We start from the raw sequence: 55,418 nt of genomic DNA, 5'->3' as shown, positions 1-55,418 counted from the left end.
CCGACTTCCGCCTAGTTCCTACCACAAGCCCCATCCAGGGGCCCGCACGGAAGAGGGTGCACTAGTGACCAGCCCGCTCGTGGAGGTGGACGGCCGCCGCATGCGGGTGTCCAATCTGGACAAGATCCTCTACCCGCACGTCGGCTTCACCAAGGGCGAGGTGCTCGACTACTACGCCCGCGTCGCCCCGGTGCTGCTGCCGCACGTCAAGGACCGGCCGCTGACGCTCAAGCGCTACCCCAACGGCGTGGAGGGCAAGTCGTTCTTCGAGAAGGACGTCTCCCGGCATGCGCCGGACTGGGTGCGCACGGTGTGCATCGAGACGCCCGGCAGCTCCCGTGGCTCCGACAAGGCCGACTACGCGCTGATCCAGGACCTGCCCACGCTCATGTGGGTGGCCAACCTCGCGAGCCTCGAACTGCACATTCCACAGTGGACCGTGGGACCGCGGGGTGCGAGGCGCAAACCGGACCTGCTCGTGTTCGACCTCGACCCCGGCGAGCCCGCGACGATCGTGGAGTGCTGCGAGGTCGCGCTGCGGCTTCGGGACGAGCTCGCCGAGGACGGCATCGAGGCGCACCCCAAGACCAGCGGCTCCAAGGGCATGCAGCTGTACGCGCCGGTGCGCGTGCGCTCGGCGGAGCGGACCAGCGAGTACGCCAAGCAGCTCGCCGAGCGGCTCGAGCAGGCCATGCCCGAGCTGGTGGTGTCACGCATGGCGAAGAACCTGCGGCCGCACAAGGTGTTCATCGACTGGAGCCAGAACAACACGAAGAAGACCACCGTGGCGCCGTACTCGCTGCGCGCGCGGCCGTCACCGACCGTGTCGACCCCGCTGCTGTGGGACGAGGTCGCCGAGTGCGAGACCGCGGCAGACCTCGTGTTCACCGCCGACGAGGTGCTGGAGCGCGTCGAGGAGTACGGCGACCTGTTCGAGCCGCTGCTGGCCGAGGAGCGTCCTGGGCTGTGATGGCCGTTCGCCCTGGCCAACAAGTCGGGCGCTGCCGCACGGCATGGCCGACGTTATGCTCCTCCTCATGCCGAGGTCGGTCGATTCCGGGGGCAACGCGGAGAGCCGGCTCCGCCGCATCGAGGCGGTCACGGACAGCACCCTCGCCCATCTCGATCTGGAGCAGCTCCTGCCTGAGCTGCTCAAACGCACGCGAGACCTCCTCGATGCCGACACCGCCACCGTGCTGCTGCTCGACAGCGGCGGTGAGCATCTGGTGGCCTCCGCGTCCTCCGGCATCGAGGAGGAGGTGCGCCAGGGCGTCCGGATCCCGATCGGGGAGGGCTTCGCCGGGCACATCGCGGCCTCCCGTAAGCCACTGGTGATCCAGCAGGTCGACCCGACGACGGTGGTCAACCCGCTACTGTGGGAGAAGGGCATCCGCTCGCTCGCCGGTGTCCCGCTGCTCGCCGGTGGCGAAATGCTCGGCGTGCTGCACGTCGGCACGCTCGACTCGACGCCGTTCACCGAGGAGGACGTCGAGATCCTGCAGGTAGCGGGCGACCGGCTGGCGCTGGCGACCCGGACCGGGCTCACGCGCGGCGAGCGAGCCGCGGCGTCCGCGCTTCAGCGCACGCTCCTTCCGGCCCGGCTGCCCACCATCCCCGGCCTGCAGCTCTCCGCGAGGTACGCGCCCGGCGAGGAGAGCGGCGTCAGCGGTGACTGGTACGACGTCTTCACCCTGCCCTCGGGCTGGCTGTGCGTCACGGTCGGCGATGTGGTCGGACGTGGGCTGCCCGCGGCGACCGTGATGACCAGGGTGCGCACGGCCACCCGCTCGTACGCGCTGGATTCGGACAGCCCCACCGAGGTGCTCGCCCGGCTCGACCGGCACATGCGCCACTTCGAGCCACAGACGATGGTGACGATGGCGTACGCGATGTGGGAGCCTTCGCTCAGCAGGCTGCACCTTTCGCTCGCCGGGCATCTCGCGCCGGTGCTGGCGCTGCCGGGCGAGCGGGGGGAACTGATCGACCTGCCGATCGATCCGCCGATCGGCATCGGCACGGCCCCCGTTCAGCGCCGCAGCGGCACGATCGACGTCCCGCAGGGCGCGACGGTGCTGTTCTACACCGACGGCCTCGTGGAGCGGCGGAACCGCACGCTCGACGACGGGCTGCGGCTCCTGTGCGAGGCAGTCACCACGGGTCCGACCGAGCAGTTGTGCTCGCGCGTGATGTCGCGGCTCGTCGGCACGAGCCCCACCGACGACGACATCGCCGTACTCGCCCTGCGCAGACAGGAGGCCGAGGAGCTGCGTGAGATCAGCTTCGACCTGGACGCGGTCCCCGAGGTGCTCGCCGACGTGCGCGCGACCCTGCGCCGCTGGCTGCCGTCGGCGGGCGCGTCGCCGGACGAGGTCGGGGACATGCTGGTGGTGGTCGGCGAGGCGTGCTCCAACGTCATCGAGCACGCGTACGGCCCGCTCGGCGGCACGCTTTCGCTGCGCTTCGAGGCGAGGGAAGGGGAGGTGATCGCCACCGTGGGCGACACCGGCCACTGGCGGTCACCCCGCGGCACCCATCGGGGGAAGGGAACGGAGCTCATGCGCCAGCTCAGCGACGACCTCAGGTTCGAACACGGACCGGGAGGAACCCTCGTGCACATCCGCAAGAACGTCACCGGCGGAGATCCAGCATGACGACGGCGAACATCGAGGTACTGTCCCCCGACACCGGCACGGTCGAGATCGCGATCACCGGCGAGGTGGACCTCTCCAACTGCGAGGTCATCCAGGACGACATCTTCGCCGCGATCACCAACCACCTGGTGACCGTGCGGCTGGACCTCGCTGGCGTCACCTATCTCGACAGCGCGGGCCTGCGCATCCTGTTCGCGCTCGTGGAACGGCTCCGGCTGCTGCAGACGGAGTGCCAGATCATGGCGCCCTTCGGCTCCGCCAGCAGGCGGGTCATCGAACTCTCGGGCCTCGGCAGCCTGGTCGAACTCCGGCCCTGACGAACGGAAATCCGCTAGGACCCCGGCTCCGGAGCAAGAGAGCAACAAGGTACTCGGCGCCAGCTGGGTGGTCTTCCTGCTCGTGCTCATGATCGGCGGCGCCGGTGCGGGCGCGTTCGGGCTCGGCACACTGGCGCGGGACTCGGGACTGCCGGCCGACGACTCCGCGGTGCTGATCCCCGTCTCGGTCACCGGGATCGCGGTGGGCGGCCTGACGGGCATGGCCATCGCGGTCGGCCTCCGCGTGCTGCCCGGCCGGATCCGCGACGGCAAGCTCGCGGAGATGGCGCGGCTGATCCTCGTCTGCGTCGGCACGACGGCACTCGGCGCGGTGGCGTACCTGGGCATCGTCGGCGGGCTCGTGCACCTGTTCGGGCTCGTGCTGCCGGAAGGGGTCACCGAGTTCCTCGCGGTCGTGCTCTCGATCTTCGGTCTGCCCGCCGCCGGGCCGGTGACCTACCACCTCTTCACCCTCGGCAAGCATCGCGAGCGGGCGAGCGCTCAGGAGTAGACCGGTGCGGCCACACCGGGTACGGCAACCGGCGCGGCGGCGCAGGACGCGACCGTGACGCCGTGCCTCCTCCGGAGGGCAAGCCGTTCCCTGTGGTGCGCGACGGACCGCCGCTGTCCTATGCGGACACCCTCGCGATGCTCGCGGCCGGCCCGACGGAAAGAGGAACGAGCACGCGGGCCCGGCACCGGGGTAGCGCCCGAGGCCGCGCCGTTCACGGTGACGGCGGGCAGCGTGGGCCGCGTGGTGGTGACGCTCTCCGTATCGCCGGGCCGGCTGTCCACTGTGGCCACCGGGCAGATCGCGTGCACGGCGGCCGGGGCCGCGCCGAGGTAGCGCTGCTCGGCTAGGGCAAGGGCCGCTTCGCGAGGTGCCCGCACTGGAACCGCCGTGAGATACCGTTCGGACATGCGCAGGAACACGCTTGTCACGGGCGTCGTCGCGATCGTCGTGGTGTGGATCTTGGTGGTCACCGTGTTGATCTCGCGCGAGCCCGAGACCGGCGCCGCCTCGCCCGCCGAGCTGCGCGACCGGCTCGAACGCGCGCTGACCGAGCGGGACGCCGACGAGTTCGGCCTGCTGCTGGGCGAGCCGGGCGAGCAGGCCGCCGACTTCGCCCAGACCTACGTCGACGAACTGCGCGGCACCACGGGACTGAGCGTCTCCCTGCGGCCGGACGTCACCGCCCCCCGCGTGGCGACCGTGAGCGGCACCCGTCAGGACGGCGGCCCGTTCTCCTACGACCTCAGCGTGAGTGAGACGGGCGGCCGCTGGCTCGTCGACCTCACCCCGCCGCTGTAGCGGATCCGCACGAAAGGGCTCCATGACCAAGATCTTCAACGACCCCTCCGACTTCGCGAGCGACATGCTCTCCGGGTTCGCGCGCGCGTTCCCCGGGTTCGTGCAGCGCGTGCCCGGCGGCGTCGTCAGGGCGACGCAGGCCACACCCGGCAAGGTCGCTGTGGTGGTCGGCGGCGGCAGCGGGCACTACCCGGCGTTCGCGGGCTGGGTGGGTCCCGGTCTCGCCGACGCCGCCGTGGTGGGCGACGTGTTCTCCTCGCCGTCCACGCAGCAGGTGGTGGCCGTCGCGACGGCGGCCGACGCCGGCGCGGGCGTGGTGCTCAGCTACGGCAACTACGCGGGCGACGTGCTGAACTTCGAGGCCGCCCGCACACAGCTCACCGAGGACGGCATCCCGGTGCGCTCGGTGGTGGTGAGCGACGACCTCGCGAGCGCGCCACGGGACGAGCGGTCCCTTCGCCGCGGCACTGCGGGAGACCTGGTGGTCGTCAAGATCGCCGGCGCCGCGGCCGAGGCCGGATACGACCTGGAGGGCGTGGTCCGCGTCGCCGAACGCACCAACGCGGGAACGGTGTCGCTCGGCATCGCCTTCGAGGGGCCGACGCCACCCGGCTCCCGCGGCCCGCTGTTCACCGTGCGCGACGGCCGGATGGGCGTCGGCCTCGGCATCCACGGAGAGCCGGGGGTGTCGGAGGAGCCGCTGCTGGGCGCGCGCGAGCTGGCGGGGCTGCTCGTCGGGCGGGTCCTCGCCGAACGCCCCGATGGCGCTCGGCGGGCGACCGTGCTGCTCAACGGCATGGGCGCCACCAAGTACGAGGAACTGTTCGTGCTGTGGAACGAGGTCGTGCCGACACTGGAGGCCGAGGGTGTCGAGATCGTCGAGCCCGAGGTCGGCGAGCTGATCACGAGCCTCGACATGGCCGGTCTTTCGCTCACGATCACGTGGCTCGACGACGAGCTGGAGGCGCTGTGGGGCGCGCCCGCGCAGAGCCCCGCCTACCGCAAGGGCCCCGCCGAGGCCGCTCCACTCACGCCGAGGCCCGTGCCCGAGGTCGCCGAGCGCGCCATCCCGGAGTCGAGCGAGGCGTCGCGGCGCGTCGCCAAGCTGGTGCACGCGGCGTTCGAGACCGCGGCGGCCGCACTCGCCGAGGCCGAGCCGGAGCTGGGCGAGCTCGACTCGGTGGCGGGCAACGGCGACCACGGGCGCGTGATGGCCAGGGGCGCCCGCGCGGCGGCGGCCGCCGCGGGCCGGGCCGTCGAAGCCGGGGCCGGCACGGCCACGACGTTGCTGTTCGCCGCCGACGCCTGGAGCGACCGGGCGGGCGGCTCCTCCGGCGCGCTGTGGGGCGCGGGCCTGCGCGCGGCCGCGCGGGTGCTCTCCGACACCGACCCGCCCGCGAACGCCGTGCAGGCCGCGTGCCGCTCCGCGCTCGACGCCGTGACGGCCTACGGCAACGCCCGCGTCGGCGACAAGACCGTGGTGGACGCGTTCCTGCCGTTCACCGAGAGCCTGGAGGCCGACCTTGCCGCCGAGCTGCCGCTCGGCCCGGCGTGGGTCAACGCCTCGGCCGTCGCCGCGAGGGCAGCCGAGGCGACGGCATCGCTGAGTCCCCGGCTCGGTCGTGCTCGCCCGCTGGCAGCGCGCAGCCTGGGCCACCGCGATCCGGGCGCGGTCTCGTTCGCCGTGGTGGTCACCGCGATCGCGGAGCACGTCGCATGAACACCGCGCGCAGGGCCACGGTGCTGCGGGCGGCGGAGCTGTACTACACCGAGCACCTCACGATGGAGGCGATCGCGCAGGAGCTCGGCTGTTCGCGCGCGACCGTGTCCCGCCTCGTCGGCGAGGCCCGCACGGCCGGGCTCGTGGAGATCACCGTGCATCGCAGCGGCCGCGCGGCGAGCACACTGGAACGCCTCATCGCCGACCGCTACGGCGTGGAGGCCACCGTGATCGCGCCGCCGGAGCGGGCGACCGAGGGCGAGCGGCTGCTGCACGTCGCGACACAGGCCGCCGCGAAGCTGCGGCTCACGCTCTCGCCCGACACCACGATCGCGGTCACGTGGGGCATCACCATCGCAACGCTCGCCCGCAACCTCACCCCCGGTGTGGTCCCCGGCCTGCAGGTGGTGCAGATGAGCGGGTCGGGCAACACGTTCTCCTCCGGCGCCGAGTACGCCTCGGGGGTGTTCGACCGTTTCGGCGCGGTGCTCGGCGCCCGCGTGCACCACTTCCCCGTGCCCGCGTTCTTCGACTCGGCCGCCACGCGGGCGGCGCTGTGGGCCGAGCACAGCGTCCAGCGCATCCTGCGCCTGCAGCAGCGGGCCGACGTCGCGCTGTTCTCCGTCGGCGCGCTCGGCGGTGGCATCCCCGGTCACCTCTACCGGGCCGGCTACCTCGACCGCGACGACCTGCGCTCGCTCACCGAGCAGGGTGTGGTGGGCGATCTCGGGACGGTGTTCCTGCACGCGACCGGGTCGAGCACCGACATCGCGATGAACCAGCGCTCCAGCGGACTGCCGATCGAGACGCTGTGTCGCATCCCCCGCCGCCTCTGCGTCGCGCTCGGCGAGGCCAAGGCCCCGGTGCTGCGAGCCGCGCTGCTCGCGGGCGCCGTCACCGAGCTGATCGTCGACACGAAGGCCGCCGAACCCCTCGTCGACTGAACGCATTCTCACCGGCATCCCCTTCTGGATCGAAACGGCTGGGCGCACCGGCCCAATAGCTGCAACTCCGTTCATGGACACTGGGCCGTTTCGGTTACGCGTGCTTAGCATCGCCGCAATCTTCAGCGCGTGTCAGGAGTGTGTCGACGTGGACGCCACCCAGCAGTCCCCAGTTGAGCGCTCGGCGATCAGAAAGGTCGCCGTGCGGCTCGTGCCCTTCGTGGCACTCATGTTCTTCATCAACTACCTCGACCGGACCGCGATCTCGTTCGCGGGCCCGAACGGGATGAACGACGATCTCGGGCTCACCGCCGCCCAGTACGGCTTCGCCTCCGGGGTCTTCTTCATCGGTTACATCCTGCTCGAGGTGCCGAGCAACATCGCACTGCACCGCTTCGGCGCCCGCAAGTGGCTCGCGCGGATCATGGTGTCGTGGGGCGTCGTCTCGCTGCTGTTCACCTGGGTGGACAGCGTCGGCGGCCTCTACACGCTGCGCCTGCTGCTCGGCATCGCCGAGGCCGGGTTCTTCCCCGGCGCGATCCTGTTCCTGTCGCTGTGGGTGCCGGCGCGGCACCGGAGCAAGATCCTCGCGCTGTTCTACCTCGCGCAGCCGCTCACGACGGTCATCGGCGCCCCGCTCGCGGGCGCGCTCATCGAGCAGCATGGCGTGTTCGGCCTCGAGGGCTGGCGCTTCATGTTCCTGTGCGTCTCGGTGCCCGCGATCGTCGTCGGCATCGCGACCTGGTTCTACCTGAGCGACCGGCCCGCCGACGCGAAATGGCTGACGCAGGCCGAAAAGGACTGGCTCACCGCCGAGCTGGAGGGTGAGGCGAAGAACAAGACGGGCGCAACCTCCCACAAGGGCGGCATCCTGGCCGCGCTGCGCAGCGGTCGCGTGTGGACGCTCGCGCTCATCTACTTCGGCTTCATCTACGGCCTCTACGCGCTCGCGTTCTTCCTGCCGACGATCATCAGCGGCTTCGAGGAGGGCTTCGGCACCACGTTCACGGTGCTCGAAAAGGGCCTCATCACCGCGATCCCGTACGTGCCCGCGGCGATCGTGCTGTACCTGTGGTCGCGGGACGCGACCAGGCGCGGCCTGCAGACGTGGCACATCGCGCTGCCCGCGCTCGTCGGCGGCGTGAGCGTCCCGATCGCGCTGTTCATGGGCTCGCCCGCGGCGACGATCGTGGTCATCACCATCACCGCGTGCGCCATCTTCGCGGCACTGCCCAACTTCTGGACCGTGCCCGCGCAGTTCCTCACCGGTGCGGCCGCCGCGGTGGGCATCGCGCTCATCAACACGTTCGGCAACATCGCCGGGTTCGCCGCCGGGTACGTCACCGGCTTCCTCAACGACGCCACGGGCTCCTACGTCGTGCCCATGTTCGTCGTCGGCGGGCTGATGGTGCTCTCCGCGGTGCTGATGGTGGCGCTGGCCAAGCGCGGCCGCGCGCAGACCGGTGACCTCGACGAGAGAGCGGTGACCAAGGCATGACCAGGCTGTACAACGACCCTGCGGAGTTCGCGGGCGAGGTGCTCGACGGCTTCGTCGCGGCACACCAGCGGTGGGTCCGGCGCGTGCCGGGCGGCGTGGTCCGCAACACGGCCAAGACGCCGGGGCAGGTCGCGGTGCTCGTCGGCGGCGGCTCCGGCCACTACCCGGCGTTCACCGGGCTCGTCGGCCAGGGTCTCGCCCACGGCGCGGTGTCGGGCAACATCTTCGCCTCGCCCTCCGCGCAGCAGGCGTGCTCGGTGGCGAGGGCCGCCGAGAGCGGCGGCGGCGTGCTGCTGCTGTTCGGCAACTACGCGGGCGACGTGCTCCACTTCGGACACGCGGCGGAGATCCTGACCCAGCAGGGCATACCCACGAAGGCGTTCGCGGTCACCGACGACGTGTCGAGCGCGCCCGCCGACCAGACCGCAAAGCGGCGCGGCGTCGCGGGCGACCTCACCGTGTTCAAGGCCGCCGCCGCGGCCGCCGAGGCTGGGCTGGACCTCGACGAGGTGTACCGCGTCGCCGAGCGCGCCAACGACCGCACCCGCTCGCTCGGCGTCGCGTTCTCCGGCTGCACACTGCCGGGCGCCGACGCGCCACTGTTCACGGTCCCCGAGGGGAAGATGGCCGTGGGCATGGGCATCCACGGCGAACCCGGCATCGGCGAGGCCGACGTGCCGAGTGCCGACGGGCTGGCCGAGCTGTTCGTGCGGACACTGCTCGCCGACCTGCCCTCCGACATCACCGACGTGCGCGGGCAGCGGGCCGGCGTGATCCTCAACGGGCTCGGCACCGTGAAGCACGAGGAGCTGTTCGTCGTCTACCGGCGCGTGGCGCAGCTGCTCGCCGAGGCGGGCGTCGAGGTGGTGGACCCCGAGGTCGGCGAGTTCGTCACGAGCTTCGACCTCGCCGGTGCCTCGCTGACCCTGTTCTGGCTGGACGACGAGCTGGAGCGGTACTGGACGGCCCCCGCCGACGCGCCCGCGTTCCGCAAGGGCTCGCTCACCCCGGCGCCGCCCGCGCCCGAGGACCTCGCCGTGGAGTCGGCCGAGCAGACCGTGCCGGAGGCGAGCGAGGAGTCGCGGGAGGCCGCACGCGTGGTGTTCACCGCGCTGGAGGCCGTACGCAAGGTGATCGACGGCAACGCCGACGAGCTGGGCCGGATCGACGCGGTCGCGGGCGACGGCGACCACGGCATCGGCATGCAGCGCGGCGCGGTCGCCGCCGTGGACGCCGCGCGGGAGGCGCTGCGGCTCGGCGCCGGTGCGGGCACGCTGCTCGCGCTCGCGGGCGACGCGTGGGCCGACAAGGCAGGCGGCACGTCAGGCGCGCTGTGGGGCCTGCTGCTCCGGTCCATCGCGAACACGCTGGGGGACAAGGAGAAGCCCACCGCCGCGGCCGTGAGCGAGGGCGTCGCGGCCGGGCTGGAGAACGTGCTCAGGGTCGGCGGGGCGCGGGTCGGCGACAAGACTCTGGTCGACGTGCTGGCGCCCTTCGCCGAGACGCTCGCGACAGCGGTCGGCGAGTCGAGGGGACTCACCGAGGCGTGGGGCCGTGCGGCCGAGCAGGCCGACGCCGCCGCGAAGGCGACGGCGGACCTGGTTCCGAAGATCGGCAGGGCCAGGCCGCTCGCCGAGAAGAGCGTGGGAACGCCCGATGCGGGCGCGGTGTCGCTGGCGTTGATCACCGACGTCGTGCACGGCGTGCTCGCCGAGAGGAAAGGTGTGTGATGGCTGGGATGGCTCAGAGGTGGCGCATCGTGGTCGGGTCGGACGACGCCGGCTTCGACTACAAGGAGGCGTTGAGGGCGGACCTGGAGGCGAGTGAGCTCGTCGAGTCCGTTGTGGACGTGGGAGTCGACGCGGAGGGGCACACCCCGTACCCGACCGTCGCGGTCACCGCGGCCGAGCTGATCGCCAAGGGCGAGGCCGACCGGGCCCTGCTCGTGTGCGGCACCGGCCTCGGCGTGGCGATCTCGGCCAACAAGGTGCCCGGCATCCGCGCCGTCACCGCGCACGACAGCTTCTCCGTCGAGCGTTCCGTGCTGAGCAACAACGCTCAGGTGCTCACGTTCGGCCAGCGCGTGATCGGCCTGGAGCTGGCCCGCAGGCTCGCCCGCGAGTGGCTCACCTACACCTTCGACGAGAACTCAGCGTCAGCCAAGAAGGTGCAGGTGCTCACCGACTACGAGAGCGTGGGTTCGTGCTGAGCCTTGGCATCAGCCTGAAGCTGTACTTCTCCCACGCCAGGACACTGGCGTGGAGCAGGGACGTGGCCGCGCTCGCCGGCCACGAGGCGATCGAGGGCGGGCACGCCGAGCTGTTCGTGCTCCCCTCGTTCCCCAGCATCCCGGCGGTGGCCGAGATCTTCGCGGGCACGCCGGTGCGGGTGGGCGCCCAGGACCTGTGCGCCGACGACAGCGGCGCGTTCACCGGCGAGGTGGGTGGGCCGCTGCTGCGCGAGCTCGGCTGCGCCTACGCCGAGGTGGGCCACGCCGAACGGCGACGCCTCTACGGCGAGGACGACGCGACCGTCGCCCGCAAGACGGCGGCGGCGCTACGCAACGAGCTGGTGCCGGTGCTGTGCGTCGGCGAGCCCGGCCGCGTGCCCGCCTCGGACGCCGCCGCAGCGTGCGTCGCCGAGGTGGAGTCCGCGCTCGGCGGCTCGGCGGGCCCGGTGGTGGTGGCCTACGAGCCGCACTGGGCGATCGGCGCCGAGGAGCCCGCGCCGGAGTCGCACATCGCCGAGGTGTGCGGCACGCTCAAGGACAGCCTCGGCGTCCGCGTGATCTACGGCGGCAGCGCCGGGCCGGGCCTGCTGTCGCGGCTCGGCAGGTCGGTCGACGGCCTGTTCCTCGGCCGGTTCGCGCACGACCCCGCCGCCGTGGGGAAGATCCTGGACGAGGCGCTGACACTGGCGAAGGGATCCTGATGGCCATCGGACTGAGCACCTACGCGTTCTTCTGGCGCATCTCCGACCGCGCCGAGAAGCCGCTGACGCTCGCGCAGCAGCTCGAGCAGACCAGGGAGCTCGGCGCGGACGTCTTCCAGATCTGCGACCACGCCCCGGTCGAGCGGCTGTCCACAGTGGAGCTGCGGGAACTGCGCTCGGTGGCCCGCGACCTCGGCGTGACCCTCGAACTCGGCACCCGGGGCGTGCGGCCGGAGCACCTGAAGCGTTACCTCGACCTCGCCGAGGCGCTGGACGTGACGCTCGTGCGCAGCATGCTGTACTCCGCCACCGACCGGCCGACGCTCGCCGAGGCCACCGAGTGGCTGCGCGAAACCGTGCCCGGCTACGCGGAGCGCGGTGTGACGCTCGCGCTGGAGACCTACGAGCAGGTGGCCTCGGCCGACCTCGTGGACGTGGTGGAGGCCGTCGGCAGTGACCACCTCGGCATCTGCCTCGACCCCGCCAACTGCGTGGCCAACCTGGAGCACCCCAGGCAGGTCGTGGAGACCACCGCCCGGCACGTGGCCAACCTCCACGTCAAGGACTTCGACTTCGCCCGGCAGGCGGGCTGGGTCGGGTTCACGCTCTCGGGCTGCAGGCTCGGCGAGGGGCGCCTCGACTACGGCGCCATGATCGAGCGGGTCAAGCCCGCCGAGAAGAACATCAACCAGATCGTGGAGCACTGGCTTCCGCTGCAGGACGACTTCGAGGCGACCTGCCGGCTGGAGGACGAGTGGACGCGGCACAGTGTGGAATTCCTAAGGAGCAACTCATGACCACGGTCACCGTTGTCGGCGCCGGCGGCAAGATGGGCCAGCGCGTCTCCAACAACCTCGCGAAGAGCGACTACCGGGTGCTCTACAGCGAGAACTCGCCCAAGGGGCAGGAACTGCTGCGGAGCCAGGATCGCGAGCTCGCCGACTCGGCCGAGGCCGCGCGCGAGAGCGACGTCGTGATCCTCGCAGTGCCGGACGTCGTGCTGGGCAAGGTTTCCGAGGCGCTCGTGCCGGAGCTGAAGCCGGGCGCGATCGTGCTGACCCTGGACCCGGCGGCGGCGTACGCGGGCCTGCTGCACAAGCGCGACGACATCGAGTACGCCGTGGCACACCCGTGCCACCCTTCGGTGTTCCTCGAGCGCACCACGAAGGAGGAGTACGCAGACACGTTCGGCGGCATCGCGGCGCCGCAGGAGGTGGTCGCCGCGTTCGAGTCGGACAACGAGACCGCGCGCAAGCTCGCCGACGACGTCATTCGCGTGATGTACGCGCCCGTGGTGGACGTCCACTGGGTGACCGTGAAGCAGCTCGCGGTGCTGGAGCCCACGCTGGTGGAGACGGTGGCCTGCATGGTGGGCTCGCTGCTCAACGAGGCCCTGCACGAGACGGTGCACACCGTCGGCGTCCCCGAGTCCGCCGCGCGCGCGATGCTGCTCGGCCACGTGCAGGTGGCGCTCACCAACACCCTGCGCGGGTCGAACCCGTTCTCCGACGCGTGCCTCATCGCGATGGACTACGGGCGCGAGACGATCGTCAAGGACGACTGGAAGAAGATCTTCGACGACAGCGAGCTCGACAAGGTGATCGCGCGGATGCTCAAGATCGACGCGGTGAAGCGCTCCTGACCCACAATGGGGCCATGCGCTATCTCCGGCTCGGCCCCGGCGACCGGCTGCCCGTCCTCGGTCAGGGCACCTGGCACATGGGTGAACGCGGACGTGACCGGGAGGCCGAGGTCGAGGCCCTGCGAGCGGGCCTCGACCTCGGCCTCACCCTCATCGACACCGCGGAGATGTACGGCGACGGCGGGGCCGAGGAGGTCGTCGCCGAGGCGATCGCGGGCCGCCGCGACGAGACGTTCCTGGTGAGCAAGGTCCTGCCGCACAACGCGAGCCTGCGCGGCACGATCGAGGCGTGCGAGCGCAGCCTTCGCCGCCTCGGCACCGACCGGCTCGACCTGTACCTGCTGCACTGGCGCGGCGGGCACCCGCTGGCGGAGACGCTGCGGGCGCTGGAACGGCTCCGCGCGGACGGCAAGATCCGGCACTACGGGGTCAGCAACTTCGACCGCGACGACCTGCGCGAGACGTGGCGGACGCCGTGCGGTGAGCACGTGGTGACCGACCAGGTGCTCTACAACCTCACGCGGCGCGGCCCGGAGTTCGACCTGCTGCCCTGGTGCCGGGAGCGCGGGGTACCGGTGATGGCGTACTCGCCGATCGAGCAGGGCAGGCTGTTGCGTGACCGGGTGCTCGCCGAGGTCGCGGAGCGGCACGGCGCGACGCCCGCGCAGATCGCGATCGCGTGGGTGCTCCACCAGCCGGGGGTGTGCGCGATCCCGAAGGCGGCGACCCGCGAGCACGTGGAGCAGAACGCGGCGGCCCTCGAGGTGCGCCTCACGCAGGAGGACCTCTCGGCCCTGGACACCCGCTTCCCCCCGCCGACCCGCCCGGAACCCCTCGAAATGCTGTAGCCCATCTGCAGTGAAGGCCACCATGCCTGCGCCCAACGCAGTGAAGGTGGCCTTCACTGCGGATGGGTCGGATGGCGAGCCCGAGCTCATCGACGGCCCTCGCGATTAGTTCTTCCTGTCGGTGGGGTCTGTCAGGATGAGGACCTCGATGCAGCGAAAGGGCACGGCCATGCCGCACACCAAGGTGGACGACGAGTTCCTGCGCCAGGCGGATCCGTTCCGGCGGGAGCTGCTCGCGCACTGCTACCGCATGCTCGGCTCGGCACACGACGCCGAGGATCTGGTGCAGGAGACGTACCTGCGCGCCTGGCGGGCCTACGACAGGTTCGAGGGCCGCTCGTCGCTGCGCACCTGGCTGCACCGCATCGCCACCACGGCGTGCCTGACGGCGCTGGAGAGCAGGAGCAAACGCCCCATGCCCACCGGGCTCGGCGGCGGCAGCGCCGATCCCGGCGACGACCTCGCCGACCGGCCGGAGGTTCCGTGGTTGGAGCCGATCCCCGACGCGCTGGCGGGCACCGCGCAGAGCGACCCCGCCACGATCGTCACCGAGCGGGAGAGCATCCGCCTCGCACTCGTCGCGGCGCTGCAGCACCTGCCACCCCGGCAGCGGGCGGTCCTGATCCTGCGCGACGTGCTCAAGTGGCGGGCGGCCGAGGTCGCCGAGGCCGTCGGCGTCACCACCACGGCCGTCAACAGCATCCTGCAGCGGGCCCGCGCCCAGCTCGCGCAGGCGTCACCGACGCCGGACGACGTCGAGGAGCCGGCCGCGGCGGAGCAACGCGAGCTGCTCGAGAAGTACGTCGACGCGTTCGAGCGCAAGGACGTCACCGCGCTCGTCGAGCTGTTCACCGCCGACATCGTGTGGGAGATGCCGCCCTTCGCGTCCTGGTATTCCGGCGCCACCGACGTGGGCACGCACCTGGCCGAGCGCTGCCCGGCCCGCCCGGGTGGCGTGCTCATGGTGCCGGTCGAGGCCAACGGGCAGCCCGCGTTCGCCCAGTACCTGCGGGACCCCGAGAGCGGTGACTTCCGCGCCTTCACGCTGCAGGTGCTCACGCTGACCCGCGGCGGGATCAGCCACGTCGCCAACTTCATGGACACGCGGCTGTTCGAGCTGTTCGGCCTGCCGCTCACGCACCCGTCAGCCGGGGTCTCGGCCGAGGAAGGCCAACAGCCGGTCGCAGGCGCCGGCCAGCGGTGAGACCGCGACCGGCGCGGCGAACCGCGCGGGCCGGTCGGCACCGCTGACGAACAGCGGCGAGAGCTCCAGCAGCTCGCGCGCGAGGGCTCGCGGGATGGGCCGGTCCGTGTCGCAGGCGCGGGCGACGTCCCAGCCATGCACGGCGACCTCGATTGCACCGGCACCCGCGACGAGGTCGCCGGGCAGCGGACTGCCCGCGACGGAGATCGTGCCCGCGCCCCCGGTGGCGGTCCACTCACCCATGAGGTGACAGGCCCGCTCGCGCAGCGCGCCCACGAGGTCGGCAGGGTGGGCTCGGCCGGGCGGATCGAGCGCGACGACGCCGAGGTCCGCGGCCTCGGACAACGCGAGCAGCGAGTCGTCCAGGTGCCCGAGCAGGTCGCCGAGGTCCCAGAGCCGGCACGGTGTCGCCCGGGGCAGCGCATCGAGGCTGACCAGGCGCAGGCTCCCGAGTGTGTAGCCGATCGCCCGTTCGAGCAGGTCCAACCCGTCGCCCATCGCCCACCTCCGTCAGGAGTACAGACAGACGGAACCGCGCAAACTCATCGCGAGTCCCCCGCTCCCGACCGCGAGTCCCCCGCTCCCGACCGCGAGTCCCCCGCTCCCGACCGCGAGTCCCCCGCTCCCGACCGCGAGTCCCCCGCTCCCGACGGCGAGTCGCCCGTTCCCGACGGCGGCTAGAGCCCGAGGTTCAGCTCCGGAATCCGGTCCGCATACCGGGCGACCAGCTCCGCGTTGCGCTCGTCGCCACCAGGCACGTTCGCGCTCGTCCACAGCGGCAGCACCACGCCCCTTTCCTCGGCGAGCCCGTCGAGAGCCGCGAGCAACGCCGACCACAGGTACGCGCCGAGGATCGTCGACACCGCCGCCGTCCGAGGTGAGGCAGCCGGATGCACCACGTCGCCCGGCGGCACCCCGGTGTCGAGCACCACCGTCGCGTGGTCGGAGAGCCGCGTGCCGGACCGGTCGCTCGCCTGTGCCGATGCCGCCAGCGACGTCACCGCGATCACCGGGACGCCCCTCGCCAGCGCCGTCTGCGCGATCTCCACCGGGTATGGGTTGCGTCCGCTCGTCGAGAACACGACCACCACGTCGGCGGGCGTCGGCGCCGTCGCCTCGATCAACGCCCGCCCGCGCCCCGGCTCCCGCTCCGCGCCCGAGCTGCGCAGCGCCCCCATCAGCGGCAGCACCTGCGGATCCCACAGCGGCCGGACCGCGGCGAGCCCGCCCGCGCGGTAGAACGTCTCGCACACCATCGCCAGGGAATGCCCGGCACCGGCGGCGTAGACGAGGCCGTCGCCCGCCACGGCTTCGAGCACCAGGGTCGCCGCCCGTTCGATGTCCCCGTGCTGCGCGTCGAGCCCGTCGAGCAGCGCGCGAACGTCCTCCCGCATGCTGGCGCCTCCTTCGATCGCCTGGCCACGCTAGAGCTCGCCGACGCCATTCGTCGAGACCAATTCGGATCTTGACCACCGTCCGCGAACCACTCTAGGTTCCTAGATAGGACGTCCTATGTCTAGCTCCTCGCCCCGCAGCAAGGAGGCTGTCGATGCCCGCCGTATCCCGCCGCACCGCCCTCTCCCTCGCCGGAGCCACCGTGGCCGGCCTCGCGCTTGCACCATCCGCCACCGCGGCGACCCGCGCCGCGTCGGTGCCGTTCACGTCGGGCACCGAGGGCTACCACACCTTTCGCATCCCCGCGCTCGTCCGCACGACCTCCGGCGAACTGCTCGCGTTCGCGGAGGGTCGCGTCGAGTCGGCAGGCGACACCGGTGCGATCGAGGTGGTGCTGCGCCGCTCCGCCGACGGCGGGCGCACGTGGGGGCCGCTCTCCGTGGTGTCGAGCAATGGCGACGCCACCGCGGGCAACCCGGCCCCGGTCGTGCTGAGCAATGGCGAGATCGTCCTGCTCACCACCCGCAACGGCCGCGTGACCGAACGGGAGATCATGGAGGGCACGGTGTCCGAAGAGGACACCAGAAGGGTGTTCGTGCAGCGCAGCACCGATGACGGGCACACGTTCTCCCCGGCGAGGGAGATCACGGCGGAGGCGAAGGAACCCGGCTGGCGCTGGTACGCCACCGGCCCCTGCCACGCCATCCAGCTGCGGCACGGCAAGCACGTGGGCCGCATCGTGGTGCCCGCCAACCACTCCGCCTCGCCGCAGGCGGGCTCACCCGACACCGGGGCCGAGGCGAAGTACTACGGCGGGCACTGCCTGCTCAGCGACGACGGCGGGCACACGTGGCGCATCGGCTTCACCGACACCCGCACCGACGGCTGGATCGCCGCCAACGAGACCACCGTCGCCGAACTGCCCGACGGCAGGCTGTACTTCAACAGCCGCGACCAGGGCGAATCGCCCGCACATCGCCTCGACGCCTACAGCAGCGACGGCGGCGAGACGCTCGACGCGCCCTACCGCGAGCAGCCCGGGCTCGCGGGCCCTCGCGTGCAGGGCAGCGTGTTGCAGACGTCCAGGGGTGACGTGCTGCTGTTCGCCGGACCGTCCGATCCGGACGCTCGTCGCGCGATGAGTGTCCGGGTCAGCGACGACCGGGGCCGCACGTGGCGGACGGCGCACACCGTGTCCGACGCGCCCGCCGCGTACTCCGATCTGGTGCAGCTCGACGCGCGCACCGTCGGCCTGCTCTACGAGACCGGGATCGGCGGCAGCTACGAGACGATCGCCTTCGAGCGGCTGCCGATCCCGCTTCCCTGACGCTCAGCTCGGCGCGTTCCCGAACTTCTCCGCCCCGTGCACGGCGCGGCCCGCGACGAACGTCGCCAGCACGCCGATGTCGCCGATCCGCTCGCTGGGCACGGTGGTGGGGTCGTCATCGAGGAGCACCATGTCCGCGAACGCTCCCGCCGCGAGGTGGCCTCGCTCGTGCTCCTGACCGGCCGCGTAGGCCGAATGGAGGGTGTATGCCCGCAGCGCCTCCTCGGCGTCCACCCGCTCGTCGGCGCTCAGGACCGCACCGGCCTTGGTGGTGCGCTCGACCATCGAGCGGATACCGAGCAGCGGCGCTCCGGCCGAAACGCACGGCCGGTCGGAGCTGCCGGGCACCCGCAGCCCGACGTCCACAAAGGACTTGTGCCGGTAGAGCCACGGCACCCGGTCCTCGCCGATCGCCTCGGCCATCGTGTCGCCGATCTCGTACAGGAACCGGGCCTGCGGCACCGGGACGACGTCGAGCGCGGCCATCCTCGCGAGCTGCTCGGGACGCACCATCGCGGCGTGCTCGATGCGGTGCCGCACGCCGGGCCTCGGCAGCACGCGCTGGGCCTCCTCGAAGGTGTCGAGCGTGAGGTCGATCGCGCGGTCCCCGATCGCGTGCGCGGCGATGCGCCAGCCACCCCTGTGCGCGGCGAGCATGCGTTCGCGCAGCACGTCGGGGTCGTCGCCGAGCACGCCCAGCCCGCCGTGCCCGCAGAACGGCTCCGTGACCGCGGCGGTGCGGCTCGACAGCGCGCCGTCGGTGAAGATCTTCATCGGCCCGATGCGCAGGAAGTCGTCGCCGAAACCCGTGCGCAGACCCAGATCGAGGCCGAAGGCGTCGCCGTGCAGCGGGTGCAGCACCTCGCTGGCGGGCATGAGCTCCACCCGCAGCGGCAGGAGCCCGCGCTGTCGCGCCACCTGGTAGGCCGCGGCCTCCGCCGGGCTGTGCCCGATCCAGCCACCACCGATCCCGGCCTCGGTGACGTGGGTGAGGCCCTCGGCGACGTAGACGCGCGCCGCCCGGTCGATAGCCTCCACCAGCTCCTCGACGGGGTACGGCTTCACGAGCGCGTCGACCAGCTGCTGCGCCTGCTCGGCGAGCAGGCCCGTCGGCGCGCCGTCGTCGTCGAGCTCCACGACGCCGCCCTCGGGCACCGTCGCGGAGCCGTCCAGCACCCCGGCCTGCGCGAGGATGGCACTGCTCGCAACGCACATGTGCGCCGAACGGTGCTTCAGCCACACCGGCCTGCCGCCACCGGCCCGGTCGAGCGCGGCGCGGTCGGGATGCCCGCCGAGCACGAAGTCGTCGTAGCCGGAGCCGATGACCCAGCCGTTGGACGGCAGGTTCGCCGCCCGCGCCGCGACCGCGTCGTAGACCTCCTCCGGCGTGCGGCAGACCGAAAGGTCCAGCTCCGCCAGCGAAAGGCCGAACCACACCATGTGGTTGTGCGCGTCGGCGAAGCCGGGCGTGAGCACGGCGCCGTCGCCATCGACGACGTGCCGCGCGGTCAGCCCCTCGACCTCCTCGTCCACCCCGACGATTCGTCCGTTCAGCACGCCGACCGTGTGCGCGCGGGGCCGGTCGCCGGTCAGGGTCAGCGCCCGCACGTCACGCAGCAGCAAGTCCAGCATCCGTGTCCTCTCACGCCAGGTTGTCGTACCGTCAACGGCAGCCTAGGCGCACGGTGCACGGCCGGGGCCGTGCACCGTCGAGGACGCGGACCTCAGTGCTGCCGGCGGTCCTTCTTGGCGGAGTCGTCGTCGACCTCGATCTGCTCCTTGCGGACCTCGTCGGTGATGGTCTGCTCCTCGGTGACCTGCTCGGTGCCGATGCGCACACGCTCCACCGGCACCGTCTCCTTCTTCACGACGGGGCGCTCGGCGTGCAGGACGACCTCCTGCTCCTCCTCGCCGATCTTGGCCTTGCCGTCGTGGACGCCGTCGGTGATCGGCTCGCGCTCGATCCGCACCTCCTCGTGGCTGACGGGCACGCTCACCCGCTGCTCCTCCGTGACGACGTGCTTACGCAGGCGCACGCGGCCGGTCTCGACCTGCTCGGTGGAGACCTTGAGCTGCTCCTCGCTGCGCGTCATCGTCTCGCCGGCGGTGGCACTCGAACGGTCCCGCTGCTGGCCGCGCAGGCTGTCGGCGCCCGCCATGCGCTGGCCCTGGGCCTGCTGACCGGACCGCGCGGTCGTCTGTCCGGTCGCCTGCCCGGTCTGCTGGGCGGCCGCGTGCCTGCCGCTGGGGCCGGTCTGTGGCATGGACTCGGGCGCCTGGCCCGACTGGTTGGACAGCCCGGTGTCGGAGCGCGTGCCCATGCCCTGCATGCCTGCCATCGACTGGCGCTCGTCCTTGCCACGGCGGGCGTTCTCCATGGTGCTACGAGGCGCGGGCAGGTCGTAGTAGCGGTAGAGCTCGACGCTCTCCTCCTGCGAGAGGTGCCCGTCGGCGTCGATCCTCGGCGCGTCGGACACCTTGTCCTTCGCGACCTGGACGTGGAGCCCGTCGGAGTCGAGGCTGGCGCCACGGAGAGGCACGAAGCTCTCCTTCTGTCCGAACATGCCGGTCCGCACCGTGACCCATTCGGGCTCGTGTGTGTCGTCGGCGAGGTAGACGGTGCCCACCTTGCCGATCTTGCTTCCGCGCTGGTCGACGACCGTGCTGTCGACAAGATCGTCCGGCCTCATGGTGTGGGTCATGATCACGGTTCCTCTCGGTTGCCGTTGTCACTGACCCGATGGGGATCCAGGTACTGAGCGAGTGCCCGATGCCCCGGGGCGGCAACCGTCTAACCGCTCATGTGGGTGAACCCGCTGACCTGCCAGCGGAAGGCGGCTCCTGCCCTCGGCAGTCGCGCACGGGAACACTGTGGCATCGGCCCGGAATCCCGCGTTCCCGAGGAGCCCCATGCGCGACCGATGCCCGCAGGACGCGCCGTTGCGTTCCAGCCGGGACTCCCCGCCCGGAAGGCTCGCCGTGGTGACCGATGGCGGCCACTACCTCGGCCGCGCGATCGCGCTCAGGCTGGCCGAGTCCGGGTGGGACTGCCTGGTAGCCGGACCCGACGAGACCGAGCTGACGATGACGGCCAAGTCGACCTCGGCATCCGCCTGCACGATCGCGGTGTGCCCATGTGACGTCGCGAGCCAGGACGGCAGGCACAGGTTGACCTCCCTCGCGACGAGCATGACCGAGAGCATCGCGCTTCTCGTCAACGTCGGGCCTCACGAAGACCCACGAACCGTCCGGGCACTTTGCGGATGGGCCATGGAGCAGGCGGGGCACACCGGCGGCTCCGTGGTCAACGTCGGGCGCGGGCTGGCGGCGCTGACTCGCGAGTTCGCGGTCGTCGCCGCTCGCTGGAACGTCCGCGTCAACACCGTCGCGCCCGGCATGATCAAGACTCCCGAGCACGACGTCAGTCCCGAGCTGGCCCAGCTGTTGTGTGACGCGACGCCGTTGCGGCGGCTCGGCACTCCCGACGACGTCGCCGCCGTGGTGGAGTTCCTCGCTTCCGACGACGCCGCGTTCGTCACCGGTGCCGAATGGGTCGTCGACGGCGGCTGGTCGGTGTGGTGAGGCTCTGTTCCGGTTGAACCGCTCGAGGAAGCCTCCCGGGTCCGGGGCGTCAGCGGGGCCCACCGGCGGTCGAGTTCGATTGGTCGAGCCGGAGCGCCGCAGCCGCATGGTCGAACCACGCGGCGAGGAACCGCTCGGGGTCCGTGTCGCCGGGCGTGTGGCCGATGAGCGTGTCGAGGATCGGGTAGTAGGTCAGCGACGCGAGGAGCACGGCCGCCGTCGCGTCCGGATCGGCCACCTCCGCCTCGCCCCGCTCGCACAGTCCGGCGATCCACTCGCCGCAGACGCGGTAGAGGTGGGCGAGCACGCCCTGCCACATCCGCTCGAACAGCTCCGGGAAGCCACCGAACTCGCGGATCATGATCCTGATCAGGTCCCGTTCGCTGTCCATGACCGTCCACACGACGTCCGCGAGGAGCTTCAGCGCCTCCCTCGGGTCCGCGGGTAGTTCGGCTACCGCCTCGGCGTGCTTCCTCGCGAGCGTCTCGACGTTGCGCGTGACGGCGTGTTCGAGCAGCGCCTTCTTCGAGGGGAAGTGCTTGTAGAGCGCGCCGGATCCACGCGTGAGCCCGCAGGCGACCTGGATGTCCACGACCGACGTCGCGTCGTAGCCGCGGCTGGCGAAGAGCCTGATGGCCTCGTCGAGGATGCGCTGTCGCGTCTCGCCGGGCGTTGTTCGAGCCATAGAAAGAGAGTACTCTCTTACCATGGCTCGAGTGACGGTGGAGCGGACCGTCCGGTGCACGCCAGAGGAATTCCTCGCGCTGGTGATGGACGCCGAGCGGTACGCGCAGATCGACGACAAGCTGGGACGCATCGACTGGGTGCGCCGCGACGGAGACATCACGCAGTTCAAGTTCCGTTCGCGGCTGCCCGGCCTGCCGGGGCCCGCGCCGAAGGTCGTCTCGCGGATGCGACTCACCCCGGGCGAGCGGGTCGACATCGAGTACGCCCCGCCGCCGCACAACCGCCTCGTCCGCAGGCTCTCCACCTTCGCGGCGAGCTTCGTCTGCGAGCCCGCGGAGGACGGCACGAAAGTGACCAGGTCGATCGAGATCGGCTTCCCGCCCGCGCTGCGCTGGCTGACCGAGCCGCTCCTGCGCCGGGCACTGCGCCCCGACGTCGAGCGTGAGATCGACGGCGCGAAGGAACTTCTGGAGCGGACAAGACGGAAAGGACAGTGAGCCGGCCGGCGTTCAGCTCGCGGCGGCTCCAACCCGGTGAGGACCGCGCGACCTCCTGACGAAGCCGCGCGGACTTCGGGACCTCAGCGCAGAGGGTGCACGTCACAGGTCAACTGGGCACGTTTTCCCACGTCAGAACGTAATCTGGATGGAGCCGGCAACAGGACTCGAACCTGCGACCTGCTGTTTACAAGACAGCTGCTCTACCAACTGAGCTATACCGGCCTGGCTCGCGGACACACGAGCGCGGGCCCACTATATCCGCCACCGGCTCGCCCGAGAGCGCCCGGCCGCGCGTGTTCGCCCGACTGCCGCACGGCCGGCGGAAAGTTAGATTGGTCGCCGGTCGCGGTCAACGAAAAACGTGGCGGACGCCACGGTGGTCAGCATGCAACGGCCGGAGCGCGCCGGTCGATGCTACGCGCGGGAAACCAGTAAGGAGGTGGCTGATGAAACTACGGCCGCGCGCGAAAACGGCGCTGAACCGCCGGCACGCGTGGCAGATCCTGGAAGCACCGGCCGAGGAGCGGGCAGAGAAGCGAGTCCCACGGCAACAGCGCGGCCGCATGCTGCGCCAGCGAGCCTGGCACATCCTCGAAGCGCCGACCGGCGAGCTTCCCGTGGTCGAGCCCCCCGCGACCATGGGCCCCGAACTCCCCGACGAAGCGACCCTGCATCTGGTCCTCGACCTCGTCGTCCGCATCGGCGAGGTCCAGATGGCCAGCGGCGCGGGCGCCTCCGACGTGACCGCGACGATCCTTGCCCTGACACGCGCCCTCGGTCTACCCCACTGTGAGGTGGACGTCATTTTCACGTCCATCACCGTCAGCTGCCATCGAGGCAGCGACCTCTCACCCGTGACGGCGGTGCGCGTGGTCCGCGCGCGCAGCCTCGACTACACGCGGCTCTCCGACACCGAGCGCCTCGTGCAGCGGCTCCTGCGCAACACGATCAGCGCGGAGGAGGGCTACGCCGAGCTGCACCGCATCACCAACGCGAAGCACCCGTACCCGCGCTGGGTGTCCACCCTTGCCTGGGGCGGCATGGCGGCCTCGATCTCACTGCTGCTGGGCGCCTCGGGCTGGGCGGCGATGGTCGCGTTCGTGATCAGCGCCGTCGTCGACCGCGTCGGCCGCATCCTGAACAAGCTGTCGCTGCCGTTCTTCTTCCAGCAGGTGGTCGGCGGGTTCGTCGCCACGCTGGCGGCGATCACCTTCGTCAACCTCGACATCATCCCCGAGGACCGGCCGACGCTCGTGGTCGCCGCGGCACTGACCGTGCTCCTCTCCGGGCTCTCCACGGTGTCGGCGGTGCAGGACGCGATCACCGGCTACTACGTCACGGCGGCGGGCCGAAGTCTCGAGGTCGCGCTGATGAGTGCCGGGCTGATAACCGGCGTCGCGGCGGCGATCGGGCTCGCGGAACGCCTCGGCGTCGAGCGCACGCCGATCCCCGCGATCGACGCGCTCACGGCCGTGAACCTGCCCATCGTGATCCTCGCCGGTAGCGGCGCGGCCGCGTGCTTCGCCCTCGCGTCGTACTCCAGCCTGCGCCCGATGGCGGTTGCGGCGGCGGCGGGCGCCGTGGGCGCGGGTGCCTACGGGGCGCTGACGATGACGGACTCCAGCCAGATCATCGCCTCCGCCCTCGCCGCCACCCTGGTGGGTCTCGGCGGCGGCGTGCTCGCCCGCAGGCTGCGGGTGACCCCGCTCGTGGTCGCTGTGTCCGGCATCACGCCACTGCTTCCCGGTTTCGCGACGTACCGCGGCCTGTCGCAGCTGGCGGACTTCGGCACGGCGACCCAGCTCATGGAGGCGGTCGCAATCGGCCTGGCACTGGCCGCGGGCGTGGTGCTCGGCGAGTGGCTCGCGCAGCCGCTGCGCACCGGCCTCGGCAGGCTCGAGCGCAAACTCGCCGGCCCCCGGATGGCCGGTCCGCTGGATGCTGGAAGCCGTCTGGAGTAAGCACATCGCGATAGTGTTTTCACATGCCCGCGACAGCCACGAAGTCCGAAGCACGCGCCGAGTTCGTCGTCGTCGCCAACCGGTTACCGGTGGACCTCGACCGTGCTGAAGACGGCACTCGGCGTTGGACACAGAGCCCCGGTGGTCTCGTGTCCGCGCTGGAGCCGTTCCTTCGCTCCCGCAAGGGGGCCTGGGTGGGCTGGCCCGGGGTTCCGGACGTCGAGGTGGACGAGTTCAGCGACGACGGACTCGTCCTCCATCCGGTGACACTCACCTCCACCGACGTCCGCGACTACTACGAGGGTTTCTCCAACGCCACGCTGTGGCCGCTCTACCACGACGTGGTCGCCAGGCCGATCTTCGACCGAGGCTGGTGGGAGAGCTACGTCCGCGTCAACCGGCGCTTCGCCGAGGCCAGCGCGGCGGTGGCGGGCGAGGGCGCCACCGTGTGGGTGCAGGACTACCAGCTCCAGCTCGTGCCGAGCATGCTCCGCGAGCTACGGCCCGACCTCCGGATCGGCTTCTTCCTGCACATCCCGTTCCCGCCGGTCGAGCTGTTCATGCAGATGCCGTGGCGAGCGGAGATCGTGCGCGGGCTCATCGGCGCCGACCTCGTGGGCTTCCACCGGCCGGGCGGCGCGCAGAACTTCCTGTGGCTGGCCCGGCAGCTGATCGGCCTGGAGCCCAGCAGAGGTTCGGTCGGCGTCCGCTCGAGACCCGGCATGGTGCAGGTGGGCGACCGCACCGTTCGCGTCGGCGCGTTCCCGATCTCGATCGACGCCGCAGGGCTCGACTCGCTCGCCCGCACCAAGGCCGTTGCCGACCGGGCCGCTCAAGTCCGCAGCGACCTCGGCAACCCGGAGACGATCCTCCTCGGCGTCGACCGCCTCGACTACACCAAGGGCATCGACCTGCGCCTGCAGGCCTTCCACGAGCTGCTGCAGGAGGGCAGGGTCAAGCCCGAGAACGTGACGTTCGTCCAGCTCGCCACCCCGAGCCGTGAGCGCGTGGAGCACTACCAGCGCATGCGCGGGGAGATCGAGCAGATGGTGGGCCGCATCAACGGTGAGTTCGCCCGCGTGGGTCACCCGGTCGTGCACTACCTTCACCAATCGGTCAACCGGACGGAGCTCGCGGCGTTCTTCTCCGCCGCCGACGTCATGGTGGTGACCCCGCTGCGTGACGGCATGAACCTGGTCTGCAAGGAGTACGTGGCGTGCAGGCACGACCTCGGCGGGGCGCTCGTCCTGTCCGAGTTCGCCGGCGCCGCGGCCGAGCTGAGCAGCGCGTTCCTGGTCAACCCGCACGACCTGGACGGGGTGAAGAATGCGCTGGAACAGGCTATTACGCTCGACCCCGCGGAAGGTCGGCGTAGGATGCGCGCCTTACGTCGTCAGGTCCTGACGCACGACGTCGACAGGTGGGCGCGCTCGTTCCTCGAAGCTCTCGGGTCCGAGACGGCCGCCTGACTCCCCAGACCACTGCGAACTCCTTGAGGAGGAGTGTTGACAGCCGAGGCCCTGCCCGCTGAGCTGCGGCGCGCGATCATGCAGATCGCCCGGACGCCGCGCCTGCTGGTCGCCTGCGACTACGACGGCACGTTGGCGCCGATCATGGAGAATCCGGACGAGGCACGCCCTCGTTCCGAGTCGGTCGGAGCGCTGCGCTCACTCGCCGGCCTCCACGAGACCACCACGGCCGTGATCTCCGGCCGCGCGCTGCGTGACCTCGCCACCCTGTCCCGCCTCCCCTCCGAGGTGCACCTCGTCGGCAGCCACGGCTCCGAGTTCGACATCGGCTTCGTCCACGAGCTCGACGCGCAGGCCCGCGACCTGCACCGCCGCATCGAGGAGGAGCTGGACCGGCTCATCGAGGGCGTCGCGGGCGCGTCGCTGGAGGTGAAGCCGGCGAGCATCGCCGTGCACGTCCGCCGCGCCTCGCGCGAGGACGCCGAGCGCATCGTCGACGCCGTCCACAATGGACCTTGCACGTGGGAGGGCGTGTCGACCACCGACGGCAAGGAGGTCGTCGAGCTCTCGGTTGTCCAGACCAACAAGGGTGCCGCGCTCGACACCCTCCGGCACCAGGTGGGCGCCACGGCGGCCGTGTTCATCGGCGACGACGTCACCGACGAGAAGGCGTTCGCTCGGCTCGCGGGCCCCGACCTCGGCATCAAGGTCGGCGACGGCGAAAGCCTTGCCCAGTACAACGTGGACGATCCAGAGCAGGTCGCCACCGTGCTCGCGTTCATGCTCGAGGAGCGGCGGAACTGGCTCTACGGCGAGCAGTCTCCGCCGATCGAGCGACTGTCGATGCTCGCCTCCGAACGCTCCGTGGCGCTGCTGACACCGGACGCGAAGCTCACCTGGCTGTGCCACCCCGGCCCGGACGCGCCCGCCGTGTTCGCCGACCTGCTCGGCGGCGAGAGCGCGGGCCACTTCTCGATCAAGCCGCACCGCAACGGGCTGCCGCTCGGCCAGCGCTACCTGCCCAACACGATGACGGTGGAGACGCGCTGGTCGCGCCTGCTGGTCACCGACTACATGGAGCCGGAATGCCCCACCCACCGCACGGACATCGTGCGCGTCATCTCGGGTGAGGCGGCGGCGTCGATCGTGTTCGCGCCCCGCCCCGAGTTCGGTGGCGTGCCCGTGCGGCTGCTGCCGGAGGAGGACGGCCTGCGGGTGCTCGGCACGTCGGAACCGTTCGTGCTGCGCGCGCCGGGCGTCCAGTGGGAGATCACCAGCGACGGCCTGCACGACACGGCCAGCGCGCTCGTGCAGCCCGAGCCCGGCAGGCCGGTGGTGCTGGAGCTGCGCTGCGGGACGACCGACCTCGGCCCTCACGACCTGCCCGAGCTGGACCGCCGCGCCAGGGCCGGTGAGTACTGGAGCTCGTGGGCGATGACGCTGAAGCTGCCGACGGTGGAGCCGGAACTGGTGGCCCGTTCCGCGCTGACGCTGCGCGGGCTCGCCGACGCCGACACGGGCGGCGTGATGGCCGCGGCGACCACGTCGCTGCCCGAGGAGATCGGCGGCGTCCGGAACTGGGACTACCGGTACTGCTGGATCCGCGACGGCGCCATGACGGTGCGTGAGCTGGTGACGCTGGGCTCACTGGAGGAGGCCGACGGTTTCCTGCGCTGGCTGCACGGCGTGCTGTCGACGCTCGCCGGGCCAGAGCGCCTGCACCCGCTGTACACCCTGGCCGGCACACAGCTGGGCGCCGAGGCCGTGATCGACTCGCTGCCGGGATACAAGGGCTCGCGCCCCGTGCGCGTCGGCAACCTGGCGAACCACCAGGTACAGCTCGACGTGTTCGGCCCGGTGGTCGAGTTGGTGGTCACGCTGGCGGAGGCGCGCGGCATGCTGCGCGACGAGGACTGGCAGATGGTGCGCGCGATGGCCGAGGCGGTCAAGCGGCGCTGGAACGAGCCCGACCACGGCATCTGGGAGGAGCGGCACATGCCGCGCCACCGGGTGTACTCGCGGGTGATGTGCTGGCTGACGCTGGACCGGGCGATCAAGCTCGCCGACATCTACGACCGGCCGGTCCCGGCGGGCTGGCCGGAGCTGCGCGACGAGATCGCGGCGGACGTGCTGGAGAAGGGCTGGAACCCGGAGGTCAAGGCGTTCACCACGGCCTACGACGGCACGGATCTGGACGCGGCGTCGCTGTTCGTGGGGCTGTCCGGGCTGCTCGACCCGCAGGACGAGCGGTTCCAGCAGACGGTGACGGCGATCGAGGCCGAGCTGCGCAGCGGCTCGACGGTCTACCGGTACCACCGCGACGACGGCCTGCCGGGCGGCGAGGGCGGCTTCCACCTGTGTGCGGCGTGGATGATCGAGGCGTACCTGCTGACGGGCCGCCGCACGGAGGCGCAGGAGCTGTTCGAGCAGCTGGTCGACGCGGCGGGCCCGACGGGCCTGCTGCCGGAGCAGTACGACCCGATCGCGGAACGCTCGCTGGGCAACCACCCGCAGGCGTACTCGCACATCGGCCTGATCCGCTGTGCCCGCCTCCTAGCAGCCCAGTAACCCCTTCGCCTGCTCCTAACCGCAGTGAAGGCCACCTTGCCTGCGTTGAACGCAGTGAAGGTGGCCTTCACTGCGGTTGGGAGCCTGCGTCAGGCCGCCGTCGCGATGCGAACCGCGGGCCGGGGACGCGCGGCAGCCGCTTGGTACGCGGCGTTCAGTTCGGCGACAACCGCAGCGGGATCGTTCAGCAGCCGGGAGGGCAGCGTCTGCACGACTGTCACGCCCACCTCTGCGTACCGAGTGTTCCTCGCCAAGGTTTTCGCGTAGCCGTCGACGGAGAAGTGGAAGTCGAGGGAGTCGACCTCCCAGGCAAGGCCCACGTCGTCCCACCAGGCATCGGGACAGGCGACGTAGCTGTCGTCCGGGCCGTAGAGCTCGTGGTTCCAGTGTGTTGGCGGCACGGCGACATCAGCAACGATGCGGCGGGCATGGAACTCAGCGACCGACCGCAGCCGCTCGATCTGTGCCAGCACCCGACGAGGAATCGCCGTGCCACGCTGCGTGCCGTGCTCCAGTTCGTAGGACAACGCCTCCGTAGTGCAACGCCCACGCTGGATGGCCTCGATCAGGAGCTTGGCCACGGGATCGACGGTCCTGATCCGGCGTGCGGCATCGAGCACGGCGCGGACGGGCGGCGCCAGCGGCACCCGACCGCGCGGGACGGCGGTGGGCATCCTCTTGGTTCTCTCCACTGTGAGAAAGCCACTGCTCTGCAGCTTGTGTTCATGTGGGACCAGCACGTGCACGCCTGCCGATGCAGGCAGCTCCGCGTCTCGGAACCCGAGCCTCCGGCAAGCCTCCACGCCGGTGACCACGGCCTCACCGCCGGCGAACAGCAGAGCTGCGACGACCCGCTGCTCCTGAGTCGGCGGGGAGGTCTGGAGGACCACGATGCCCGGCAGCACGCGGCGCCATGGTCCGTCCGGCAGGCAGCGCCGATACACAGTGCTGCTCGGCATGCCCAGCGCCTCCAGCGAAGCGACCCGGACAACGCCGAGTCGACTCCGCTGTTGCAGCAGCTCGGGGTGGTCGGCCCAACGTCCTCTCTTCACCAGACCGATCTTGAGAACCACTGCGACGAAAGCGAACCCCCAACCGCCAAACCTGTGGACAACCACCCCCATGTGGACAACTTCCCAGCCACACCCGCGCCTGCAGTGAAGGCCACCTTCACTGCGTTCAACGCAGGCATGGTGGCCTTCACTGCGATTGGGTTCCTCGGTCAGCCGCCGGCTACTGAGGGGATGATCACCACTTCGGTGTGTGGTTGCAGCGGGGTTGCTGGGCCGGCGAGGCGGCGGCACTCCTCGCCGTCCACATAGAAGTTGACGTACCGGCGCAGGGCTCCCCGCTCGTCCCGCAGTCGCCGTTCCAGCGCCGGATACCGCTCTCCCAGCACGTCCAGCGCCGCGCCCAGCGTGCCCGCCGCCACCTCCACGTGCGACGCCCCGCCGGCCAGCCCGCGCAGCATCGACGGCAGTCCCACCGAGGCCATTCAGATCACCGCGGCGCGCACGCAGAACACGTCGGGCAGGTGGCCTGCCACCTGCGCCCACGCGTCGCCCTCGTCGGCGCTCGCCCACACCTCCCCGGAGCGCGAGCCGAAGTACACGCCGGCCGGGTCGGCGTTGTCCGCGCACATCGCGTCACGCATCACTGCCGACCAGAAGCCGACGTCGGGAAGGCCCTTGGACAGCGCCGTCCAGGAACTCCCCGCGTCCTCGCTGCGGTACACGCGGCATCGGCCCTGCGGAGGGAACCGCATCATCGACGACTCGAGCGGGAACGAGTAGATCACCTCGGACCGCGTCGGGTGCGCGACCATCGGGAACCCGAAGTCGGCGGGCAGGCCCTCGGCGATCGACTCCCACTTGCGCCCACCGTCGGCGCTCCGGTACACGCCGCCGTGGTTCTGCAGGTACTGCCGGTCGGGGTTCACGGCGTCCACGGCCACCTTGTGCACACATTGGCCGTACTCCGGGTACTGCTGTCCCTCCGGCATGAACTCGGCGAAGATCCCGCTGTTCGACGCTGTCCAGCTCTCGCCGCCGTCCTCAGTGCGGTACACCCCGCCGGTGGACATAGCGACGTTCACGCGCGCCGGGTTCCGAGGGTCGGGCAGCACCGTGTGCAGCGCCTTGCCTCCACCGCCCGGCATCCAGTGCTCCCGGTGCGGGTGGTCCCACAGGCCCCGCACGAACTCGTACGTCCGGCCGCCGTCGACGGACTTGAACAGCGCGGTCGGCTCCACGCCCACGTACACGACGTCGGGCTCGGGCCCGTATGCGAACTGCCACACGCCCTCCAGCGCGGCCCCGGTGTCCTCGGGGAAGGAGACGGGCGCGTCGTCGGGCTCGCTCCACGTCTCCCCCAGGTCGTCGCTCGTGACGACGGTGGGCCCGAAATGGCTGTTCAGCACGGCTGCCGACAGTCGTGGCGTCGCGCGCCGCGTGTCGATGCCGATCGCCTTCACGTCCGCGATCGGGAACTGCGGGCCGGACACGTCCCAGTGCCGTCTGTCCCGGCTTCGCGCGAGCCAGAGGCCCTTGCGCGTGCCGATGGCGAGCAGGGTTTCCATGGTCACCTCCATGTGAGTCACATCACATCGGAGCCTACGCCGCGCCACCGACAGAACCCGGCCGCGTCTCACCGGCAACGAGGCGGCCGGGAGGTCGTCGGGGGACTCCCCGGCCGCCTCCTCGTCACTTCACCGGCACGTACCTCACCGCGTGCACCGCACTCGCGAGATCGCCGACCTCCAGCGCCTTGATGCCGTCCGGCAGCGGCCCCGGGTCGGGCGGCACGAGCGCGTGCGTGAACCCCAGCCGCACCGCCTCGGCCAGCCGCCTGCCGACCCCCGTGACCCTGCGAACCTCACCGGCCAGCCCCACCTCGCCGATCGCGACGAGCCGGGGAGAGAGCGCCTCGTCGCTGAACGCCGACGAGACCGCCAGCGCCGCCGCGAGATCGACGGCGGGCTCGGTGACCTTCATGCCGCCGACCGTGGCCGTGTAGACGTCCTTGTCGCCGAGCAGCACGCCGCCCCGTTTCTCCAGCACCGCGAGCACCATGCTCACCCGCGCCGAGTCGAGCCCGCTCACCGCGCGCCTCGGCTGGTTGAGGTGGGAACGCCCGACGAGGGCCTGCACCTCGCACAGCAGCGGCCGCTTGCCCTCCACGGTCACCGTCACGGCCGTACCGGGCACCGCCTCAGCGTGCCGGTTGAGGAACAGTCCCGACGGGTCCGGGACGCCGATGATGCCGTCGTCGCGCAGCTCGAAGCAGCCGATCTCGTCGGCGGCGCCGAAGCGGTTCTTCACCCCCCGGACCATGCGCAACGTCGAGTGCCGGTCGCCCTCGAAGTGCAGGACCACGTCCACCAGGTGCTCCAGCACGCGGGGGCCTGCGACCGAGCCCTCCTTGGTCACGTGCCCCACGAGCACCACGGGCAGGCCCCGCTCCTTGGCGAGCGCGACGAGCCCCGCCGTCACGGCCCGCACCTGGGTTACCCCGCCGGGAGCGCCGTCGACCTGCGGCGACGACATCGTCTGCACGGAGTCGACGATCAGCAGGCCCGGCTTGACGTCGTCGACATGGCCGAGGATCGACGAGAGGTCGCTCTCGGCGGCGAGGTACATCTCACCGTGGACGTTGCCGGTGCGTTCCGCCCTCAGCCGTACCTGGCCGGCGGATTCCTCGCCCGTGACGTACAGCGCGGCCCCCGCGCCCTCGGCCGCCCACTGGTAGGCGACCTCCAGCAGCAGGGTCGACTTGCCGACACCCGGCTCGCCGGCCAGCAGCACGACGACACCGGGCACGAGCCCGCCGCCGAGCACTCGGTCCAGCTCTGAGACACCGGTGGGACGCGCTCGCGAACTCTCCACGTCGACGTCGGCGATGGGCCGCGCGGGCGCACTCGGCGCTCCTGCCGCGACGCGGGCGATGGGCGGGCGCATGTCACCGCGCTCCTCGATCGTCCCCCACGCCTGACACTCCGGGCAGCGACCGACCCACTTCGCGACCTCGAGACCGCATTCGGCGCAGCGGTAGCTGCTGGACCCCTTCTTGACCACGCGGAGACCGTAGCCGGGGGCACCGACAAACCGGCGTCAGTGACCGCCTTCGCCGTGTCCTTCCTCGGCGACCCTCGGCTCCGCTGGGGCCATCACGGGCAGCTCGACCTCGACAGGGCCCGCCTCGCGGAAGGTCAGCGTCGCCGTGATGGTCTGGCCGGGCCGGATCTCGCGCTTGAGGCCCTCCAGCACGATCTCGCCCTGGAGCTGCCTGCCGGCGCCGGGCTCGTCCGGCCCGATCGACAGCGCCGTTCCGGCCGGGACCGCGCGGGCGCCCTGAACGGAGACGTTGGCCGCGGCGTCGGAGGAGACCGACACGAGCTCGTCGTTGCGGCCGCTCCGGTTGACGATGCTCATGAGCACCTCGGCGTCGGAGCCCTGGACGTAGGCCGCGGGCTGCACGCCCTCGGGATAGGCGAGCTCGGCGTTGCGGATCGCGATGTCCTTCACCTCGGCCGACGCGCCGTTGACCGCCGCCTCCTGGGTGTCGGTCTGGGTGATCTGCCCCGCCCCGCACCCCGCGACGAGCAACGCGGCACCGAGACCGAGAACGGCCGAGCCCAGCATGCGACGTTTCACTTCCGAGTCCCTCCTAGCTAAGGACCTGCCCTGCCGCGCAGACTATCCCGGCGCCATATTCCGGGCGCGACGTGGTGGCCGCTCGAGTGGTGCGACCCACCCCACAACCCAAGATCAAACGTCCACAATGGATTCCATTAATCCCGGGAAACGCGTCCGCGCCCACCTGCGTGAGTATGCGAATCGGCGGTTTGTCAACCCCCGGGCGACCCTTGATCAGGCCACTGACCTGCGAGGACGAGCGCGGGTGACTGGTTAGCCCTGGATGCTCCGTGCTAAGCTGGATACAGCGAAAGGGGCAGAGGACACATGGTTTTCAAGGTCGGAGAGACCGTCGTCTACCCGCACCACGGTGCCGCACTCATCGAAGCGATCGAGACACGCGTGATCAAGGGCGAGGAAAAGCAATACCTCGTCCTCAAGGTCGCGCAGGGAGATCTCACCGTTCGCGTTCCCGCTGACAACGCCGAGATCGTCGGCGTGCGTGATGTCGTGGGCCAGGACGGTCTCAACCGCGTCTTCGACGTGCTGCGCGCACCTCACACCGACGAGCCGACCAACTGGTCGCGTCGGTACAAGGCCAACCTCGAGAAGCTCGCCTCCGGCGATGTGAACAAGGTGGCCGAAGTGGTGCGCGACCTCTGGCGGCGTGAGAAGGACCGTGGCCTTTCCGCTGGTGAGAAGCGGATGCTGGCCAAGGCGCGACAGATCCTGGTGAGCGAGCTGGCGCTCGCCGAGGGCACCGACGAGGGCAAGGCCGAGGTGCTCCTCGACGAGGTTCTGGAAACCGCGGCGGTCTAGCAACCCTGAACGTCATCGCACTGGTTCCCCTCGAGGAGCACGACCACCGCCTTTCCGGGGCGTTGATCAATTTCCGGGGTGAACCGCTGTTGTCGCATGCCGTTCGAGGCCTGTTGCACTCGGGCTGCGTGGACCGGGTGGTCGTAGCGGGCCCGCCGCAGAATCTGACCGCGTACGAGACCGTGCTCGAATCGGTCGCGGACACGCGGGTACGAGTAGTCGCCGGGGGTGCCGGCCGTGCCGAATCGGTGCGGTCGGCGCTCGCGGCCTGCTCGGCGACAGTGTCGGACGTGGTGCTCGTGCACGATCCGGCGCGACCCTTCACACCGGCCGGCACCATCCGGGCGGTCGTCGACTCGGTGCGCTCCGGGGCGCTCGCAGCGGTCCCCGTCGAGCCCGTCACCGACACCATCAAGCTCGTCGACTCCGACGACATCGTGTGCGGCACCCGTGACCGCTCGAAACTTCGTTTCACCCAGACCCCGCAAGGCTTTCTCGCCGACGTGCTGCGCCAGGCGGACCCTGCCGAGCCGCTCGCCGGGCTGGGGGCCAAAGTGCACACCGTCGCCGGACACCCCCACGCCATGCGCCTCGCGACGTCGTTCGACCTCGCCGTCATCGAGGCCCTGCTGACCTCGGAGAAACGCCAGTGAGAATCGGTCAGGGCATCGACGTGCATCCGATCGAGGCCGGCCGGGAGTGCTGGATCGCCGGGCTGCGCTGGGACGGCGTCGACGGCTGCGCCGGCCATTCCGACGGCGACGTGGCCGCCCACGCGCTGTGCGACGCGCTGCTGTCCGCGGCAGGGCTGGGCGACATCGGCGGTGTCTTCGGCACTGGCGACCCGCGATGGGCGGGTGCGCACGGCGTGGCGTTCCTGGCCGAGGCCCGCAGGCTCGTCGAAGATGCGGGCTACCGCGTCGGCAACGCGGTGGTGCAGGTCATCGGCAACAAGCCCCGTATCGGCACTCGCCGGGACGAGGCGCAGCGCGTGCTGGGCGAGGCCGTGGGCGGCGACGTGAGCGTGTCCGGCACGACCACCGACGGGCTCGGCCTCACCGGCCGGGGCGAAGGCATCGCCGCGATCGCGACCGCACTGCTCCTCCCCCGGTAGCGGGTAGCCTGGATCTGTGACGATTCAGGCAGTGATGTTCGACTTCTCCGGCACTCTCTTCCGACTCGAGCAGAATGAGACCTGGCTGAGCGATGTGACCGACCACGACGGCGACCCGCTCGACGTGGAGGCGCAGGCCGAGATGATGCGCCGGATGACCGCGCCGGTCACGCTCACCGTCGACCTGGACGACGAGCACTGGCACGCCTGGGAGAACCGCGACCTCGACCCCGCGATGCACAACAAGGTGTACATGGAGGTGCTGCGCCAGTCCGGAGTCGCGCGCGTGGAGCAGGCCAAGGCCCTCTACGACCGCCTCATCGACCCCTCCGAGTGGACGCCCTACCCGGACACCGAGCAGGCGCTGAAGACGCTCGCGGGCAAGGGCGTGCGCATCGGCGTGCTGAGCAACATCGCCTTCGACATCCGGCCTGCGTTCAGCGAGCGCGGGCTCGACGAGTACGTGGACGAGTTCGTGCTGTCGTTCGAGGTGGGGGCCATCAAGCCGGACCCCGCGATCTTCCGGAACCTGCTCGACCGGCTCGGCACGGCCCCCGAGCGGACGCTGATGGTCGGCGACAGCGACGAGGCAGACGGCGGGGCAAGGGCGCTGGGCTGCCCGTTCGCGCTGGTGGACCCGCTGCCGACGAGCGAGCGCGGCGACGGGCTGCTGACCGCCCTGCGCGAGCACTCCGTGCTCTGACCCGTACCATTTCTTCGTGGTCCTACATCTCTATGACACCGCTACCAGGGACGTGCGGGAGTTCCACCCCGCGCGCAGTGGAACGGCGTCCATGTACGTCTGTGGGGCCACCGTCCAGGGCATTCCGCACATCGGCCACGTCCGGGGCGCGCTGAACTACGACGTGCTCCGGCGCTGGCTGGTCCACAGTGGACTCGACGTGCTCATGGTCCGCAACGTCACCGACATCGACGACAAGATCCTCACCAAGGCCGCCGACGCGGGCAGGCCGTGGTGGGAGTGGGCCGCGACCCACGAGCGCGCGTTCGAGAACGCCTACACGGCACTCGGCTGCCTGCCGCCGTCGATCGCGCCGCGCGCCACCGGCCACGTCACCCAGATGGTCGAGCTGATGCAGCGGCTGATCGACAAGGGCCACGCCTACGCCGATGGCGGCGACGTCTACTTCGCCGTGAACTCCTTCGACGGCTACGGCGCGCTGTCCGGGCAGCGGCTCGACGAGGTCCAGCAGGGCGAGACGCTGGCCGAGGGCAAGCGCGACCCACGGGACTTCACCCTGTGGAAGGGCAGCAAGCCCGGTGAGCCGTCCTGGCCGACCCCGTGGGGTTCCGGCAGGCCGGGCTGGCACCTGGAGTGCTCCGCGATGGCGACGACCTACCTCGGCGCCGAGTTCGACATCCACGGAGGCGGCGTCGACCTGGTGTTCCCGCACCACGAGAACGAACGCGCGCAGTCCAACGCCGCGGGCGACCCGTTCGCGCGGTTCTGGCTGCACAACGCCTGGGTGACGCTCTCGGGCGAGAAGATGTCGAAGTCGCTCGGCAACGTCGTTTCGATTCCGGAGATGCTGCGCCGCTACCGCGCGGTGGAGCTGCGGTACTACCTCATCCAGCCGCACTACCGGTCGACGATCGAGTACTCCGACGCCGCGCTATCGGAGTCGGCCCAGGGCTACCGGCGCATCGAGCAGTTCCTCCGGCGCGTCGCCGGCACGGCCGGCGAGGTCCACATCGGACGCCTCCCCGGTGAGTTCACCGCGTCGCTCGACGACGACCTCGGCACGCCGCAGGCGTTCGCCGTGCTGCACAACACCGTGCGCGACGGCAACGCCGCTCTGGACGCGGCGGATTCGGCCAAGGCACTGGAGCTGGCCGAGACCGTGCGGGCGATGACCGACGTGCTCGGGCTCGACCCGTTGTCCGAGCAGTGGGCGGAGACCGGGGGCTCGAACACCAGGGCGCTCGACACGCTCATCGAAGGGATGCTGGCGGCACGGCAGCAGGCCCGCAAGGACAAGGACTTCGCGAGGGCCGACGCCATCCGCGATCAGCTGACCGCTGCCGGCATCGCGGTGGAAGACACCCCCAATGGTCCCTTGTGGACAGTGAGAGACTGAGAGATGGCAGGCAACTCCCGGCGCCGGGGCGCGATTCGCAAGACCGGCACGAAGAAGGGCCAGGTCGTCGGCTCCGGCGGCCAGCGGCGAAAGGGGCTCGAGGGCAAGGGCCCGACGCCGAGGGCCGAGGACCGGAAGGGGCACCCGGCACAGCGCAAGGCCGCTGCCGCGGCAGCGCGGGCCGAGAAGAAGCGCAACGTCGCCAAGAAGCAGGCCGAGGGTCCCGAGATCATCGCGGGCCGCAACCCGGTGGTCGAGGCGCTGCGGGCCAACGTACCCGCGACCGCGCTCTACGTGGCGCTCAACATCGACGCGGACGACCGCGTCAAGGACGCCGTGCACCGGGCCGCGGACAAGGGGATCTCGATCCTGGAGGTCCCACGGGACGAGCTGGACCGCAAGACCGGCGGCGCCGTGCACCAGGGTCTCGGGCTCCAGGTCCCGCCGTTCGAGTACACCCATCCGGACGACCTGCTGGCCATGGCGAGGGACTCAGGTGAGGCGCCGCTGATCGTGGCGCTCGACGGCGTGACCGACCCGCGCAACCTCGGCGCGGTGATCCGCTCGGCGGCCGCGTTCGGCGCGCACGGCGTGCTGCTCCCGGCGCGGCGCAGCGCGGGCATGACGGCCGTGGCGTGGCGGACCAGCGCGGGCACGGCGGCGCGGCTGCCCGTCGCGATCGCGACCAACCTCACCCGGCAGCTGCAGGCGTGGGCCTCCGAGGGCCTGATGGTCGCCGGGCTGGACGCCGACGCGACGCTGGAGATCGACTCGCTCGACCTCGCCACCGACCCCCTGGTGATCGTGGTGGGTTCGGAGGGGCGTGGCCTCTCGCGGCTGGTGCGGGAGAACTGCGACGTGACCGTGTCGATCCCGATGGCGCCCGGCGTCGAGTCGCTGAACGCGTCGGTGGCCGCGAGCGTGCTGCTCGCCGAGGTCGCGAGGCGGCGAAGGGCCGACGGCCGCGTGTAGGTCGCATGGCGGAGACCACTTCACGTCGGTCTTCACCACGCGGGGCTCCCTACTCCGTTAGGGTCACGTTGCCGCATCGTGCCCAGGGGGTCCCACCGGATGTCGTTCGTCTCGCCACTCTTCCTGTGGTACTTCATGCCCGCGGTGCTCATCGCGGTGCTGTTGTGCCCGCGGAGCTGGCGCAACGGCATCGTCGCGGTGGCGAGCCTGCTCTTCTACGCGACGGGCGCCGGTTCGTTCACGCTGCTGCTGCTCGCGTGCATGGTGATCAACTTCGCGGCGGGTCCCGCGCTGGAACCCGACGAATGGGGGATGCGACCGGACAATCGGCGCCGCTGGCTGCTCATCGGCGTGATCGCGTTCGACCTGTCGATCCTGCTGGTGTGGAAGTACGCGGGCTTCGCGACCGAGCAGATCGCCTGGTTCGCCCAGCTGTTCGGCGGCGACTTCCCGATCGCGGAGCTGGCGCTGCCGATCGGCATCTCGTTCTTCACGTTCCACCACATCTCGTACGTGGTCGACATCTACCGGGGTGAGCGGCACGCGCTGCGCAATCCGGTGTCGTTCGCGACGTACATCTCGATGTTCCCGCAGCTCGCGGCGGGCCCGATCGTGCGGTACCGGGAGATCGCCGACCAGCTGCCGCAGCACCGTTCGCACCGCTTCGACGACATCGCAGCCGGGTTCCCGCGGTTCGCACTGGGCCTGGTCAAAAAGGCCGTGATCGCCGACTCGCTCGCCCCGATGGTCGACGCGTGCTTCGCGACCCCGGCCGACGAGATGACGTTCGCGATCGCCTGGCTCGGCGCGATCGGGTACACGCTGCAGCTCTACTTCGACTTCTCCGGCTACTCGGACATGGCGATCGGGCTCGGCCGGATGCTGGGCTTCCGGCTCCCGGAGAACTTCGCGCGGCCGTACTCCTCGGTGACGATCACGGAGTTCTGGCGGCGCTGGCACATGTCGCTGTCGCGGTGGTTCCGCGACTACGTCTACATCCCGCTGGGCGGCAACCGCGCCGGCGCGCGCAAGACGTATCGGAACCTGTGCATCGTTTTCGTGCTGACGGGGTTCTGGCACGGTGCGGCGTGGACGTTCGTGGTGTGGGGCGTCTACCACGGTGCGCTGCTGATCATCGAGCGCGCGTGCGGCTGGGACAAGGCGCCGAAGGACTCGGCGGCGCGTGTGGCGCGGCGGGCGCTGACGCTGGTGCTGGCGATCTTCGGCTGGGTGCTGTTCCGCTCACCCGACATGGGGCAGGCGCTGACGATGCTGGGGCACATGCTGGTGCCCGATTTCGACGGCCTGTCGGAGCTGGTCGAGGCGTCGCTGACGAACCAAAGACTCGTGCTCCTGCTGGGCGCGGCGGCGATCTTCTTCCTGCCGGCGCACCCGGTGACGGGCCCGCTGCTGGAGTCGGCGCGCAGCAGACCGGCGACGGTGCTGCGGATCGGCATCATGACGGTGGGCCTGGCCTATGCCGCGATCCTGGTGGCGACGGGCACCTTCAGCCCGTTTTTGTACTACCAGTTTTGAACGAGATCGGCGGCGGCCTGCGACGTGGTCCGCGCTAGAGACAGAAGAAGCAATCGCACGACCGTCCGGATTCGCTGCCGTACGCCGTGAAGCCTTGCACCGGCCCCAACGCGGCGTTCAGTTCCGCGCGGCTGAGTTCAGGCAGCCCTCCTCGCGTTGCTTCCTGCCATGCCCGCGGCCACCAGCCATCGCCGTCGTCGAACGAGAGGTCACCGCGCCAGACAGCATCGATGAGCAGCGAGTACAGCGGATGGTCTGGCCAGTGGTTGACCCGCAGCACCCACCATCGCCCATCGACACTGGCTGCATGAGGAAAGCAACCATGACCGGTCACCCTCCAAACGACGGGAGTGGCCAGTTCGTCGCCCCGGAGCGGCATCGGTCCAGTGTGCACTCCTGCCCCCTCCGGCCAAGATGTCAGGCACGACGCGTGGACGACCTTCGAACATCGGCACCGGATTCCTAACTCCACGCCGATCGGTACTTGCCGTCGATGAGCCTGACCAGGTGTCGGCCCATCCGCTGGAGATGGCGATCTCCTCGATCGCGCCCGTAGGTGAACACAGCAGCTTGAGCCGACGACGTGCGTCCGGATCTCCGTCGGCGATGCGGTCGCGCAAGTGCTCCAGTTCGGCGATGGCGTCCTCGACCGTGGCGAAGGAGCTCCATAGAACATCCTGGTCGCGGCTGCGCAGGAGTGACAGCAGCTCAGCTACGAATGCGCACAACCGGTCGCGACCGTCCATCTCATGATTGTCGCTGCCGGGTCTGGGCCGCGCCGATGAGTTTTGCCGCCCACCCGTGTCTACCCGGCATGACCATCGTGACCGCCAACCTCGCCATCTCGCTCGACGGCTTCACCGCCGGGCCGGGACAGAACCTCGACAACCCCTTCGGCACCGGGGCCGCTGCGCTGACCGCTTGGATGTTCGAGACCGATCTGCCAGGGCGTGAGCGCGACAAGCAGGTGCTCGCCGACATCCACGCCAACACCGGCGCGCACATCATGGGGCGCAACATGTTCGGGCCAGGGCGCGGCGCCTGGGACGAGAGCTGGACCGGGTGGTGGGGCGCCGAACCGCCCTACCACGCGCCCGTTTTCGTACTGACCCACCACGAGCGGGCGCCTCTGAAGATGCAGGGTGGGACGACGTTCACCTTCGTCACCGACGGCATCGAGTCGGCGCTCGAGCAGGCTCTCGCCGCCGCTGGGGAACGGGACGTCGAGATCGCCGGCGGGGCCGCCACCGTGCGCCAGTACCTCGCCGCCGGGTTGCTCGACGAGCTCGTGCTGCACCTCGTTCCCGTGACCATCGGCGCCGGTGAGCGGCTCCTCGACGGGGTCAACGGGCTGGCCATGGAGCCCGTCGAGGTGATCAGCTCGCCCACCGTGACGCACCTGCGCTACCGCGTCAACCACCCAACCCGACGGCAGCGATCATGAGCGGGATCAGCAGCATGATCAGGATCGCGCCCGCGATGTCGAAGACGAAACCGGAGCGGATCATCTTCGTGATCGGCACCGCGCCGGACCCGTAGACGATCGCGTTCTGTGGCGTAGACACCGGCAGCATGAAGCCGAACGACGCGGCGAACGTCGCCGCCAATGCGGGGATGAACGGGTTGACGCCCGCCGCCTCCGCGATCGGGATGATGATCGGCACCACGACCGCCGCGGAGGCCGTGTTCGACGTCGTCTCCGACACCACGATCGCCATCAGCACCGCGAAGATCACCAGCGACACGCTGCTCGTGAAGCCCAGTCCGTTCGCCAGACCCGTGCCGACGCGCTCGGCGAGACCCGTGTCCCTCAGCAGCGTGCCGAAGATGATGCCCGTCCCGAACAGCAGTACCGTGCCCCAGTCGATCCGCGCCGCCTCGGTCCACGTGAGCGTGAACCTGCGCTCCGGCCAGTTCACCGGCAGCAGGAACAGCAACGCCGCGCCGACGACGGCCACGATGCCCTCGTCGAGGCGATTGCTGATCGTCTCGTACGCCGCCGAGTCACCACCCGCGACCAGTGCCACGATGCCCGGTGCCACCCACAGCACCACGGTGACCAGGAACGCGATCAGCGTGTTCCACTCCGCACGCGAGAGCTTGCCGAGCTTCGCGCGCTCACTGGCGACGTACTCCTCGACGCCGGTCAACCGCTTGATCTCCGGCCGGTTCAGCAGGATCAGCACGGTGACGAGCACCGCGAACATCACCGCGCAGGCGGGCAGCGCCGTGATCGTCCACTGCAGGAAGGAGATGCGCTCGCCGGTCGCCTCCTCGATCAGCTCCCTGCCGATGAGGTTCGGCGGGGAGCCGATCGGCGTCAGCAGGCCACCGACGCTCGCGCCGTAGGCGAGCACGAGCATCAGCGCGATGCCGACGCGCAGCCGCAGCGGATCGAAGCGCTGCCCCTCCGGCGTCTGCCCCCGGATGAGCTCCGCGATCACCGACAGCAGTCCGACCGCCGTCGGCAGCAGCATCGCGACGGTCGCCGTGTTGGAGATGAACGCCGAGAGGACACACGTGACAACGCCGAGCGCGACGATCACGCGCCACGTGCTCTTGCCGACACCCGGCAGGCTCAGGATCCGGAACGCGAACCTGCGCGCGAGGCCGTGCCGCAGCATGGCCTGCGCCAGGATGAACGCGCCGATGAACACGAACACCGTCGACGAGCCGAAGGGCGCCAGCACGTCGTCGGCGGGTAGCACGCCGAGTATCACGATCGTGGCGACACCGATGAGGCCGCCGACCGGGATCGGCACCGGTTCGCACACCCAGAGCACCACCACGCCCAGCAGCACGGCCGCGAGCTGTTGCTGCGAGGAGTCGAGCGCGGTCGGCACGAAGAGGAAGACGATCGTCACCAGCGGCGCGAGAACGAAGCCCACCGTTCTCCGCGCTCGTTCGAACCGTTCCTCGGCCGGCGTCAGCTTCTGTTCGGCCAGCCCGCGATAGGTACTTCCGGAGAGCAGGGCCGACGTGACGCTCTGCGTACGCCCGCCTTCAGCATCGTCGCTTCGTCCCATACCGGGACCCTATCGAGTCAGTGATCCACGTCACTAGGGTACGGCGGTCAATGTTCGGTTTCGGGCACGAGAGCGAGCTGGTCGGGGTGGAAGCCGTCGCGCTGAGGCGGCGGCAGCCACGCCTCGGGCCGGTTGCTCTTGTGCTTGCCCAGATCCGTGAGGCTCAGCGGCGCGCCGAAGTCGGTGCCGTAGGAGTCGGTCTTGTCGATCCGCACCAGATGCGTCTCCTCCGGCGGCAACCCGATGCCGATCGCGACCACGTACGCGTCGGGCAACTCGGTGGTGAAGCCCGCCCACGCGCCCGCGAAGTGCCAAACCCGTGCCCGCACCGGCTCGCCCTCGACCCGCCAGGTGACCTGCGGCCATTCCTCGTACCGCTTTGCTTGCTTCTCCGCGTGCTCGACGAGCGCGAGGATCAGCCCATCGGGGCGCGGCACGGACCCGTCCGGAAGGGTCAGGTTGACCAGGCCGAACGCGCCGCCGAAGGCCACCTCCGCGAGCGGGTCGCCGCCGTTGGGGCACATGGTCTCGTCGTAGCGAGGCCTCGGCAGCGTGCCGATCCGAACCCCGTGCTCACTCTCCTGCTGCCGGTGACCGAGCCACAACGCCCACGGCCGGCCGTCCGGGGTCCCTTCGAAGAAGTCCACCCAGCGAGGGCCCCGGAAACCCCAGTCGAGCCCGTACACGGCGAAGTCGACGGGCAACGATTTTTTGTCTGCGACATCCGAGTTCACCCGGAAATACTGCACTCTTCAACCAGCGTCGGCAGCTCGATCGTTACCAAGCCGCAGCATTGGGTGACGTTGCGCGAGCCCGGCCGTGACGGTCTGGAGTGGACGATTCCACAGTGGAGCGCATGAGGGCACACCCCACTGCAGTGAAGGCCACCCTCACTGCGTTGAACGCAGTGAGGGTGGCCTTCACTGCAGTACCCGACCAGCTCTGGTGTGGACCGCGATCAGGCGGGCTGGGTGGCGGGCTCCTTCTTCTTGCTCACCTTCTCCGCCTCGGGTGAGGGGCCGAGCCGCTCGATGGCCTCCTGCAGCGCGGTGTGGCTCGCGGCGAGGCGGTCGGCGACGAGGCTGCGCAGTTCGAGCGCCTCGGTGCGCTTGGCGTTGGCGTCGGCGAGCTTGCTCTCGGCCTCGGCGATCATCTTCTCGGAGCGGGCCTTCGCGGTGGACTCGAGCTCCTCCGCGCGGCGCTCGGCCTCGGCGGTCTTGGCCGCGATGCTCTCCGCGGACGCCTTCTCGGCGGCGGCGATGCTCTCCGCGGACTTCTTCTCGGCCGCGGCGATCTCCTCGGCGGACTTCTTCTCCGCGGCGGCGATCTTCTCGGCCGACGCCTTCTCCGCGTTCGCGATCTTGTCGGCGGAGGCCTTCTCGGCGGCGGCGATGCTCTCCTGCGACTTCCGCTCGGCCGCCGTGCGGCGCTCCTTGGCCTCGGCGTCGAGGCGGTTGCGCTCCTGCTCGGCCTCGGCGGCCAGCTTTTCGGCCTCCGCGCGGGCCTTCTCGCGGGTCTTGTCCGCGTAGGCGTCGGCCGCCGAACGCGTGGCCGCGGCTTCCTCCTCGGCCTTCTTGCGGAGGTCGGCGATCTCCTCCTCGGCGAGCTGCATCATCGTCTTGACGCGCTCGCTCATGGCCGCGGGCCCTGACGGGTCCTCGACCATGCGGGTCAGCGCCGCCTTGGCCTCGGTGAGCTCCTGCTGCGCGTAGCTGAGCGCCTTGGTGAGGTCGGCGACCGACGCCGTGGCCTCGTCCCGGCTGCGGGAGGTGCGCTTGAGCTCGGCGGCCATCTTCTTCAGGTGCTCGTCGACCTGTACCTGGTCGTAGCCCCGGAAGACCGTGGTGAACTGGGTGGACCTGGTGGGGTTGGGGGGTGCTCCGGCTTCTGCCATTCGGCAACCTTAATGAGTCCACAGGCTGAATCCCATACCTCCAAACGGACGCTTTCTGGACTCGCCCGATACTGTGCGTGCAACGCTGCGCCCACGTGGGGAGGGACGTCTGACTTGGACGCGGTCCTCGACGACATCGCACGGCACTGGCCGCTGTACGCGGCCATCCCGTTCGTCGCCGCGCTGATCGGCTACGTCACCAAACGGGTCGCCATCGAGATGATGTTCCGGCCGCTGGAGTGGACCGGGATCAAGGGAACGTTCCTCGGCTGGCAGGGCGTGGTCCCCCGGCACGGCGGGCGCATGGCCGCGATCGCGACCGATCTGCTCACCGCGAATTTGCTCGATATTCGCGATGTGTTCGACCGGATCGACTCCGGGCGGATCGCGCGCGAGATCGAGCAGCCGTTGCTGCGGGCCGTCGACGACATCGCTCGCGACGTGCTCGCCGAGTACCACCCGCGCATGTGGGACCGGCTGCCGCCGATGGCGCAGGAGCTGATCGTCAAGCAGCTGCAGGCGTCCTCACCCCGGCTCGTCCGGCAGCTCATGGACGAGGTGCGGGAGAACCTCGACGACGTCCTCGACGTCAAGCACATGACAGTGCAGCGCCTGACGCAGGACAAGGCGCTGCTGGTGCGGCTCATCCGCGAGACGTCGCGGCCCGAGATGGCGTTCATCGCCCGCTCCGGCATCTACTTCGGATTCGTGCTCGGCATCGTGCAGTCGGTCATCTGGGCGGTGACGAAGGAACCGCTGGTGATGCCGATCTTCGGTGCCTGCATCGGCTTCTTCACCGACTGGCTCGCGATCAAGCTGATCTTCGTCCCCCGCGAGCCGGTCCGCGTCTTCCACCGCTTCACGTTGCAGGGCAAGTTCCAGCGGCGGCGCACAGAGGTCGCGCGGCAGTACGGCGAGCTGATCGCCCGCGAGGTGCTGACCGTGCCGAACCTGATGGAGTCGATCCTGCGCGGCCCGCGCTCCGACCGGCTGATGGCGATGATCCGGCGCATGGTGGCCGAGGCGATCGACGAGCAGGCCAGCGCCGCGAAGCCGCTGGTCACCGTGGCCATCGGGACCAGGCGGCTCGAGGAGATGAAGCGTGCGGCAGCGGCGAAGGCGATCGAGCGGATGCCCGACACCGTCTCCCACGCGGAGGGCTACCTCACCAAGGCGATGAACGTCGCCAACATGGTCGAGGAGCGGATGATGAAGCTGACGCCGGTGGAGTACGAGGGCCTGCTGCGGCCCGCCTTCCGGCAGGACGAGTGGAAGCTCATCGTGGTGGGCGGCGTCATCGGCTTCATCGTTGGTGAGCTGCAGGTACTGCTGATGCTGCACTGACGGCGTCGACGGCACCGCGCCGCTCGCGGCCCCGCACGTAGGCGACCAGGCGGCACACCAGGTAGATGGTGAACGAGATCGCGGTGACGAAGAAGCTCACCGGCGCGCCGGGCGCGAGCGAGAGCACGATGCCGCCGATCGCGGCGATCTCCGCGAAGACCACGGCGAGCACCGTGGCCCGCAGCGGGCTGGCCGTGAGCCTGGCCGCCGCGGCGGCGGGCGTGACCATGAGCGCCACCACCAGCAGCGCGCCGACGATCTGGACGCCCAGCGCGGTCGCGATGCCGACGAGCACCGCGAACAGCGGCGACAGCAGATGCACCGGCACACCCCTGGCAACCGCGACCCCGGGGTCGACGCTCGCGAACAGCAGCGGCCGGTAGATGAGGCCGAGCACCACCAGCACCACGACCGCCGCGACCAGCAGCGCTGTGAGGTCCTGCGGCTCGACCGCGACGATCTGGCCGACGAGGATGCCGAACTTGTTGGACGCCCTGCCCTCGTAGAACCACAGCAGGAGCACGCCGAGACCGAGCCCGAAGGAGAGGATCACGCCGATGACGGAGTCGCGCTCTGACTCGCGGCCGCCGAGCAACCCGAGCAGCAGCGCGGCAACCACCGCGCCCAGCAGCGCGCCGTAGCTGACGCCGATGCCGAGCAGCAGCGCCGCGGCGGCGCCGGTGAAGGCCAGCTCGGCGGTGCCGTGGACGGCGAACGACATCCGGCGCATCACGATGAGCGGGCCGAGGGTGCCGGCGACGAGGCCGAGCACGGCCGCGGCGAGCAGCGCCATCTGCACGAAGTCCAGGCCGAGCAGGCGTGCGGTCAGTTCGAAGTCGAACAGCTTGTCCATGACGGTTACGACACCCGCTCGTCGACGTGATGGTGCACCTCGTCCTCGCACAGCGCGCTCTGTGCGCCCGCGACATGGATCTGGCCGCCGACCCGCAACACCTCGACCCGCGTGCGGTACAGCTCGGAGAGGGTTTGCGAGTTCATCACCTCGTCCGGCGTGCCGATGCGGAACTGACCGTTGACCAGGTACAGGACTCGATCCACATAGGACAGGATCGGATTGATCTCGTGGGTCACGAACAGCACGGCCGTGCCCGCCTCGCGCCTGCGCCGGTCGATCAGCTCGCTCACCACGCGCTGATGGGTGAGGTCGAGCGAGGCCAGCGGCTCGTCGCACAACAGCACCTCTGGCTCGCCGATGAGCGCCTGCGCGACTCGCAGCCGCTGCTGCTCGCCGCCGGAGAGCCTGCCGACCGCCGACGAGGCGTAGGACTCCGCGCCGACCGACTCCACGAGCTCCGCGATGCGGCGCCGCCGTTTGCCCGCTCCGAGCAGGCCGAAGCCCCAGCGATCGCCGTCGAGACCGAGCCCGACGAGGTCCGTGCCGCGTAGCGTGAGCTGCTCGTCCATCGCGCGTTGCTGCGGGATGTAGCCGACCTTGCGGTTGCCCCGGCCCGGCGCCTTGCCGACCACGCGGGCCTCGCCCGCGCTCAGCGACTGCAACCCGAGCAGCACCCGCAGCAGGCTGGTCTTGCCGGAGCCGTTCGGACCGAGGACGGCGAGGAACTCACCGGGCTGGACGTCGAGGTCGAGACCCGACCACAGCACCCGGTCGCCGAACCGCAGCCCCGCGCCCTCGATCTCGACGACTCCACGGCTCACTGACCCAATGCTCCCGCCAACGCGTCCACCTGCGTGCTCATCCAGGCAATGTAGTCCGTCGCGCCCTCGGGCAGGGTCTCGGTCACGTCGACCACGGGGACGCCCGCGTCCTTGGCCGCGCGGACGAGCTTCTCGGTCACCGGCGTGACGGTCTGGGAGTTGTTGACGACCGCCTGCACCTGCTTGCCGGACACGAGCTCGGTGACCTGCTGCTGGGCGGCGACGGGCACGTCGGTCTCGTTCTCGATCGCCTCGGCGTAGTCGTGCGGCGTGGCGTCGGTGATGCCCGCGGTCTGGAGCAGGTAGTGCGCGACCGGCTCGGTGGCGACGACCTTCGTGCCGGGGTGGTCGGTGCCGATCTTCTCGATGCGCTGGGTCAGCTCGTCGAGGTCGGCCTTGAACGCGTTGGCGTTGTCGGTGAAGGTCTGCTTGGCCTCCGCGTCCAGTTCGCCGAGCCGGGCCGCGACCTTGTCGGCGACCTCGGCGACGACGTGCAGGTCGTACCAGACGTGCTCGTTCACCTCGCCGTGGTCGTGACCGTGCTCCTCGCCACCCTGCTCGGTGGCGTGCTCCTCACCATGTCCCTCGGTGGCGTGCTCGTCACCGTGTTCCTCGGTGGCGTGCTCCTCGCCGTGCGCGTGGCCCTCGCCCTCGAAGGCGACCACGGGCTCGCCCCCGGAGTTCTGGCCCGCGAGCTGCTCGAAGAACTCGTCGTACCCGCCGCCGTTGTAGACGAGCAGCTGGGCGTCCTGCACATCGGCCGCGTCCTCGGCGCTGGCCTGATAGGAGTGCGGGTCGGAGGACGGGTCCTCGACGATCGACTTCACGTCGACCCGATCACCGCCGACGGCCTCGACGACGCTGCCCCACACGTTCGTCGACGCGACCACCGAGATGCGGCCGTCCTCGGCGGCCTGCCCGCTGCCTCCTCCGCCGCCACCACACGCGGTGAGGCCAAGGGTCAGCGCTGTGAGCACCGAGGTCGTGGCGAGCAGGGGCCTCGCGCGGCGAGAGCTCATCGGCAAACACACTCCGTCAACATCGTGGTGGGTGACACTCAGTGAAGATAATGGAAACCATTGTCGGTTCAACTTTACCCCAACCGGTGACGAACCCACAGCTCAGCGACCGAGGTCACGACGCACCGTCAAGATGTGACGCACGTGGGCCAGAACTTCTGCATCGGCTTCTGAACCGTTACGGTTTGTTCATGAACCGGCCGATGCGAACCCGGCGGCAGGCGACTCTGGCGTCCCTTGCCGCCGAGCTGGGCGTGTCCAGGACGACGGTCTCGAACGCCTACAACCGGCCGGATCAGCTATCGCCTGAGCTGCGCAAACGCGTTCTGGAGACCGCCAGGCGCCTCGGCTACCCCGGCCCTGACCCGGTGGCCCGGTCGCTGCGTACCCGCAAGGCTGGCGCGGTGGGCCTGCTGCTCACCGAGAACCTCTCGTACGCGTTCCGTGACCCCGCGGCCGTCGGCGTGCTGGAGGGTCTCGCGCTCGCGTGCGAGGACGCCGGCGTCGGCCTGCATCTCGTGCCGGCGAGCCCCGGCAGGGAGGACGTCGCCGCCGTGCACCGCGCCGGCGTCGACGGCTTCGTCGTCTACTCCGTTCCCGACGACGACCCTCACCTCGCCGCCGTGCTCCAGCGCCCGGTGCCCACCGTGATCGTCGACCAGCCGGAGGTGGAGGGCGTCGACCGCGTGGGACCCGACGACGAGGCGGCGACCGTGAGCCTCGCCAACCACCTCGTCGGGCTCGGTCACCGGCAGGTCGGCGTGCTGTGCATGCGGCTGGCGCGGGACCGCAACGACGACTTCGTGCCCATGTCGCGCCAGCAGGAGGCGCACTACCACGTACAGCGCACCCGGCTCGCCGCGCTGGCCAGGACCTTCGAGGCCGCGGGCGTGGCCTGGGAGAGCGTGCCGGTGGTGGAGCGTTTCGAGCACAACGTCGACGACGGCGCCTCCGCGGCACGCCAACTGCTCGACGCCTACCCGCGCGTGACCGCACTGATCTGCACCTCGGACATCCTGGCGCTCGGCGCGCTCGCCGAGGCGGGACGGCGCGGCCTGCGCGTACCCGCCGATCTGACGATCACCGGCTTCGACGGCATCGCCGAGGCCACGCGCGCCGGGCTGACGACCGTGCACCAGCCCGTGCTGGAGAAGGGCAAGTCCGCCGGCAGGCTCCTCCTCGGCGCCGCCGACCGCGTGGCGCCGAAGGTCATCACGCTGCCCACCGAACTGCGCGTGGGCACCACCTCCGCCCCGCCCCGGACCGCCGAGGAACGCTGGTTCGGCCCATAGCCGAAGTGACATTCATCCGCCCGAGTTGTGCGGCGCGCGGCGGCCCCGTTCCATTGACCGCATGACCGCGATCGACCTCCTGCTCAAGCGCAACGAAGAACTGGGCAACGTCGTGCCGGGCGACCGCTCCTCAGCGAGCCCGTCCATGCACGTTGCGATCCTGACGTGCATGGACGCACGCATCCGCGTGTTCGAGCTGTTCGGACTGCTGCAGGGCGAGGCGCACGTGCTGCGCAACGCGGGCGGCGTCGTCACCGACGACATGATCCGCTCGCTCGCGCTCAGCCAGCGCAAGCTCGGCACCCGCGAGGTGCTGATCATGCAGCACACCAGCTGCGGGTTGAACACGGTGACCGAGGACGGTTTCAAGGACGAACTCGAGGAGGCCAGCGGGCTGCGGCCGACCTGGGCCGTCGAGGCGTTCCGGGACGTGGAGGCCAGTGTGCGCCAGTCGGTGCGGCGGGTGCAGACGAGCCCCTTCCTGCCCCACAAGGACCTCGTGCGGGGTTTCGTCTACGACGTGCACACGGGCGTGCTCTCCGAGGTGTCCTGACTAGAGTCTCCGTCGATGCCCATCGACACCGACACCCTCCTCGACTGGTTCGACACGGTCGGCCGCGACCTGCCCTGGCGGCGCCCCGAGTGCACGGCGTGGGGCGTGCTGGTCAGCGAGATCATGCTCCAGCAGACGCCGGTCGCCCGTGTGGAGCCGATCTGGCACGAGTGGCTCGCCCGCTGGCCGCGTCCCTCCGATCTCGCCGCCGCGAGCCAGGGTGAGGTGCTGCGCGCGTGGGGCAAGCTCGGCTACCCGAGGCGGGCGCTGCGCCTGCACGCCGCCGCGTCGGCGATCGCCACCGAACACGGCGACGTCGTGCCCTCCGACGTCGACACGCTCCTCGCGCTACCGGGCATCGGCGCCTACACGGCCCGCGCCGTCGCCGCGTTCGCCTACGGCAAGCGCGCGCCCGTCGTGGACACCAACGTCCGCAGGGTCGTCGCGAGGGCCGTGCACGGGGCCGGCGACGCGGGACCGGCGTCGAACACGCGCGACATGGCCGACGTCGAGGCGCTCCTGCCTCGGTCGGAGTCGCGCGCGGCTCGGCTGTCCGCGGCGCTGATGGAGCTGGGCGCGCTGGTCTGTACCGCGCGTTCCCCTCGGTGCGGAGACTGCCCGGTGGCCGACGGCTGCGCGTGGCAGCACGCCGGCAGGCCCGCCTACGCCGGGCCTGCCAAGCCCGTGCAGAGGTATGCGGGCACCGACCGGCACGTGCGCGGCCTGCTGCTCGACGTGCTGAGGGGGACGTTGGACCCGGTGGAGAAGGCGCGCCTCGACGTCGTGTGGCCGCAGGCGGGGCAGCGCGATCGCTGCCTCGACTCGTTGCTGGTGGACGGTCTGGTGGAGCAGACGGCCGACGGAAGGTTCGCCCTGCCGGGCGAACATTGACAGCACGTAAGCGAATATTGTTAATGTTTCCCCTCGTTCCGATCGAGGGGAGATCGAGATGGCCGGCAAGCCTGGGTTCGACCGGCGTGCGCTGATCAAGGGTGGCCTCGCCGCCACCGCGGTCGGCGCCGTCGCCACGTGGCAGGCGGCTACCGCCGCCGCCACCGCGCGCAAGGTGGCCGAACCGGTGATCTACGGAACCGACATCTGGGGAGCGCGACCGCCGAGCAGCCCGATCGAGGTGCTCGACCGCAAACCGACCTACATCGTCGTGCACCACACCGTGGAGCCCGGCAACACCGAGGACTACTCGCGCGAGCGCGCGTTCCAGATCTCGCGCGACATCCAGACGTTCCACATGGACACGCGCGGCTGGGCCGACTCGGGCCAGCAGTTCACCAACAGCCGCGGCGGCCACATCACCGAGGGCAGGCACCGCAGCCTGGAGGTGCTGCGCGGCGGCGTGCAGCACGTACTGGGCGCGAACGTCGGCAACCACAACAGCGAGGTCATCGGCATCGAGAACGAGGGCCTCTACACCGAGGTCGACGTGCCGCAGGCGCTTTGGGACTCGCTGGTGCGGCTCGTGGCCTACATGGCCGACCAGTACGGCATCTCCACCGAGTTCATCAAGGGCCACCGGGACTTCAACTCGACACAGTGTCCCGGCGACGTCCTCTACGCACGACTGCCGGAGCTGCGCGAGGCGGTGGCCGCCGAGCTGGGCGTGCAGGCGCGCCAGCCCGTGGAGTGGCCGCTGCTGAGCCAGGGCGACACGGGTGAGCGGGTGCGGGAAGCACAGCGGCTGCTGCGGGCGCGAGGCGAGAACGTGGCGGTGGACGGCGTTTTCGGGCCCGCGACCCGGGAGACGGTGCGGTCGTTCGCCGCCGCCAACGGAGTTCCCGCGGCGACGTGCTACGCCTCGGCGCACGCCGACGAGCGGGGTCTCCTCGGCGCCGACATCTGGCCGCTGCTGGCGGAGGGCACGAACCGGCAGGCCCTCAAATCGCGTCTGGCCCACATCGGCTGACCCGCCCGGCTAGCGGTTCAGGACCTGAGAGAGGAAGGCTTCCACCGCGCCTCGGTACTGCTCGGGCGCGTCGTCGTGCACCACGTGCCCCGCGCCGGGCACGACGACGTGCCTGCCGCCGCCCGGTGCGCGCGCGGCCAGCTCCGCCTGCTGTCCCGGCGGCATCGCGGTATCACCGGCCTCGATCACCAGCAGCGGGCACTCCACCTTGTCCACAAAGGACCAGTAGTCGCGGCGGCCCCACTCCGCGGCGATCTCGTACAGGTCTTCGAGGTCGGACATCAGGTGGTAGCCGTCGGCCCGCTCCTCGACGCACTCCGCGAAGTAGTTCCCCGTGCTGCCGAAGAACTCCCGCACATGCGCGAGTGAGCGGAACGGAACCGGCCAGGACTCGAAGTAACCGCGCCACGCCTCGACGGTGCGGCCGCGCTGGTCGGGCGCCATGTCCTCCACCACCACGGCCCTCACCAGCTCGGGCCGCGTCGCGGCCAGCACCCACGCGTGCAGGCCGCCCATCGAGTGACCGATGACGACCGCGGGACCCTCGTCGAGGTCGGCCACCAGCTCGGCGACGTCGGCGACGAACTCCTCGGTCCGCCACTCGCCCGTTCGCCTCGCCCGCCCGTGGCCACGTGCGTCGAGCCCGACGACGTGCCCGTACGCGGTGAGCCACCTCGCGACACCCCACCACGTCGTCGCCCTGCCCATGAGGCCGTGCAGCAGCACGATCGGCGGCCCCTCGCCCCCGAAGTCGACCACCCCGTCCCGTGGCTGCATCGGCACCTCGTTCACGTCGTCTTTCTGGCCCTGCACGTAGGCTCCCGCCATGATCTCCCGCCGCGCGCGGACCGGCCTGCTCCTCGGCCTGGTCTGCACCCTAGCCGCGTGCACCGCACCCGAGTCCGAAGAGCCGCCCCGGCCGGAGCCCACCCCGGGCGTCCCGTCGCCGGGCGCGGCGGGCATCGGCGACCCCTACTACCCCAACGACGGCAACGGCGGCTACGACGCGACGGGCTACGACGTGTCGATCGCCTACGACCCCGCCAACGGGCAGCTCACCGGCGACACCACCGTCACCGCCCGCGCCACTCAGGACCTGGAGTCGTTCAACCTCGACCTGCGCGGCTTCACGATCAGCTCGGTGGAGGTAGACGGCAGGAGCGCGGAGTTCGCCAGGCAGAGCGCCTTCGAGCTGGTGATCACGCCGAGCGAGCCGCTGACCGAAGGCAGCGAGTTCACCGCCCGCGTGCGCTACGAGGGCACGCCGCAGGCCGCCTCGAGCGCCCAGCTCGGCGGCAACGGCTGGCACCGCAGCGACTCCGGCGGCGCGTTCGTGCTCGGCGAGCCGCATTCGGGCTCCTACTGGTACCCGGTGAACGAGCACCCGAGGGACAAGGCGACGTTCCGGCTCACCGCACGGGTGCCCGAAGGCTGGACGGCGGTGTCGATCGGCCGCCAGGAGGGCTCGTCGACGGCGGACGGCTGGACCACGAGCACGTGGGTCGAGTCCGAGCCCGTCGCCAGCTACCTCACCACGGTCGCGATCGACCGGTTCACCATCGACAGGGGCAGGCTCTCCGACGGCACACCGGTGCTGAGCGCGTTCGCGCCCGGCGCCGAGCGCATCCGGCCGGACGCCGGGCGCGTCGCCGAGATCATCGAGTTCCTCACCGGCAAGTTCGGCGACTACCCGGCGACTTCGGCGGGCGGCATCTACCTCGGCGACAACGTGGGCTACTCGCTGGAGACCCAGGGCAGGCCCACCTACACGGTGTCGGCCGATCTGGAAACGATCGTCCACGAGCTGGCCCACCAGTGGTACGGCAACGAGGTGTCGGTGGAGTCGTGGGCGGACATCTGCCTCAACGAGTGCCTGGCGAGCTATTCGCAGTGGCTGTGGGCCGAAGGCAAGGAGGGCGACGACCTCGACGCCCGCTACCGGCGCGCGATCGACCGGCTGCGCGACGACCGGGAGTTCTGGGGCCAGCGGCTCTACGACATGGGCGCGGGCAACGAGTTCGAGGGCGTCTACGACAAGGGCATCCTCGCGCTGCACGCGCTGCGCAGGCAGATCGGCGACGAGGCGTTCAACCGGGTGCTGCGTGAGTGGCCCGTCGAGCACCGCGAGGGCAACGCGAGCTGGCCCGACTTCGAGCGGTTCGTCGCCGACCTCGCGGATCAGGACCTGGAGGGGTTCTTCGCGGCCTGGTTCCGCGGTGCGGAGCTGCCCGGTGACGAGCACCTCTATCCCGGCTCGCTTCGGCGCTAGCTTCTAGGCTGGGCCCATGGCTGTTGTGAAGATCAACGCGATCGAGGTTCCCGAGGGCGCGGGCCCCGAACTGGAGAAGCGGTTCGCCGCACGACTGCACGCCGTGGACTCGCAGCCCGGGTTCCTCGGCTTCGAGCTGCTGCGCCCGGTATCCGGGGAGAACCGGTACTTCGTCTACACGAAGTGGGAGACCGAGGAGCACTTCCAGGCGTGGGCGCAGGGCCCGGCGCGGGAGGCCCACGCCGGCGAGCGCGCCAAGCCGGTGGCCAGCGGGGCGAGCCTGCTGGAGTTCGAGGTGGTGCAGAGCTCGGTCCCCAAGGCCGACTGACACGGCCCCGCCGCGAGTCCCCCGCTCCCGACCGCGAGTCCCCCGCTCAAGACCGCGAGTCCCCCGCTCCGGTCCGCGAGTCCCCCGCTCAAGACCGCGAGTCCCCCGCTGCCGACTGCGAGTCCCCCGCTCGGGACGCCGAGTTCTGCGTTCCGGACCGTGAGTGCCGCGTTCGAGCTCTCCGTCGGTGCCCCGGCGAGTGGGTCCAGAACTCACAATTCGCGGACCCGAGCGGGCAACTCGCTGGCCCGAGCGGGGGACTCGCCGGACCCGAACGGGCAACTCGCGCACCCGAGCGGGCAACTCGCGCACCCGAGCGGGCAACTCACGCGCCCGAGCGGGCAACTCGCAGACCCGAGCGGGGA

55 protein-coding genes and 1 tRNA gene are annotated in these 55,418 nt (G+C 70.6%); 36 read left to right on the top strand and 20 right to left on the bottom strand.

The features are described from left to right. Positions 1 to 64: 64 nt before the first annotated feature. The 4 genes from ligD to FCN18_RS18630 all read left to right on the top strand — a co-directional run bounded on the left by ligD (position 65) and on the right by FCN18_RS18630 (position 3,479). Positions 65 to 970, top strand: coding sequence for a non-homologous end-joining DNA ligase (ligD, locus tag FCN18_RS18645; protein ID WP_112264754.1), 906 nt, complete (start codon positions 65 to 67; stop codon positions 968 to 970). A gap of 67 nt (positions 971 to 1,037) precedes the next feature. Then, positions 1,038 to 2,651, top strand: coding sequence for an ATP-binding SpoIIE family protein phosphatase (locus FCN18_RS18640; protein WP_112266579.1), 1,614 nt, complete (start codon positions 1,038 to 1,040; stop codon positions 2,649 to 2,651). Beyond that, entirely contained in the window at positions 2,648 to 2,968 is a 321-nt protein-coding gene (locus FCN18_RS18635) for an STAS domain-containing protein (protein WP_112264756.1), read from the top strand. The genes FCN18_RS18640 and FCN18_RS18635 overlap by 4 nt, the downstream gene beginning before the upstream one ends. Before the next feature lie 67 nt (positions 2,969 to 3,035). Further along, a complete protein-coding gene (locus FCN18_RS18630; RefSeq protein WP_112264758.1) occupies positions 3,036 to 3,479 on the top strand; it encodes a hypothetical protein in 444 nt (147 codons plus the stop codon). Here the strand turns inward: FCN18_RS18630 and FCN18_RS18625 are convergent. Next, complete coding sequence (locus FCN18_RS18625) at positions 3,470 to 3,889, bottom strand: hypothetical protein (RefSeq protein WP_137095708.1); 420 nt, start codon at positions 3,887 to 3,889, stop codon at positions 3,470 to 3,472. The two genes, FCN18_RS18630 and FCN18_RS18625, sit on opposite strands and share 10 nt — an antisense overlap. On the opposite strand from FCN18_RS18625, the gene FCN18_RS18620 reads away from it, so the two are divergent. The 11 genes from FCN18_RS18620 (at position 3,888) to FCN18_RS18570 (ending at position 15,067) form a co-directional block, all read left to right on the top strand. Next, the gene (locus FCN18_RS18620; protein WP_112264760.1) at positions 3,888 to 4,280 is read left to right on the top strand and encodes a hypothetical protein; all 393 of its coding nucleotides are present in this window, start codon (positions 3,888 to 3,890) and stop codon (positions 4,278 to 4,280) included. The two genes, FCN18_RS18625 and FCN18_RS18620, sit on opposite strands and share 2 nt — an antisense overlap. 22 nt (positions 4,281 to 4,302) lie before the next feature. After that, positions 4,303 to 6,000: a dihydroxyacetone kinase family protein gene (locus FCN18_RS18615; RefSeq protein WP_137095707.1), complete on the top strand. Its 1,698-nt coding sequence runs from the start codon at positions 4,303 to 4,305 to the stop codon at positions 5,998 to 6,000. Further along, on the top strand, positions 5,997 to 6,944 hold the full coding sequence (locus FCN18_RS18610) for a sugar-binding transcriptional regulator (protein WP_137095706.1): 948 nt from the start codon (positions 5,997 to 5,999) through the stop codon (positions 6,942 to 6,944). The genes FCN18_RS18615 and FCN18_RS18610 overlap by 4 nt, the downstream gene beginning before the upstream one ends. Positions 6,945 to 7,092: 148 nt before the next feature. After that, complete coding sequence (locus FCN18_RS18605) at positions 7,093 to 8,442, top strand: MFS transporter (protein WP_112264766.1); 1,350 nt, start codon at positions 7,093 to 7,095, stop codon at positions 8,440 to 8,442. Continuing rightward, the gene (locus FCN18_RS18600) at positions 8,439 to 10,172 is read left to right on the top strand and encodes a dihydroxyacetone kinase family protein (RefSeq protein WP_112264768.1); all 1,734 of its coding nucleotides are present in this window, start codon (positions 8,439 to 8,441) and stop codon (positions 10,170 to 10,172) included. The genes FCN18_RS18605 and FCN18_RS18600 overlap by 4 nt, the downstream gene beginning before the upstream one ends. An 8-nt stretch (positions 10,173 to 10,180) precedes the next feature. Continuing rightward, positions 10,181 to 10,651 carry a ribose-5-phosphate isomerase gene (locus FCN18_RS18595; RefSeq protein WP_137095705.1) on the top strand — a complete coding sequence of 157 codons (471 nt, stop codon included), beginning with the start codon at positions 10,181 to 10,183 and terminating at the stop codon, positions 10,649 to 10,651. Beyond that, entirely contained in the window at positions 10,645 to 11,373 is a 729-nt protein-coding gene (locus FCN18_RS18590; RefSeq protein WP_137095704.1) for a triose-phosphate isomerase family protein, read from the top strand. Before FCN18_RS18595 ends, FCN18_RS18590 begins: the two co-directional genes overlap by 7 nt. Beyond that, on the top strand, positions 11,373 to 12,170 hold the full coding sequence (locus tag FCN18_RS18585) for a sugar phosphate isomerase/epimerase family protein (RefSeq protein WP_137095703.1): 798 nt from the start codon (positions 11,373 to 11,375) through the stop codon (positions 12,168 to 12,170). The genes FCN18_RS18590 and FCN18_RS18585 overlap by 1 nt, the downstream gene beginning before the upstream one ends. Beyond that, entirely contained in the window at positions 12,167 to 13,015 is an 849-nt protein-coding gene (locus FCN18_RS18580) for a phosphogluconate dehydrogenase C-terminal domain-containing protein (protein ID WP_137095702.1), read from the top strand. The genes FCN18_RS18585 and FCN18_RS18580 overlap by 4 nt, the downstream gene beginning before the upstream one ends. Positions 13,016 to 13,029: 14 nt before the next feature. Further along, positions 13,030 to 13,863, top strand: a complete 834-nt coding sequence (locus tag FCN18_RS18575) for an aldo/keto reductase (RefSeq protein WP_112264778.1) — start codon at positions 13,030 to 13,032, stop codon at positions 13,861 to 13,863. Between the two features lie 148 nt (positions 13,864 to 14,011). Continuing rightward, positions 14,012 to 15,067, top strand: coding sequence for a sigma-70 family RNA polymerase sigma factor (locus FCN18_RS18570; RefSeq protein WP_112266581.1), 1,056 nt, complete (start codon positions 14,012 to 14,014; stop codon positions 15,065 to 15,067). On the opposite strand, the gene FCN18_RS18565 is transcribed toward FCN18_RS18570, so the two are convergent. Beyond that, complete coding sequence (locus FCN18_RS18565; protein ID WP_137095701.1) at positions 15,008 to 15,565, bottom strand: TIGR03086 family metal-binding protein; 558 nt, start codon at positions 15,563 to 15,565, stop codon at positions 15,008 to 15,010. The two genes, FCN18_RS18570 and FCN18_RS18565, sit on opposite strands and share 60 nt — an antisense overlap. A gap of 179 nt (positions 15,566 to 15,744) precedes the next feature. Further along, complete coding sequence (locus FCN18_RS18560; RefSeq protein WP_113643154.1) at positions 15,745 to 16,461, bottom strand: SIS domain-containing protein; 717 nt, start codon at positions 16,459 to 16,461, stop codon at positions 15,745 to 15,747. 155 nt (positions 16,462 to 16,616) lie between these two features. Here FCN18_RS18560 and FCN18_RS18555 point away from each other — a divergent pair, with 155 nt between their 5' ends. Continuing rightward, entirely contained in the window at positions 16,617 to 17,789 is a 1,173-nt protein-coding gene (locus FCN18_RS18555; protein WP_113643155.1) for a sialidase family protein, read from the top strand. Between the two features lie 3 nt (positions 17,790 to 17,792). Here the strand turns inward: FCN18_RS18555 and FCN18_RS18550 are convergent, their stop codons facing one another. Together FCN18_RS18550 and FCN18_RS18545 are read right to left on the bottom strand one after the other, a co-directional pair. Then, positions 17,793 to 19,421, bottom strand: coding sequence for an amidohydrolase (locus FCN18_RS18550; RefSeq protein WP_137095700.1), 1,629 nt, complete (start codon positions 19,419 to 19,421; stop codon positions 17,793 to 17,795). Positions 19,422 to 19,513: 92 nt separating this feature from the next. Next, positions 19,514 to 20,491, bottom strand: a complete 978-nt coding sequence (locus tag FCN18_RS18545; protein ID WP_137095699.1) for a DUF2382 domain-containing protein — start codon at positions 20,489 to 20,491, stop codon at positions 19,514 to 19,516. Between the two features lie 208 nt (positions 20,492 to 20,699). Between FCN18_RS18545 and FCN18_RS18540 the strand changes: the two genes are divergently transcribed. Beyond that, complete coding sequence (locus FCN18_RS18540) at positions 20,700 to 21,371, top strand: SDR family NAD(P)-dependent oxidoreductase (RefSeq protein ID WP_137095698.1); 672 nt, start codon at positions 20,700 to 20,702, stop codon at positions 21,369 to 21,371. A gap of 49 nt (positions 21,372 to 21,420) precedes the next feature. Here FCN18_RS18540 and FCN18_RS18535 read toward each other — a convergent pair whose 3' ends face one another. Further along, positions 21,421 to 22,056, bottom strand: a complete 636-nt coding sequence (locus FCN18_RS18535; protein ID WP_137095697.1) for a TetR/AcrR family transcriptional regulator — start codon at positions 22,054 to 22,056, stop codon at positions 21,421 to 21,423. Between the two features lie 22 nt (positions 22,057 to 22,078). On the opposite strand from FCN18_RS18535, the gene FCN18_RS18530 reads away from it, so the two are divergent. Further along, complete coding sequence (locus FCN18_RS18530) at positions 22,079 to 22,555, top strand: SRPBCC family protein (RefSeq protein WP_113643160.1); 477 nt, start codon at positions 22,079 to 22,081, stop codon at positions 22,553 to 22,555. 149 nt (positions 22,556 to 22,704) lie between these two features. On the opposite strand, the gene FCN18_RS18525 is transcribed toward FCN18_RS18530, so the two are convergent. Further along, a tRNA-Thr gene (locus tag FCN18_RS18525) sits at positions 22,705 to 22,780 on the bottom strand. 224 nt (positions 22,781 to 23,004) lie between these two features. On the opposite strand from FCN18_RS18525, the gene FCN18_RS18520 reads away from it, so the two are divergent. The 3 genes from FCN18_RS18520 to otsB are packed head-to-tail and all read left to right on the top strand — an operon-like array spanning position 23,005 to position 28,556. Beyond that, a complete protein-coding gene (locus FCN18_RS18520) occupies positions 23,005 to 24,519 on the top strand; it encodes a threonine/serine exporter family protein (RefSeq protein ID WP_112264819.1) in 1,515 nt (504 codons plus the stop codon). Between the two features lie 23 nt (positions 24,520 to 24,542). Continuing rightward, positions 24,543 to 25,988: an alpha,alpha-trehalose-phosphate synthase (UDP-forming) gene (locus FCN18_RS18515; protein ID WP_112264820.1), complete on the top strand. Its 1,446-nt coding sequence runs from the start codon at positions 24,543 to 24,545 to the stop codon at positions 25,986 to 25,988. A 36-nt stretch (positions 25,989 to 26,024) separates the two neighbouring features. Next, positions 26,025 to 28,556 (top strand): trehalose-phosphatase, encoded by a 2,532-nt coding sequence (gene otsB, locus FCN18_RS18510; RefSeq protein ID WP_112264822.1) that lies wholly within the window; start codon positions 26,025 to 26,027, stop codon positions 28,554 to 28,556. Positions 28,557 to 28,645: 89 nt separating this feature from the next. On the opposite strand, the gene FCN18_RS18505 is transcribed toward otsB, so the two are convergent. The 5 genes from FCN18_RS18505 to FCN18_RS18485 form a co-directional block, all read right to left on the bottom strand. Next, a complete protein-coding gene (locus FCN18_RS18505) occupies positions 28,646 to 29,680 on the bottom strand; it encodes a hypothetical protein (protein WP_323808364.1) in 1,035 nt (344 codons plus the stop codon). Between the two features lie 98 nt (positions 29,681 to 29,778). Then, positions 29,779 to 30,051: a MoaD/ThiS family protein gene (locus FCN18_RS18500; protein ID WP_112264824.1), complete on the bottom strand. Its 273-nt coding sequence runs from the start codon at positions 30,049 to 30,051 to the stop codon at positions 29,779 to 29,781. After that, positions 30,052 to 31,134 carry a WD40/YVTN/BNR-like repeat-containing protein gene (locus FCN18_RS18495; RefSeq protein ID WP_137095696.1) on the bottom strand — a complete coding sequence of 361 codons (1,083 nt, stop codon included), beginning with the start codon at positions 31,132 to 31,134 and terminating at the stop codon, positions 30,052 to 30,054. A 124-nt stretch (positions 31,135 to 31,258) separates the two neighbouring features. After that, a complete protein-coding gene (gene radA / locus FCN18_RS18490; protein ID WP_137095695.1) occupies positions 31,259 to 32,629 on the bottom strand; it encodes a DNA repair protein RadA in 1,371 nt (456 codons plus the stop codon). A 36-nt stretch (positions 32,630 to 32,665) separates the two neighbouring features. Further along, a complete protein-coding gene (locus tag FCN18_RS18485; RefSeq protein ID WP_228714031.1) occupies positions 32,666 to 33,208 on the bottom strand; it encodes a copper chaperone PCu(A)C in 543 nt (180 codons plus the stop codon). A gap of 309 nt (positions 33,209 to 33,517) precedes the next feature. Between FCN18_RS18485 and FCN18_RS18480 the strand changes: the two genes are divergently transcribed. The 7 genes from FCN18_RS18480 (at position 33,518) to FCN18_RS18450 (ending at position 39,730) form a co-directional block, all read left to right on the top strand. Then, positions 33,518 to 34,009: a CarD family transcriptional regulator gene (locus FCN18_RS18480; protein ID WP_009156479.1), complete on the top strand. Its 492-nt coding sequence runs from the start codon at positions 33,518 to 33,520 to the stop codon at positions 34,007 to 34,009. 5 nt (positions 34,010 to 34,014) lie between these two features. After that, a complete protein-coding gene (locus FCN18_RS18475) occupies positions 34,015 to 34,662 on the top strand; it encodes an IspD/TarI family cytidylyltransferase (RefSeq protein ID WP_407675782.1) in 648 nt (215 codons plus the stop codon). Next, complete coding sequence (gene ispF / locus FCN18_RS18470) at positions 34,659 to 35,123, top strand: 2-C-methyl-D-erythritol 2,4-cyclodiphosphate synthase (protein ID WP_137095693.1); 465 nt, start codon at positions 34,659 to 34,661, stop codon at positions 35,121 to 35,123. Before FCN18_RS18475 ends, ispF begins: the two co-directional genes overlap by 4 nt. A gap of 16 nt (positions 35,124 to 35,139) precedes the next feature. Continuing rightward, positions 35,140 to 35,826, top strand: a complete 687-nt coding sequence (locus FCN18_RS18465) for an HAD family hydrolase (protein ID WP_112264833.1) — start codon at positions 35,140 to 35,142, stop codon at positions 35,824 to 35,826. A gap of 16 nt (positions 35,827 to 35,842) precedes the next feature. Then, a complete protein-coding gene (cysS, locus tag FCN18_RS18460) occupies positions 35,843 to 37,222 on the top strand; it encodes a cysteine--tRNA ligase (protein ID WP_137095692.1) in 1,380 nt (459 codons plus the stop codon). Positions 37,223 to 37,225: 3 nt separating this feature from the next. Next, entirely contained in the window at positions 37,226 to 38,194 is a 969-nt protein-coding gene (gene rlmB, locus FCN18_RS18455; RefSeq protein WP_112264837.1) for a 23S rRNA (guanosine(2251)-2'-O)-methyltransferase RlmB, read from the top strand. A 99-nt stretch (positions 38,195 to 38,293) separates the two neighbouring features. Continuing rightward, positions 38,294 to 39,730: an MBOAT family O-acyltransferase gene (locus FCN18_RS18450; RefSeq protein WP_112264839.1), complete on the top strand. Its 1,437-nt coding sequence runs from the start codon at positions 38,294 to 38,296 to the stop codon at positions 39,728 to 39,730. Positions 39,731 to 39,764: 34 nt separating this feature from the next. Here FCN18_RS18450 and FCN18_RS18445 read toward each other — a convergent pair whose 3' ends face one another. Beyond that, positions 39,765 to 40,109 carry a hypothetical protein gene (locus FCN18_RS18445; RefSeq protein ID WP_112264841.1) on the bottom strand — a complete coding sequence of 115 codons (345 nt, stop codon included), beginning with the start codon at positions 40,107 to 40,109 and terminating at the stop codon, positions 39,765 to 39,767. Between the two features lie 435 nt (positions 40,110 to 40,544). On the opposite strand from FCN18_RS18445, the gene FCN18_RS18440 reads away from it, so the two are divergent. Next, positions 40,545 to 41,174, top strand: a complete 630-nt coding sequence (locus FCN18_RS18440) for a dihydrofolate reductase family protein (RefSeq protein WP_112264845.1) — start codon at positions 40,545 to 40,547, stop codon at positions 41,172 to 41,174. Here the strand turns inward: FCN18_RS18440 and FCN18_RS18435 are convergent. The 3 genes from FCN18_RS18435 to FCN18_RS18425 all read right to left on the bottom strand — a co-directional run bounded on the left by FCN18_RS18435 (position 41,143) and on the right by FCN18_RS18425 (position 44,650). Further along, positions 41,143 to 42,756, bottom strand: a complete 1,614-nt coding sequence (locus FCN18_RS18435; protein WP_112264847.1) for an SLC13 family permease — start codon at positions 42,754 to 42,756, stop codon at positions 41,143 to 41,145. The genes FCN18_RS18440 and FCN18_RS18435 overlap by 32 nt on opposite strands. A gap of 47 nt (positions 42,757 to 42,803) precedes the next feature. Further along, entirely contained in the window at positions 42,804 to 43,490 is a 687-nt protein-coding gene (locus FCN18_RS18430; RefSeq protein WP_112266593.1) for a hypothetical protein, read from the bottom strand. A gap of 224 nt (positions 43,491 to 43,714) precedes the next feature. After that, a complete protein-coding gene (locus tag FCN18_RS18425; RefSeq protein WP_113643170.1) occupies positions 43,715 to 44,650 on the bottom strand; it encodes a DivIVA domain-containing protein in 936 nt (311 codons plus the stop codon). A 114-nt stretch (positions 44,651 to 44,764) separates the two neighbouring features. Between FCN18_RS18425 and FCN18_RS18420 the strand changes: the two genes are divergently transcribed. Further along, positions 44,765 to 45,994: a DUF445 domain-containing protein gene (locus FCN18_RS18420; protein ID WP_112264851.1), complete on the top strand. Its 1,230-nt coding sequence runs from the start codon at positions 44,765 to 44,767 to the stop codon at positions 45,992 to 45,994. On the opposite strand, the gene FCN18_RS18415 is transcribed toward FCN18_RS18420, so the two are convergent. The 3 genes from FCN18_RS18415 to FCN18_RS18405 are packed head-to-tail and all read right to left on the bottom strand — an operon-like array spanning position 45,954 to position 48,690. After that, positions 45,954 to 46,847 carry a metal ABC transporter permease gene (locus tag FCN18_RS18415; protein WP_112264853.1) on the bottom strand — a complete coding sequence of 298 codons (894 nt, stop codon included), beginning with the start codon at positions 46,845 to 46,847 and terminating at the stop codon, positions 45,954 to 45,956. The genes FCN18_RS18420 and FCN18_RS18415 overlap by 41 nt on opposite strands. 5 nt (positions 46,848 to 46,852) lie before the next feature. Further along, on the bottom strand, positions 46,853 to 47,671 hold the full coding sequence (locus tag FCN18_RS18410) for a metal ABC transporter ATP-binding protein (RefSeq protein WP_112264855.1): 819 nt from the start codon (positions 47,669 to 47,671) through the stop codon (positions 46,853 to 46,855). Then, positions 47,668 to 48,690, bottom strand: coding sequence for a metal ABC transporter solute-binding protein, Zn/Mn family (locus tag FCN18_RS18405; protein ID WP_137095691.1), 1,023 nt, complete (start codon positions 48,688 to 48,690; stop codon positions 47,668 to 47,670). The genes FCN18_RS18410 and FCN18_RS18405 overlap by 4 nt, the downstream gene beginning before the upstream one ends. A gap of 191 nt (positions 48,691 to 48,881) precedes the next feature. Between FCN18_RS18405 and FCN18_RS18400 the strand changes: the two genes are divergently transcribed. The 4 genes from FCN18_RS18400 (at position 48,882) to FCN18_RS18385 (ending at position 52,456) form a co-directional block, all read left to right on the top strand. Then, on the top strand, positions 48,882 to 49,982 hold the full coding sequence (locus tag FCN18_RS18400) for a LacI family DNA-binding transcriptional regulator (protein WP_112264859.1): 1,101 nt from the start codon (positions 48,882 to 48,884) through the stop codon (positions 49,980 to 49,982). A gap of 61 nt (positions 49,983 to 50,043) precedes the next feature. Beyond that, positions 50,044 to 50,535 carry a beta-class carbonic anhydrase gene (locus FCN18_RS18395; protein ID WP_113643171.1) on the top strand — a complete coding sequence of 164 codons (492 nt, stop codon included), beginning with the start codon at positions 50,044 to 50,046 and terminating at the stop codon, positions 50,533 to 50,535. Between the two features lie 15 nt (positions 50,536 to 50,550). Beyond that, complete coding sequence (locus FCN18_RS18390) at positions 50,551 to 51,426, top strand: HhH-GPD family protein (protein WP_137095690.1); 876 nt, start codon at positions 50,551 to 50,553, stop codon at positions 51,424 to 51,426. Positions 51,427 to 51,484: 58 nt separating this feature from the next. Then, positions 51,485 to 52,456 (top strand): peptidoglycan recognition protein family protein, encoded by a 972-nt coding sequence (locus tag FCN18_RS18385; RefSeq protein ID WP_137095689.1) that lies wholly within the window; start codon positions 51,485 to 51,487, stop codon positions 52,454 to 52,456. 9 nt (positions 52,457 to 52,465) lie between these two features. Here FCN18_RS18385 and FCN18_RS18380 read toward each other — a convergent pair whose 3' ends face one another. Next, on the bottom strand, positions 52,466 to 53,233 hold the full coding sequence (locus FCN18_RS18380; protein WP_137095720.1) for an alpha/beta fold hydrolase: 768 nt from the start codon (positions 53,231 to 53,233) through the stop codon (positions 52,466 to 52,468). A 49-nt stretch (positions 53,234 to 53,282) separates the two neighbouring features. On the opposite strand from FCN18_RS18380, the gene FCN18_RS18375 reads away from it, so the two are divergent. Both FCN18_RS18375 and FCN18_RS18370 read left to right on the top strand, forming a co-directional pair. After that, complete coding sequence (locus tag FCN18_RS18375; protein ID WP_137095688.1) at positions 53,283 to 54,725, top strand: M1 family metallopeptidase; 1,443 nt, start codon at positions 53,283 to 53,285, stop codon at positions 54,723 to 54,725. A gap of 16 nt (positions 54,726 to 54,741) precedes the next feature. Beyond that, positions 54,742 to 55,053: an antibiotic biosynthesis monooxygenase family protein gene (locus tag FCN18_RS18370; RefSeq protein WP_112264869.1), complete on the top strand. Its 312-nt coding sequence runs from the start codon at positions 54,742 to 54,744 to the stop codon at positions 55,051 to 55,053. The last annotated feature ends 365 nt before the right edge of the window (positions 55,054 to 55,418 follow it).

The organism is Prauserella endophytica (assembly GCF_005146945.1).
Taxonomy (GTDB): domain Bacteria; phylum Actinomycetota; class Actinomycetes; order Mycobacteriales; family Pseudonocardiaceae; genus Prauserella_A; species Prauserella_A endophytica.
Note: the sequence above shows the minus strand (reverse complement) of the source record. Positions and strands in the feature narration are given on the sequence as shown.

What these genes read in the sequence shown, in the direction of transcription:
- FCN18_RS18640 (WP_112266579.1), top strand. Translation starts at nt 1,038, where the DNA reads ATGCCGAGGTCGGTCGATTCCGGGGGCAACGCGGAGAGCCGGCTCCGC.
- FCN18_RS18635 (WP_112264756.1), top strand. Translation starts at nt 2,648, where the DNA reads ATGACGACGGCGAACATCGAGGTACTGTCCCCCGACACCGGCACGGTC.
- FCN18_RS18620 (WP_112264760.1), top strand. Translation starts at nt 3,888, where the DNA reads ATGCGCAGGAACACGCTTGTCACGGGCGTCGTCGCGATCGTCGTGGTG.
- FCN18_RS18625 (WP_137095708.1), bottom strand. Translation starts at nt 3,889, where the DNA reads ATGTCCGAACGGTATCTCACGGCGGTTCCAGTGCGGGCACCTCGCGAA.
- FCN18_RS18615 (WP_137095707.1), top strand. Translation starts at nt 4,303, where the DNA reads ATGACCAAGATCTTCAACGACCCCTCCGACTTCGCGAGCGACATGCTC.
- FCN18_RS18610 (WP_137095706.1), top strand. Translation starts at nt 5,997, where the DNA reads ATGAACACCGCGCGCAGGGCCACGGTGCTGCGGGCGGCGGAGCTGTAC.
- FCN18_RS18600 (WP_112264768.1), top strand. Translation starts at nt 8,439, where the DNA reads ATGACCAGGCTGTACAACGACCCTGCGGAGTTCGCGGGCGAGGTGCTC.
- FCN18_RS18595 (WP_137095705.1), top strand. Translation starts at nt 10,181, where the DNA reads ATGGCTCAGAGGTGGCGCATCGTGGTCGGGTCGGACGACGCCGGCTTC.
- FCN18_RS18585 (WP_137095703.1), top strand. Translation starts at nt 11,373, where the DNA reads ATGGCCATCGGACTGAGCACCTACGCGTTCTTCTGGCGCATCTCCGAC.
- FCN18_RS18580 (WP_137095702.1), top strand. Translation starts at nt 12,167, where the DNA reads ATGACCACGGTCACCGTTGTCGGCGCCGGCGGCAAGATGGGCCAGCGC.
- FCN18_RS18575 (WP_112264778.1), top strand. Translation starts at nt 13,030, where the DNA reads ATGCGCTATCTCCGGCTCGGCCCCGGCGACCGGCTGCCCGTCCTCGGT.
- FCN18_RS18570 (WP_112266581.1), top strand. Translation starts at nt 14,012, where the DNA reads ATGCAGCGAAAGGGCACGGCCATGCCGCACACCAAGGTGGACGACGAG.
- FCN18_RS18565 (WP_137095701.1), bottom strand. Translation starts at nt 15,565, where the DNA reads ATGGGCGACGGGTTGGACCTGCTCGAACGGGCGATCGGCTACACACTC.
- FCN18_RS18560 (WP_113643154.1), bottom strand. Translation starts at nt 16,461, where the DNA reads ATGCGGGAGGACGTTCGCGCGCTGCTCGACGGGCTCGACGCGCAGCAC.
- FCN18_RS18555 (WP_113643155.1), top strand. Translation starts at nt 16,617, where the DNA reads ATGCCCGCCGTATCCCGCCGCACCGCCCTCTCCCTCGCCGGAGCCACC.
- FCN18_RS18550 (WP_137095700.1), bottom strand. Translation starts at nt 19,421, where the DNA reads ATGCTGGACTTGCTGCTGCGTGACGTGCGGGCGCTGACCCTGACCGGC.
- FCN18_RS18545 (WP_137095699.1), bottom strand. Translation starts at nt 20,491, where the DNA reads ATGACCCACACCATGAGGCCGGACGATCTTGTCGACAGCACGGTCGTC.
- FCN18_RS18540 (WP_137095698.1), top strand. Translation starts at nt 20,700, where the DNA reads ATGCGCGACCGATGCCCGCAGGACGCGCCGTTGCGTTCCAGCCGGGAC.
- FCN18_RS18535 (WP_137095697.1), bottom strand. Translation starts at nt 22,056, where the DNA reads ATGGCTCGAACAACGCCCGGCGAGACGCGACAGCGCATCCTCGACGAG.
- FCN18_RS18530 (WP_113643160.1), top strand. Translation starts at nt 22,079, where the DNA reads ATGGCTCGAGTGACGGTGGAGCGGACCGTCCGGTGCACGCCAGAGGAA.
- FCN18_RS18520 (WP_112264819.1), top strand. Translation starts at nt 23,005, where the DNA reads ATGAAACTACGGCCGCGCGCGAAAACGGCGCTGAACCGCCGGCACGCG.
- FCN18_RS18515 (WP_112264820.1), top strand. Translation starts at nt 24,543, where the DNA reads ATGCCCGCGACAGCCACGAAGTCCGAAGCACGCGCCGAGTTCGTCGTC.
- FCN18_RS18505 (WP_323808364.1), bottom strand. Translation starts at nt 29,680, where the DNA reads ATGGGGGTGGTTGTCCACAGGTTTGGCGGTTGGGGGTTCGCTTTCGTC.
- FCN18_RS18500 (WP_112264824.1), bottom strand. Translation starts at nt 30,051, where the DNA reads ATGGCCTCGGTGGGACTGCCGTCGATGCTGCGCGGGCTGGCCGGCGGG.
- FCN18_RS18495 (WP_137095696.1), bottom strand. Translation starts at nt 31,134, where the DNA reads ATGGAAACCCTGCTCGCCATCGGCACGCGCAAGGGCCTCTGGCTCGCG.
- FCN18_RS18480 (WP_009156479.1), top strand. Translation starts at nt 33,518, where the DNA reads ATGGTTTTCAAGGTCGGAGAGACCGTCGTCTACCCGCACCACGGTGCC.
- rlmB (WP_112264837.1), top strand. Translation starts at nt 37,226, where the DNA reads ATGGCAGGCAACTCCCGGCGCCGGGGCGCGATTCGCAAGACCGGCACG.
- FCN18_RS18450 (WP_112264839.1), top strand. Translation starts at nt 38,294, where the DNA reads ATGTCGTTCGTCTCGCCACTCTTCCTGTGGTACTTCATGCCCGCGGTG.
- FCN18_RS18445 (WP_112264841.1), bottom strand. Translation starts at nt 40,109, where the DNA reads ATGCCGCTCCGGGGCGACGAACTGGCCACTCCCGTCGTTTGGAGGGTG.
- FCN18_RS18440 (WP_112264845.1), top strand. Translation starts at nt 40,545, where the DNA reads ATGACCATCGTGACCGCCAACCTCGCCATCTCGCTCGACGGCTTCACC.
- FCN18_RS18435 (WP_112264847.1), bottom strand. Translation starts at nt 42,756, where the DNA reads ATGGGACGAAGCGACGATGCTGAAGGCGGGCGTACGCAGAGCGTCACG.
- FCN18_RS18425 (WP_113643170.1), bottom strand. Translation starts at nt 44,650, where the DNA reads ATGGCAGAAGCCGGAGCACCCCCCAACCCCACCAGGTCCACCCAGTTC.
- FCN18_RS18415 (WP_112264853.1), bottom strand. Translation starts at nt 46,847, where the DNA reads ATGGACAAGCTGTTCGACTTCGAACTGACCGCACGCCTGCTCGGCCTG.
- FCN18_RS18405 (WP_137095691.1), bottom strand. Translation starts at nt 48,690, where the DNA reads ATGAGCTCTCGCCGCGCGAGGCCCCTGCTCGCCACGACCTCGGTGCTC.
- FCN18_RS18400 (WP_112264859.1), top strand. Translation starts at nt 48,882, where the DNA reads ATGAACCGGCCGATGCGAACCCGGCGGCAGGCGACTCTGGCGTCCCTT.
- FCN18_RS18395 (WP_113643171.1), top strand. Translation starts at nt 50,044, where the DNA reads ATGACCGCGATCGACCTCCTGCTCAAGCGCAACGAAGAACTGGGCAAC.
- FCN18_RS18390 (WP_137095690.1), top strand. Translation starts at nt 50,551, where the DNA reads ATGCCCATCGACACCGACACCCTCCTCGACTGGTTCGACACGGTCGGC.
- FCN18_RS18385 (WP_137095689.1), top strand. Translation starts at nt 51,485, where the DNA reads ATGGCCGGCAAGCCTGGGTTCGACCGGCGTGCGCTGATCAAGGGTGGC.
- FCN18_RS18380 (WP_137095720.1), bottom strand. Translation starts at nt 53,233, where the DNA reads ATGCAGCCACGGGACGGGGTGGTCGACTTCGGGGGCGAGGGGCCGCCG.
- FCN18_RS18375 (WP_137095688.1), top strand. Translation starts at nt 53,283, where the DNA reads ATGATCTCCCGCCGCGCGCGGACCGGCCTGCTCCTCGGCCTGGTCTGC.
- FCN18_RS18370 (WP_112264869.1), top strand. Translation starts at nt 54,742, where the DNA reads ATGGCTGTTGTGAAGATCAACGCGATCGAGGTTCCCGAGGGCGCGGGC.